This is a genomic window from Porcincola intestinalis, from assembly GCF_009696445.1.
Taxonomy (GTDB): domain Bacteria; phylum Bacillota; class Clostridia; order Lachnospirales; family Lachnospiraceae; genus Porcincola; species Porcincola intestinalis.
In genome coordinates this window covers 1-57,671 of sequence record NZ_VULZ01000016.1, presented here as the reverse complement: position 1 = coordinate 57,671, position 57,671 = coordinate 1, and the positions used below count along the sequence as shown (strand labels likewise).

Annotated in this window: 46 protein-coding genes, 1 tRNA gene and 1 riboswitch (1 of these 48 running past the window's edge); of the genes, 26 read left to right on the top strand and 21 right to left on the bottom strand. The window is 52.0% G+C overall.

Going from position 1 to position 57,671, the window contains the following annotated elements; genetic code table 11:
- The 3 genes from FYJ35_RS14780 to FYJ35_RS12765 form a co-directional block, all read right to left on the bottom strand.
- A protein-coding gene (locus FYJ35_RS14780; protein ID WP_154527146.1) for an alpha-mannosidase crosses the window boundary here: on the bottom strand, positions 1-40 show its beginning. 3,239 nt of this gene lie to the left of the window's left edge; only the first 40 of its 3,279 coding nucleotides appear in the window; its start codon is at positions 38-40; its stop codon lies off the left edge, out of view.
- An 85-nt stretch (positions 41-125) separates the two neighbouring features.
- A complete protein-coding gene (locus FYJ35_RS12770) occupies positions 126-953 on the bottom strand; it encodes an energy-coupling factor transporter transmembrane component T family protein (protein ID WP_154527144.1) in 828 nt (275 codons plus the stop codon).
- Positions 950-2,686, bottom strand: a complete 1,737-nt coding sequence (locus FYJ35_RS12765; protein WP_154527142.1) for an ABC transporter ATP-binding protein — start codon at positions 2,684-2,686, stop codon at positions 950-952. Before FYJ35_RS12765 ends, FYJ35_RS12770 begins: the two co-directional genes overlap by 4 nt.
- A 272-nt stretch (positions 2,687-2,958) precedes the next feature.
- On the opposite strand from FYJ35_RS12765, the gene FYJ35_RS12760 reads away from it, so the two are divergent.
- Both FYJ35_RS12760 and FYJ35_RS12755 read left to right on the top strand, forming a co-directional pair.
- Positions 2,959-3,429: an ECF-type riboflavin transporter substrate-binding protein gene (locus tag FYJ35_RS12760; RefSeq protein WP_328597090.1), complete on the top strand. Its 471-nt coding sequence runs from the start codon at positions 2,959-2,961 to the stop codon at positions 3,427-3,429.
- A 129-nt stretch (positions 3,430-3,558) separates the two neighbouring features.
- Complete coding sequence (locus FYJ35_RS12755; RefSeq protein WP_154527140.1) at positions 3,559-4,131, top strand: uracil-DNA glycosylase family protein; 573 nt, start codon at positions 3,559-3,561, stop codon at positions 4,129-4,131.
- A 25-nt stretch (positions 4,132-4,156) separates the two neighbouring features.
- Here the strand turns inward: FYJ35_RS12755 and FYJ35_RS12750 are convergent, their stop codons facing one another.
- Complete coding sequence (locus tag FYJ35_RS12750) at positions 4,157-4,471, bottom strand: AzlD domain-containing protein (RefSeq protein WP_154527138.1); 315 nt, start codon at positions 4,469-4,471, stop codon at positions 4,157-4,159.
- Positions 4,472-4,564: 93 nt separating this feature from the next.
- A complete protein-coding gene (locus FYJ35_RS12745; RefSeq protein WP_154527136.1) occupies positions 4,565-5,386 on the bottom strand; it encodes an AzlC family ABC transporter permease in 822 nt (273 codons plus the stop codon).
- Positions 5,387-5,609: 223 nt separating this feature from the next.
- Between FYJ35_RS12745 and FYJ35_RS12740 the strand changes: the two genes are divergently transcribed.
- From FYJ35_RS12740 to bsh, 3 genes are all read left to right on the top strand, one after another.
- Entirely contained in the window at positions 5,610-6,500 is an 891-nt protein-coding gene (locus tag FYJ35_RS12740; RefSeq protein ID WP_205839837.1) for a LysR family transcriptional regulator, read from the top strand.
- A gap of 53 nt (positions 6,501-6,553) precedes the next feature.
- Positions 6,554-9,589 carry a translation factor GTPase family protein gene (locus FYJ35_RS12735; protein WP_154527132.1) on the top strand — a complete coding sequence of 1,012 codons (3,036 nt, stop codon included), beginning with the start codon at positions 6,554-6,556 and terminating at the stop codon, positions 9,587-9,589.
- A gap of 204 nt (positions 9,590-9,793) precedes the next feature.
- The gene (gene bsh, locus FYJ35_RS12730; RefSeq protein WP_154527130.1) at positions 9,794-10,771 is read left to right on the top strand and encodes a choloylglycine hydrolase; all 978 of its coding nucleotides are present in this window, start codon (positions 9,794-9,796) and stop codon (positions 10,769-10,771) included.
- A gap of 183 nt (positions 10,772-10,954) precedes the next feature.
- Here the strand turns inward: bsh and FYJ35_RS12725 are convergent, their stop codons facing one another.
- Together FYJ35_RS12725 and FYJ35_RS12720 are read right to left on the bottom strand one after the other, a co-directional pair.
- The gene (locus FYJ35_RS12725; RefSeq protein ID WP_154527128.1) at positions 10,955-11,917 is read right to left on the bottom strand and encodes a carbohydrate kinase family protein; all 963 of its coding nucleotides are present in this window, start codon (positions 11,915-11,917) and stop codon (positions 10,955-10,957) included.
- A gap of 9 nt (positions 11,918-11,926) precedes the next feature.
- A complete protein-coding gene (locus tag FYJ35_RS12720) occupies positions 11,927-12,604 on the bottom strand; it encodes a phosphoribosylanthranilate isomerase (RefSeq protein ID WP_154527126.1) in 678 nt (225 codons plus the stop codon).
- A 186-nt stretch (positions 12,605-12,790) separates the two neighbouring features.
- Here FYJ35_RS12720 and FYJ35_RS12715 point away from each other — a divergent pair, with 186 nt between their 5' ends.
- Entirely contained in the window at positions 12,791-14,062 is a 1,272-nt protein-coding gene (locus tag FYJ35_RS12715) for a chloride channel protein (RefSeq protein ID WP_154527124.1), read from the top strand.
- 36 nt (positions 14,063-14,098) lie between these two features.
- Here the strand turns inward: FYJ35_RS12715 and FYJ35_RS12710 are convergent, their stop codons facing one another.
- The 5 genes from FYJ35_RS12710 to FYJ35_RS12690 form a co-directional block, all read right to left on the bottom strand.
- Positions 14,099-15,004, bottom strand: a complete 906-nt coding sequence (locus FYJ35_RS12710; protein ID WP_154527122.1) for a DUF3881 family protein — start codon at positions 15,002-15,004, stop codon at positions 14,099-14,101.
- Positions 15,005-15,087: 83 nt separating this feature from the next.
- Entirely contained in the window at positions 15,088-16,371 is a 1,284-nt protein-coding gene (gene serS, locus FYJ35_RS12705; RefSeq protein WP_154527120.1) for a serine--tRNA ligase, read from the bottom strand.
- Positions 16,372-16,521: 150 nt separating this feature from the next.
- Positions 16,522-17,046 (bottom strand): DUF4446 family protein, encoded by a 525-nt coding sequence (locus FYJ35_RS12700; RefSeq protein WP_154527118.1) that lies wholly within the window; start codon positions 17,044-17,046, stop codon positions 16,522-16,524.
- A gap of 22 nt (positions 17,047-17,068) precedes the next feature.
- Complete coding sequence (locus FYJ35_RS12695; RefSeq protein WP_408634796.1) at positions 17,069-18,232, bottom strand: ParB/RepB/Spo0J family partition protein; 1,164 nt, start codon at positions 18,230-18,232, stop codon at positions 17,069-17,071.
- Positions 18,229-18,996: a ParA family protein gene (locus tag FYJ35_RS12690; protein WP_154527116.1), complete on the bottom strand. Its 768-nt coding sequence runs from the start codon at positions 18,994-18,996 to the stop codon at positions 18,229-18,231. The genes FYJ35_RS12695 and FYJ35_RS12690 overlap by 4 nt, the downstream gene beginning before the upstream one ends.
- Positions 18,997-19,546: 550 nt before the next feature.
- Here FYJ35_RS12690 and FYJ35_RS12685 point away from each other — a divergent pair.
- On the top strand, positions 19,547-20,506 hold the full coding sequence (locus FYJ35_RS12685) for an alpha/beta hydrolase (protein WP_154527114.1): 960 nt from the start codon (positions 19,547-19,549) through the stop codon (positions 20,504-20,506).
- Here the strand turns inward: FYJ35_RS12685 and rsmG are convergent.
- The 8 genes from rsmG to rpmH all read right to left on the bottom strand — a co-directional run bounded on the left by rsmG (position 20,499) and on the right by rpmH (position 28,172).
- Positions 20,499-21,236: a 16S rRNA (guanine(527)-N(7))-methyltransferase RsmG gene (gene rsmG / locus FYJ35_RS12680; protein WP_154527112.1), complete on the bottom strand. Its 738-nt coding sequence runs from the start codon at positions 21,234-21,236 to the stop codon at positions 20,499-20,501. The two genes, FYJ35_RS12685 and rsmG, sit on opposite strands and share 8 nt — an antisense overlap.
- Positions 21,233-23,131, bottom strand: a complete 1,899-nt coding sequence (mnmG, locus tag FYJ35_RS12675) for a tRNA uridine-5-carboxymethylaminomethyl(34) synthesis enzyme MnmG (protein WP_154527110.1) — start codon at positions 23,129-23,131, stop codon at positions 21,233-21,235. The genes rsmG and mnmG overlap by 4 nt, the downstream gene beginning before the upstream one ends.
- A gap of 6 nt (positions 23,132-23,137) precedes the next feature.
- Positions 23,138-24,601: a tRNA uridine-5-carboxymethylaminomethyl(34) synthesis GTPase MnmE gene (gene mnmE / locus FYJ35_RS12670; RefSeq protein ID WP_154527108.1), complete on the bottom strand. Its 1,464-nt coding sequence runs from the start codon at positions 24,599-24,601 to the stop codon at positions 23,138-23,140.
- A 289-nt stretch (positions 24,602-24,890) separates the two neighbouring features.
- Positions 24,891-25,976, bottom strand: a complete 1,086-nt coding sequence (gene jag / locus FYJ35_RS12665; RefSeq protein WP_154527106.1) for an RNA-binding cell elongation regulator Jag/EloR — start codon at positions 25,974-25,976, stop codon at positions 24,891-24,893.
- Between the two features lie 9 nt (positions 25,977-25,985).
- The gene (locus FYJ35_RS12660; RefSeq protein WP_154527104.1) at positions 25,986-27,251 is read right to left on the bottom strand and encodes a YidC/Oxa1 family membrane protein insertase; all 1,266 of its coding nucleotides are present in this window, start codon (positions 27,249-27,251) and stop codon (positions 25,986-25,988) included.
- 15 nt (positions 27,252-27,266) lie between these two features.
- Positions 27,267-27,476 carry a membrane protein insertion efficiency factor YidD gene (yidD, locus tag FYJ35_RS12655; protein WP_154527102.1) on the bottom strand — a complete coding sequence of 70 codons (210 nt, stop codon included), beginning with the start codon at positions 27,474-27,476 and terminating at the stop codon, positions 27,267-27,269.
- Positions 27,473-27,913, bottom strand: coding sequence for a ribonuclease P protein component (gene rnpA, locus FYJ35_RS12650; RefSeq protein ID WP_154527100.1), 441 nt, complete (start codon positions 27,911-27,913; stop codon positions 27,473-27,475). The genes yidD and rnpA overlap by 4 nt, the downstream gene beginning before the upstream one ends.
- A gap of 121 nt (positions 27,914-28,034) precedes the next feature.
- Positions 28,035-28,172: a 50S ribosomal protein L34 gene (gene rpmH / locus FYJ35_RS12645; RefSeq protein WP_154527098.1), complete on the bottom strand. Its 138-nt coding sequence runs from the start codon at positions 28,170-28,172 to the stop codon at positions 28,035-28,037.
- A gap of 414 nt (positions 28,173-28,586) precedes the next feature.
- Between rpmH and dnaA the strand changes: the two genes are divergently transcribed.
- The 11 genes from dnaA to FYJ35_RS12590 all read left to right on the top strand — a co-directional run bounded on the left by dnaA (position 28,587) and on the right by FYJ35_RS12590 (position 43,200).
- The gene (gene dnaA, locus FYJ35_RS12640; protein WP_154527096.1) at positions 28,587-29,975 is read left to right on the top strand and encodes a chromosomal replication initiator protein DnaA; all 1,389 of its coding nucleotides are present in this window, start codon (positions 28,587-28,589) and stop codon (positions 29,973-29,975) included.
- A gap of 236 nt (positions 29,976-30,211) precedes the next feature.
- Positions 30,212-31,318, top strand: coding sequence for a DNA polymerase III subunit beta (gene dnaN, locus FYJ35_RS12635; protein WP_154527094.1), 1,107 nt, complete (start codon positions 30,212-30,214; stop codon positions 31,316-31,318).
- 52 nt (positions 31,319-31,370) lie between these two features.
- Positions 31,371-31,583 (top strand): RNA-binding S4 domain-containing protein, encoded by a 213-nt coding sequence (locus FYJ35_RS12630; RefSeq protein ID WP_154527092.1) that lies wholly within the window; start codon positions 31,371-31,373, stop codon positions 31,581-31,583.
- Entirely contained in the window at positions 31,583-32,692 is a 1,110-nt protein-coding gene (recF, locus tag FYJ35_RS12625; RefSeq protein ID WP_154527090.1) for a DNA replication/repair protein RecF, read from the top strand. The genes FYJ35_RS12630 and recF overlap by 1 nt, the downstream gene beginning before the upstream one ends.
- 135 nt (positions 32,693-32,827) lie before the next feature.
- Positions 32,828-34,765: a DNA topoisomerase (ATP-hydrolyzing) subunit B gene (gyrB, locus tag FYJ35_RS12620; RefSeq protein ID WP_154527088.1), complete on the top strand. Its 1,938-nt coding sequence runs from the start codon at positions 32,828-32,830 to the stop codon at positions 34,763-34,765.
- Positions 34,766-34,787: 22 nt separating this feature from the next.
- Positions 34,788-37,301, top strand: coding sequence for a DNA gyrase subunit A (gyrA, locus tag FYJ35_RS12615; protein ID WP_154527086.1), 2,514 nt, complete (start codon positions 34,788-34,790; stop codon positions 37,299-37,301).
- A 42-nt stretch (positions 37,302-37,343) separates the two neighbouring features.
- On the top strand, positions 37,344-38,510 hold the full coding sequence (locus FYJ35_RS12610) for a serine hydrolase (protein ID WP_154527084.1): 1,167 nt from the start codon (positions 37,344-37,346) through the stop codon (positions 38,508-38,510).
- A 21-nt stretch (positions 38,511-38,531) separates the two neighbouring features.
- Positions 38,532-39,911: a MurT ligase domain-containing protein gene (locus FYJ35_RS12605; RefSeq protein ID WP_154527082.1), complete on the top strand. Its 1,380-nt coding sequence runs from the start codon at positions 38,532-38,534 to the stop codon at positions 39,909-39,911.
- Positions 39,908-40,639, top strand: a complete 732-nt coding sequence (locus tag FYJ35_RS12600; RefSeq protein ID WP_154527080.1) for a type 1 glutamine amidotransferase — start codon at positions 39,908-39,910, stop codon at positions 40,637-40,639. The genes FYJ35_RS12605 and FYJ35_RS12600 overlap by 4 nt, the downstream gene beginning before the upstream one ends.
- Positions 40,640-40,649: 10 nt before the next feature.
- Positions 40,650-42,425: a D-alanyl-D-alanine carboxypeptidase family protein gene (locus FYJ35_RS12595; protein WP_154527078.1), complete on the top strand. Its 1,776-nt coding sequence runs from the start codon at positions 40,650-40,652 to the stop codon at positions 42,423-42,425.
- A gap of 37 nt (positions 42,426-42,462) precedes the next feature.
- Positions 42,463-43,200 carry a tyrosine-type recombinase/integrase gene (locus tag FYJ35_RS12590; RefSeq protein ID WP_154527076.1) on the top strand — a complete coding sequence of 246 codons (738 nt, stop codon included), beginning with the start codon at positions 42,463-42,465 and terminating at the stop codon, positions 43,198-43,200.
- Here FYJ35_RS12590 and FYJ35_RS12585 read toward each other — a convergent pair.
- Positions 43,187-44,173, bottom strand: a complete 987-nt coding sequence (locus FYJ35_RS12585; RefSeq protein ID WP_205839835.1) for a 3'-5' exonuclease — start codon at positions 44,171-44,173, stop codon at positions 43,187-43,189. The genes FYJ35_RS12590 and FYJ35_RS12585 overlap by 14 nt on opposite strands.
- A gap of 364 nt (positions 44,174-44,537) precedes the next feature.
- Between FYJ35_RS12585 and FYJ35_RS12580 the strand changes: the two genes are divergently transcribed.
- The 8 genes from FYJ35_RS12580 (at position 44,538) to FYJ35_RS12545 (ending at position 57,389) form a co-directional block, all read left to right on the top strand.
- Positions 44,538-45,641, top strand: a complete 1,104-nt coding sequence (locus tag FYJ35_RS12580; protein ID WP_154527072.1) for an ABC transporter ATP-binding protein — start codon at positions 44,538-44,540, stop codon at positions 45,639-45,641.
- A gap of 311 nt (positions 45,642-45,952) precedes the next feature.
- Positions 45,953-47,047, top strand: coding sequence for a PucR family transcriptional regulator (locus FYJ35_RS12575; protein ID WP_154527070.1), 1,095 nt, complete (start codon positions 45,953-45,955; stop codon positions 47,045-47,047).
- A 278-nt stretch (positions 47,048-47,325) separates the two neighbouring features.
- A riboswitch (SAM riboswitch) is annotated at positions 47,326-47,426 on the top strand.
- A gap of 231 nt (positions 47,427-47,657) precedes the next feature.
- Positions 47,658-48,845: a methionine adenosyltransferase gene (metK, locus tag FYJ35_RS12570; RefSeq protein WP_154527186.1), complete on the top strand. Its 1,188-nt coding sequence runs from the start codon at positions 47,658-47,660 to the stop codon at positions 48,843-48,845.
- 102 nt (positions 48,846-48,947) lie between these two features.
- Positions 48,948-49,787, top strand: a complete 840-nt coding sequence (locus tag FYJ35_RS12565; protein WP_205839834.1) for an RluA family pseudouridine synthase — start codon at positions 48,948-48,950, stop codon at positions 49,785-49,787.
- A gap of 74 nt (positions 49,788-49,861) precedes the next feature.
- Entirely contained in the window at positions 49,862-50,422 is a 561-nt protein-coding gene (locus tag FYJ35_RS12560) for a TetR/AcrR family transcriptional regulator C-terminal domain-containing protein (protein ID WP_154527066.1), read from the top strand.
- Between the two features lie 192 nt (positions 50,423-50,614).
- A complete protein-coding gene (locus tag FYJ35_RS12555; protein ID WP_235906570.1) occupies positions 50,615-52,768 on the top strand; it encodes an efflux RND transporter permease subunit in 2,154 nt (717 codons plus the stop codon).
- Positions 52,769-52,831: 63 nt separating this feature from the next.
- Positions 52,832-56,968 (top strand): hypothetical protein, encoded by a 4,137-nt coding sequence (locus FYJ35_RS12550; RefSeq protein ID WP_154527064.1) that lies wholly within the window; start codon positions 52,832-52,834, stop codon positions 56,966-56,968.
- Between the two features lie 331 nt (positions 56,969-57,299).
- Positions 57,300-57,389: transfer RNA gene (locus FYJ35_RS12545), tRNA-Ser, on the top strand.
- The last annotated feature ends 282 nt before the right edge of the window (positions 57,390-57,671 follow it).

Here is a 57,671-nt window from a genome sequence, read left to right as displayed (position 1 = left end):
ATTCCAGCATCTTGCCAATGCGTTCCTTGATAAAATGCATGACATTCCTCCTTTGTCTGCATTGCCTTTCCCCTATACATCTAACCTCAAAACCATCTGCTGGAGAATAACAGCTCCTATCATTCTCACCCCCATGGGTTCCAGAACCTGCTGCCGTCCCGGAAGGTGAACCACAGCGCCCACACGCAGAATGCGCCGCTGATGATCAGCACGATATAGTCCGCCGCCTGGAATTTCCGGTATGCATACCAGGATCTCTTTTTCTTCTTGCCAAATCCGCGCAGTTCCATAGCATTGGAGACGATGTTGATCTTCTCCATCGCGGAAAACAGCAGCGGAAAAATGATACTCGATGTTCGTTTGATTCGTTCAGAGAGCTTTGCCTTTTTGCTCATCTCGATTCCGCGCGCCTGCTGCGCGTTGCGGATGCGCCGGTAGTCTCCCTGAACATCCGGAATGTACCGCAGCGCAATTGCGACGGAGTACGCAACGGTATAGGGAATGCCGATCGTATTCATCGATGCGGCAAACTCACTCGGATCAGTCGTGACCAGGAAGATGAAGATCGCCGGTGTAACCGTGAAATACTTGATTACAACATTAAACAGGTAGAACAGCTCCTCGCGCGTGACCGCGTGCCCTGGCAGAAAGGATGTCAGGACTGTCTTTGATCCGTAGATCGAGCATCCCTGGTAAGGGGAAATGATAAAAATAGCCACAACGTTCAGAATCATGAAGAACATGACGATTTTAAAGACAGCGCTGATCTGCCGCCATTCCGTCTTGGACAATGCAAAGAGGGTGACTGTCACAGCGATCATGATCAGAAGAATTCTTGTATCATACGTCATCGCGCTTGTCACGCACCAGAGCAGGAAAAAGATCAGCTTGGTGCTACCCGACAGCCGGTGGATCCATGTACCTTTGTCTGTGTAGCTGAGCAGCTTTGTCATCTTTCTGCCTCCCTCTGCATTCTCTCATATCCGATGAACCGGTTGACAAACTCATCCGGCTCAGGGATTCCGCACTTGCCTGCCAGATCATAGAGGGACGTTTTCTTGAGACAGGCTTTGTCCGCCGTCACTTCGTCCGTGAGGATCCTTGCCGGTGTATCGTCAGCAAGAAGTCTGCCTTCCGCAAGCACGACAGCACGGTCCGTATACTCCAGCATCAGGTGCATATCGTGCGTGATCATAAGAATCGTCAGTCCCATATCCGTGTTAAGCTTCTTCAAAAACTCCATGATCTCTGTATAATGGCGGAAGTCCTGCCCGGCAGTCGGCTCATCAAGGATCAGGATCTCCGGATCCATAACCAGGATCGATGCGATCGAGACGCGCTTCTTCTGCCCGAAGCTGAGCGCAGAGACCGGCCAGTTCCGCATCGGGTAGAGGCCGCAGATCGTCAGAACACGGTTGACCCGCTCTGTGATCTCCTCCTGCGATACGCCGCGCACTGTCAGTCCCAGTCCGACTTCCTCTGAAATCATCGGTTTTGAGATCATCTGATTTGGCGACTGCATCACCATTCCGATCTTCTCACCCCTCTCCTTGATGGAGAGCGGCGCGATATCCTCTCCATTCAGGAGAATCCTGCCTTTGTCAGGTGTAAGGAAACCGCAGACAAGTGAGGAAAGCGTGGACTTACCCGCTCCATTTTTGCCAACGACTGCCATCATCTCTCCCTTCCGGACATGAAAGCTGATGTCTGAAAGAACCGGCTCGCCCTGCTGATAAGAATAGGAGACATGCTCGATCTGCAACGCATACGGATTGCTGTTTTCTTTTTTCGGAATCTTCGTTTCCTCAAACCAGCGCCGGACCTTCTGTCTGTATGGTTCGATATTCATTGATTCAATGTGCTGGGGATGATCCTCCGGGCGGATCGTGCAGCCGGCATGCTTGATCGCCGTCACATAGAGTGGCTCACGGACGCCTGTCTCTGCGAGAATATCGCTGCAAAGAAGCTCATCCGGCGTCTCGTCCGCGATAATTTTTCCCTCATTCATGACCACGATCCGGTCCACATCCCGGTAAAGCACATCCTCCAGACGGTGCTCGATGATAATCACCGTCTTATCCTGCTCTCTGCAGATGCGGTCGATCAGGTCAACGGTTGTCTTCCCGGTTGCCGGATCGAGATTCGCGAGCGGCTCATCAAACAGAAGAATTTCCACATCATCAACCAGAACACCGCCCATCGAGACGCGCTGCTTCTGTCCGCCTGACAGCTCGGACGGGGCATGCTTTAAAAAATGCTCCATTCCGACGATATGCGCTACCTCGTCCACCTTCCGAAACAGCTCCTCCTGCGGCTGGTTGTCATTCTCAAGGGAAAATGCAAGGTCCTCCGCGACTGTCAGTCCGATGAACTGGCCATCCGTATCCTGTAGAACCGTCCCGACATGCCTTGACATGCCGAAAATGCCTGCATCCTCCGGAGACAGGCCGCATACGGAAAGCTTCCCGGACATCTCGCCAGGCAGGGCTTCCGGTATCAGGCCGTTGATACAGTGTACTATGGTGGATTTTCCGCAGCCGGAAGGTCCTGTGATAAGAATCTTCTCCCCTTTTCTGACCTTCAGATTAATGTGCTGCAGGGTTGGTTCCTGCTGCGCACGGTATTTGAATGAAAAATCCGAGAATTCAATGATGGGTAAACCGGTATCAGATTGCGAATTTTGCATTGATGTTATTCCTGCTTTCTCCTGTTTCAATCCTCAAGCATCCGGCAAAATCGCTGCCGCAATCTGGATTATACCAGATACTGAGTATTCGTGTTTGAAGATGTATCAGGTTAATGGTATAGTACAAGCTGTCAGTTTTGTTTCAGTTTCATCACAGATACTGGGAGGAGGAGATGAGTATGGCAGACAAAAAGAAAAATAAGATCAGCATCAAAAATGTGGTCGCCTGCGGCATTGGAACGGCTTTGTTCGTGGTTCTGACGGAGGTGTAGATTCCGATCGGAATTCCGAACACTTCCCTGCAGCCAAGAATGGCGGTTCTTGCATTCCTGTCCGCGATCTTCGGACCGGCGACAGGCGCCGTTATCGGCCTGCTGGGACATGCACTGGGTGACGCGCTCTACTACGGATCGGTCTGGTGGAGCTGGGTATTCCCGGAGGCTGTTGTCGGAATCGCAATCGGCGCATTTGCCAGAAAGTTCGCTGTAAGCGATGGCGGCTTCACAAAGGGAAAGATGGTTCTGTTCAATATCGTGCAGGTGATTGCCAATGCCGTTGCATGGATCATTGTCGCACCGGTGCTCGACATCGCCGTGTATGCTGAACCGGCGACAAAGGTATTCCTGCAGGGTGCATTTGCATTCCTTGGGAACATCATCATCATCGGTGTTCTCGGGACGCTGCTTCTGGCGACCTACTCAAAGATTGCCGGAAAGTCTTCCAGCCTGAAGAAAGAAGACTGATCCCAGGCTGAGAGCAGAATTTCATTCTTCAAAAAACAAAGAGCCGGAGCCATCTGTATTGACAGAAGGCCCCGGCTCTGTTTTGATATTCTCATGACAACAATCAAACAGCATAGACAGAATAAAGACATGAACCTTGATGAAATCACAAGCCAGATCATGGCTGATGAGCGAAACCGCTCTTACACAGAACGAGGCATCCCTCCAATCTTCCAGATTCATGAGAAGGCAAGGATTCTTCTCATCGGGCAGGCGCCCGGGAAAAAGGTGGAACAGAGCCTCATTCCATTTCACGACCAGTCGGGAAACACACTGATGCAATGGATGGGCATCGATCCGGAGACCTTCTACTCAGATCAGATTGCGATCATGCCCATGGATTTTTACTATCCGGGAAAGGGAAAAACAGGTGATCTGCCGCCCAGAGCTTTCATGGCACAGGAGTATCACGAAAAGCTGCTCCGGCTGATGCCAGACATACAGGTCACCATTCTGATCGGAAGCTATTCCATCCGGTATTATCTGGGAAAGTGTGCGAAGCGGAACCTGACAGAGACTGTGCGGAACTATGCAGAATATCTGCCGGACTTCTTTCCGATTGTGCATCCGAGTCCTCTGAACGTCCGCTGGCAGAAAAACAATCCCTGGTTCTACGCGGAAGTGGTCCCGGAGCTTCAGAAAATTGTGAGTAAAGTATTATGAACGAAACACTTCATATTGAAAAGCCTTACACCAGCATCTGTACGATCAGGACAGCGATGGAAGCGACGGCTGCCGACAGAAAAAGATTCGAGGAAAACCACGCAGTCAGTCCGGCAAGAATGAGTGCGGCAATTCCGGCGAGTGGGTTCGATGTAACGGAGAATATCGCCGGCACTGTCATGACCGACAGGGTTGCATACGGAATATAGTATAGAAATGAGCGCACAAACCGGTTTTGAATCGGTTTCCGAATCAGTGTCAGCGGCAGTACCCGGAGCGCATAGCTCACTGCCGCCAGTACAAAGATGCATTCCCAGATCCTGATTGAATTTGCTTTCATATTCTGCCTCACATATCTGCTTATACAAAGCCTGCTTCAACTGCTCCCGCTATCAACGCACAGGCAGCAGCAGCCGACACGACGGTTGCCTGCTTATGCCGCTCCCGCAGTCTTTCTGGCTGTTAGCGGTTCCCGTACTGGCTTCTTCTGTTCGGACTTCACCTGCTCGATCTCTGCTTCTGCTGTCTCCTCCTGAACCGGTCTTATGACAGCCGCGGCTGCGGAGATCACAAGTGTCATCAGAATGACGCGCATATTTCCGGATATCTGATTCAGGGCAGGCGCTGCGGCAAAAAGACCGCTCAGCCCAAACCCGCTCAGAATCACCATCAGCGTCGCCCTGTCCTTTCGCCCGCGCGGCAGAATCACAGCCAGGAACATGCCGAAGATCGAGGCGCTTAGAGCAGAGACAACAGCCGGCGGAAAAACATTTCCGGCAATAACGCCTCCCACAGTGCCAGCCGCCCAGCAGCTGAGGGCAGTGACATCTGCGCCATACAAATATGAGGGCTGTACATATCCCTTACGGGAGACACCCAGTCCGAAGAGCTCATCCGTGACGCCCCACGCCAGAATCAGCCGCTGCAGAATGCCGACATCAGGACTCAGCTTCTGACTGAGCGCGCAGCTCATCAGCAGATAGCGCGCATTCGTGATGAGAATCAGAACTGCCAGCGCCGCAAGCGATGTCCCTTCAGCAATCGCAGAGATTCCTGCATATTCTCCGGCAGACGCATTGTTCAGAAAGCTGAGGAAGAACCCCTGAACCGGTGTCATGCCGATCAGGTGAGCGGCAATCCCAAGCGAAAATGAAACAGCGAAATATCCCAGCGCAATCGGGACGGCATCGCGCACGCCTTCCGAAAACTCCCTGCGCCATCCATCCCGCTTTAAATTCTCTTGTTTCCTTCCCATGTACGCTCCCATCCTTTTTCTGCCATCCCGCACATCCATGATTCGATGGACGTTTGTCCATTCAGACTCCATTGAAACTCCGTCCCGGTGCTTCTTCGATCCGGTCCCCTACTTTCCATCTTCAGCTGAAATTGTAGTACAGGAATTGTGATTTGAAAAATTGATGATTATAATAGATATATCGTTTATTTCGATACTATATCGTCAGAACAGGAGTGAGAACATGCTGTCGAAATATGGCATTCTCTGCGAGGTCATCGCGGAGGGCAGCTTCACAAAGGTGGCGGAGCACTTCGGCTACGCGCAGAGTTCCATCAGCGCTTCAGTCAAATCGGTGGAGGAAGAACTTTCCACCAGCCTGATTGACCGTCGCCGCCATAACATCACATGGACGGAGGACGGCAAGGCATACGCACCGTATATCACCGCCATCTACGCGGCTGAGCAGGCGCTCACCCGCAAAAGCAAAGAGATGCAGGGGCTGAGCGGCCAGGTGATCCGGATCGGAACCTTCACCAGCGTGAGCCGCGACTTTCTGCCGCCGCTCATGCAGACCTTTCGGAATGCCTATCCCGGCGTATCCTTTGAGCTCCACCAGGGAGACTATGACGAGATCCATGACTGGCTGGAATCCGGACAGATCGACCTCGGTTTTATGGCAGAGGTGATGGCCGGAAAACTGCCGCACGACTATCTCTATGAAGACCGAATGCTGGCAGTGCTCCCGCCTCAGCATCCGCTCGCCGCAAGGGAAGTGTTATCGCTCCGCGATCTGGAACAGGAACCTTTCATTCTGCTTGATGAAGGCCGCTACAGCACCATCCTGACCGCCTTCCATGACGAAGGTCTGAGCCCGCAGATCGCCTACCGAGTCTATGACGACTACTCCATCCTGTCGATGGTGCGCAGCCAGCTTGGCGTCGCGCTGCTGTTCCACAACGTCATCCGCGGTTTCGACAAGGCTGTCGCTGTCCGGCCACTGAAGGAACCTGTTCTGAGGCGCACCTGTCTTGCTTACCGCGATGAGTCCACGCTGCCCTATGCGGCAGCCAGGTTCCGAAGGTTTATCCGGACAAGCCCCTCCGTCTCCCAACATGAAATCCCTCGCGGCTGATTGCTGCCTGTTCCTGTACTCTAATAATTGATAATAAATGATGAGGTTTCTGTATGAGTCACGAAATCACTTCCAACCGCCGCCACATCGTCCTTGGCATTCTTGCCCATGTTGATGCCGGAAAGACGACGCTTTCAGAGAGTCTGCTCTATCTGTCCGGCGCCATACGCAGGCAGGGGCGTGTCGACCATGGTGATGCTTATCTCGACACCGACAGCATGGAGAGACAGCGCGGCATCACCATTTTCTCGAAGCAGGCACAGCTCTCCCTTCCGGACTTCGGAGGTCTGGACATCACGCTGCTCGATACGCCGGGGCACGCAGATTTTTCTCCGGAAATGGAGCGCACGCTTTCTGTCCTGGACTACGCGGTTCTGGTCATCAGTGCCCCGGATGGCGTGACCGGCCAGGTACGCACGCTCTGGAGGCTTCTTGCGCATTACCATATTCCGGTTTTTCTCTTCGTCAACAAGATGGATCAGCCAGGGATGGAGCCGGATCCTGTCCTGAAGGAGCTGTCCGGCTCGCTGGATACAGCCTGCATTCCGCTTCCGGATACAGATCCTGAGCACTTCGATGCTGAGACAGCAGAGGCGCTGGCTGTCTGCGACGACAGGTTGCTGGAGCAGTATCTGGAGCTGGGGCAGGTCCCCTCCACCTGCGAAATTGCTGCGCTCATCGCCTCCCGGAAACTGTTTCCCGTCTATTTCGGTTCCGCGCTGAAAAATACCGGTGTGGACACCCTTCTGAGAGGGCTTTCCCGCTATACCGCAGAACCGACGCTTCCAGGTACCTTCTCGGCGAAGGTCTTCAAGATATCAAGAGACGCAGCCGGAACCAGACTGGCCTGGATGCGGGTGCTCGGCGGCACGCTGCACGCGAAGATGGAAGTCACCGTTTCCGGGACACAGCGTTCTCCGGACGAACCGTCCGGCTTTGGTGCTTCAGCTCCCTCCACACTCAAGGTTGACCAGCTGCGCCAGTATTCCGGGGACAGTTTCAGCGTCCTGCGTGAGGCTCCAGCAGGACAGATCGTCTGCGCCACAGGGCTCGACACTGTATCCGCCGGTCAGATTCTGAGAGACGGCGCAAGAACCGGACAGCCGGTCGGCTCCACGGGAGATCACGCAAAAGCCAGACAGCCAGACAGCTCCCCGAAAACCGGTGCGGCAGCCAGACAGCCAGACAGCTCCACGGAAGCCTGTACAGCAGCCGGACGGTCAGACAGTCTTCCGAAAGTTCCGGAGACTGCTGTGATGCTGTCTGAATCCCTGCAGCGCCGCTCCGTATCGGAGCAGCTGATCCTGCCGGTCTTTCGAAGCGCCATCCTCCTCACTGATGACACGGACCCGGTGACGGCCCTGCATAACCTGAAACTTCTTCAGGAAGAAGAACCGATGCTTGGAATCGAATATGATCCGCGCACAAAACAGATATCCGCTGAGATCATGGGCGAGGTTGAGACGGAGATCATCCGGAATCTCTGTGAAAAACGCTTCGGTATGTCCATCTCCTTCGGGTCGCCTTCCGTCGTCTACCGCGAAACGATTGCTGCCCCGGTCGAGGGTGTCGGCCACTATGAGCCCCTCAGGCACTACGCGGAAGTGCATTTGCTGTTGGAGCCGGCGGAGCGTGGAAGCGGCATCACCTTCGATACGAACCTGAGCACCGATGCTCTCCCGCTGAACTGGCAGCGGCTTGTGCTGTCCGCCCTCACGAGTGTCCATTTCCGGGGCGTCCTGACCGGATCGGAGATCACCGATCTGCACATCACACTGATTGGAGGCCGGGCATCCGAGAAGCACACTGAGGGCGGCGATTTCCGCCAGGCTTCCATCCGCGCACTCCGGCAGGGTCTGATGTCGGCTGAGAGTATCTTCCTCGAGCCATGGTACAGATTTGAGGCAGAGATTCCGCAGGATGCTATCGGACGGCTGATGAGCGACATCCAGCGGATGGATGGTCGTCTGGACCCGATCGGCGGGGATGGCGTGCGGGCACAGGTGACCGGCTTTGTCCCGGCTGTCGAAACGGGTGATTACGCTTCCGAAGTACGTGCCTACACACACGGAACCGGTCAGATTTCTTTCTCTCTGTCAGGGTACGAGCCCTGCAGAAATCCAGGGGATGTCATTCTCAAGACTGCATATGATCCCGCTTCCGACCTGGAGCAGCCGGCTGATTCGGTCTTCTGCTCGCATGGCGCTGGCGTGACCATTCCGTGGAATGAGGTGCGAAGCTACATGCATGTCGACACCGGCTGGCACCCGGATACGCAGCAGGCCCCAGACGGCAGGCTTCCGATGGACGGCAGACAGGAAGATGGCAGGCAGACCTTTTCATCCCAGTGGCGCAAGGCGCAGACAGCAGAAAAGAAGTCCTGGCAACAGCAGCAGCATGACATCAGCGCCGGGGAGGAGGAGCTGCGCCGGATCTTCGAGCAGACATACAAGGGTTCCTCCTGGAACACACCGCTTCACGACCCTGCCAATGACTTTCCGGATGATTCAACGGGGCTCTGGAGCCGTGACGGCTCTCTTGAGCGCAGCGCCGGGCTGCCTGCCAGCAGCAGCAAGGACAGTTCCGATGGCCCGGATCGCCCGTACGCTTCACAGAACCGGAGCACTGGATCCGTGCCCCCAGGATCTGCCAATTCTGCCCGTGAGGATTATCTCCTGGTGGATGGCTACAACATCATCTTCAACTGGCCGGAGCTTCGCGAGCTGGCAGCAGTCAACCTCGATTCCGCAGCGGGCAAGCTGACAGAAATCCTGTCTGATTTCCAAGGCACGCAGAGCGGCAGGCTGATCATTGTATTTGACGCCTACAAGGTTCACGGCGGCAAGCGGCACATCCTCCATCAGGGCAATGTCGACATCATCTACACAAAGGAGGCAGAAACCGCAGATTCCTACATCATGGAACTGACACATTCTCTCGCAAAGAAGGGGAACGTGACAGTTGCCACCGGAGACGGAATCGTCCAGATGATCATCTTCAGTGCAGGTGCGCGGCGGATGTCCGCCGGTGAGCTGAAGGACCGCGTAAACGAGGCTAAAAAGAAGATTCGCGACAGGTACCATGTCTGAACATACTGTAAGAGGTAAGCTTCCATCCTGCAAACTCTGTTCTGTCTCTGCTGCAATGGCCCTGATCTTCGATACCGTGTTTCTGTATGTGTTCTTTCTGTGAACTTGTTTGAGCATCCTTTCAAAATGATATATACTGCAGGTATGTTTTCATCATTTGTCATAGATCACCCCTTTCGGATGATCGGAAAGAAGGTATCTGATATGTGCACTGCAGCAACGTACAATACAAGATGTCACTATTTTGGGCGGAACCTGGACCTGGAATACTCCTACCATGAGCAGGTCGCGGTGACACCCCGCAACTATCCCTTCCAGTTCAGGAATGTGAAATCTGTCATGAAGCACCCGGCGATCATCGGCATGGCCTTTGTCGTGGACGGCTTCCCGCTCTACTACGATGCCATGAATGAAAAAGGGCTCGGAATGGCCGGTCTGAACTTCCCGGACAACTGCGACTTCAAAGATCCACAGGAAGGAAAGGACAACATCGCTTCATTTGAACTGATCCCCTATGTTCTCTCACTCTGCAGCACAACAGAGGAGGCGAAGGTCCTTCTCTCGCACGTCAACATCACGAATGAACCCTTCAGCGACAAGCTCCCCACCAATCCGCTGCACTGGATGGTCGCTGACGGCAAGGATGTCATCGTCGTCGAGCAGACAGCGTCCGGCCTTCATGTCTATGACGATCCGGTCGGTGTCATGACAAACAATCCGACTTTTGACATGCAGATGAACCGCCTGGCAGATTACCGGAACCTGTCTGTAGAATCGGCCTTGCCCTGCGCCTTCGCAAAAGGGCTCGATCTTCATCCGTACAGCCGCGGCATGGGCGGCATGGGTCTTCCGGGCGATCTTTCCTCCGCTTCGAGATTCGTGAAGGTCGCCTTCACACGGATGAACTCCCTGTCGGACGACTCTGAGTCCGCAAGTATCAGTCAGTTCTTCCACATCCTCGGCAGCGTTGAACAGCAGCGCGGACTCTGCAAGCTCGGCGAGGACAAGTATGAGATCACAATCTACTCAAGCTGCTGCAACCTGGATCTCGGCATCTACTACTACACAACCTATGAGAACAGCCAGATCAGTGCCGTCGACATGCACCACGAGAATCTGGACGGCGACACGGTCGTCACCTATGATCTGATCAAGGGCCAGCAGGTCCATTACCAGAACTGAGAATCTGCACCTGTACATACACAAAAAGCGGGAGCTAACCGTTCAGCTCCCGCTTTTTTCTCCTGATCTGCCACCTTGTGACACTCCAGCCACACCAGCTCAAAGATCTGCTGAATGAACCTTCTCCATCGAATCATCTAAGAGCAGTCAGATCACACGACCGCCGCTTCCCGCACGGCTCTATCACGCTTGTCCGGATATCACTCGTCCGGCATAGTCAGACGCCGCCCTTGTTGCCTCCTGAACCGTACTCCCGCCGGAAAGGGCATGAATGAATGCACCGTCAAAGGCATCGCCGGCTCCCAGAGTCGATACAGGCTTCACCGGCCTGACCGGAATCCAGGTATCCCGCTGCTGCCCGGAAGAGGACATCACAAGGATCGGATCAGCTCCATCCCTTGCAATCACTGTTTTCGGCTGCCCGCTTCTGTCTTTTCCGCACATCCTGTCCATGAGCACCTCTGCTGCGGCCATCTGGCCTGGATGGCCCGTCACCTGGCTGAACTCGTCACTGCCTGAACCGAGCACCAGGTCGCTCATGGCAATCATTTGCTCCATGGAAGCCTTCCGCTCCCCCGCATACCCGTAGGACTCGGCGCGGACATTCAAGTCGAAGATCACAGTTGCGCCGTGCTCCTTCTGCTCTTTGAAGAACGTCAGAACAGCTGCATTGTTTGCAGCATCATCCAGGAATGCCATCCCGCTCGTAAAGACGATATCCCCTCTCTCCGCCTTTGGCGCATTCCGGAAGCTGTCTGCTGTAAAATGCGGGTAATCCGCCCACGGCGGCACAAAGCAGAACATCGTCCGCTCGCCGCTCTCATCCAGAACGGCAATGCAGTACATGTTCGACCTGTCGCACGGCACAGCGCCGCTCATGTCCACGCCTGCCTTCTCCATCTCTCCTTCCAGGTACAGCCCTAGTTCATCCAGCTTCAACGGCGTGATGAACCGAGGCCGGCTCTCTGAATCTGACAGTTTTCCGATATTCCGGGCGACGTTCGCAACCGAACCCCCGCACTGCATCCGGACCAGCATTGAATCGGCGGTTTCCTTTGAGAAATCTCCTCTCGCAAGGGCTGAACGCATCCCGCCGTAAGGCACGATCAGGTCGCAGCACAGATCCCCTACACAGATCACGTTCACAGCTCCACCTCACTCGAAGGAATGCGCGATCCGGCAGAATTCCCGGACCTTTCCGATATTCTTCCGGACCAGTTCTCCGTTCTCCTTGTCAGAGGTCTTGGTCAGAGAATCGACCGCGTACGGATGCACAGCCCTGATCGCATCCGCCACATTGTCCGGTCCGAGACCGCCTGCAAGGATCACCGGAACATTCACCTTCTCCACGATCTCCCGGTCGATGTTCCAGTCATTCACCTCGCCGGCTGCTCCGACACCCGGAACCGTCTTTGACACCGTATCCAGAATCAGAACATCTGCAAATGTCGCCTTGTACTCTGCTTCCCTGACACTTTCCGGTCCCGTGATGCCGACTGCCTCCATCAGCTGGACGCCCGGAATCTCACGGCGCAGACGAGCCGCAAACGCCGGATCCCCATCATAGTTTGCGCACAGGTGCAGAACATCCGGCATCAGCCTTTTTGTCTGCGCAAGTACTTCATCCGCCGTCTCTCCGACAGAGATCAGAATACGGACAGCCTTTCCCTTGATGGCATCAAAGATTTCCTTTGCCTTCTCCTCCGTGATCGCGCAGGGAAACTTTCCGCCGTGCACGCCAACCAGAAGACCGATCCGGTCTGCCCCGGCATCGATGCAGGCAAGCGCTTCCTCTTTTGTCTGAATGGAATAAATCTGTGTATACATAACCATAACCCCTTTCCTCTGAACGGCTTTCGGAATGGTATATCCCCGGGTCCGGTCTGCTGACCGGCCCCCTGGCAGTTATACCATTCCTGCCTGTTTTCTGTTGTCCGGTTGACACCGCTCATCTATAATGAAGAAGATGGTGTATCATTTTTTAGAGCCCTTCACTATGTATAGCCAGGAGAAAATGCGATGGATTCACAGCTACACAAGCAGTTCAAGGTCATCTTTTTCGGGACTCTCCACGTCCTGGTGCTGGCTGCCATGGCAATGGCCTGCGGGATTGTCTGCGGCGTTGTCGGCGGCTTGTTTGCAAGAGGCGTGACAGCAGTCACCGGCATCCGCTTCCGGTATCCGGTCATGATGTTCCTGCTCCCGGTCGGGAGCGCCATCATCTTTTTATTTTATCATATGCTGCGCTACGATAAGGCGAAGGGAACCAACATGGTCATCCTCTCGATCCGTTGCGGGGAAAAGATTCCATTCCGTATGGCACCTGCCATCTTTGTCTCAAGCATCTTCTCGCACCTGTGCGGCGCGTCGGTCGGAAGGGAAGGCGCTGCTCTCCAGCTTGGCGGAAGCATCGGTCATGCGATGGGACATCTTTTCCATCTTGATCATAAAGAACGGCGGACCATGGTCATCTGCGGAATGGCTGCCGCCTTCTCTGCTGTCTTCGGGACACCGGCGACTGCCATATTCTTCTCCATAGAAATGGTCGATGTCGGCATGATGAACTATGGCTCCATCGTTCCGGTTACCTTCGCGTCCTTCACGGCAAGAGCGGTTGCCTCACACTGGTGTGGCGTTCCCGGTGAATCCTATCTGATCAGCGCACCTCCTGCATTCAGTGCACTGACCGTCTCAAAGCTCGCCTTTCTGGCAATCTGCACCGGTTTTGTCAGCATCCTGTATTGTCTGGCGATCCAGAGGATTTCAAGATACAGCCAGTCTCTGCTGAAGAACCGCTATCTGCGGGCACTGGCACTGGGGTCGGTTCTGTTTCTCCTGACCTGGCTGACAGGCGGCCATACATACAACGGCACGGGCATCCATATCATCGAGGAAGCGCTCTCAGGCAAAGCAGAAGATATCCACTGGTATACCTTCCTGATGAAGATTCTCTTCACCGCGCTTTCCCTAGCTGCAGGCTACAAGGGCGGTGAAATCGTCCCTGCCCTCTACATCGGTGCTACCTTCGGCAGCTTTTTGGGAGGACTGATGGGCCTTCCCTCCTCCTTCTGCGCGGCCATCGGCATGGGTGCCCTGTTCTGCGGTGTCACAAACTCACCTGTTGCCTCCCTCTTTATCTGTCTGGAAATGTTCGGGATCGGGGGGCTTCCTTATTACATGATGGCAGTCGCTCTTTCCTATGTCTCCTCGGGCTATTACGGTCTGTACTCCGCTCAGCAGATTCTCCACTCGAAATATGATTCGCATCTGATCGACAGCGATACACACTGACCTGTCAGAAGACCGGACGCAATTGCATTGTCATAATCAGGATACTGCCGACGGCAGCAGGAAGTTGATCCGCCCCTGCATCCAGATATCCGCCTTCAGCCGCATGCCTGGAAGGGGAAGCCCTTCCAGGTCCTGATCTGTCATGCATGCATCAAACAGCAGGCCTCCGCAGTTCAGAAGCATCTTCCAGACAACCTCTCCCGTGACACTGCTGTGTTCTTCCCTCACGCGGTCTATGTTCGCCAGGATATGATACTGATCCGACTCCATCCCGTAAGGGATGAAATACGTATCCACAACCGACAGAATATCCTCTCCATCCTTGATCCGGTCCTGAGCCTTTCCATACAGCTCCAGATTCTGTACCGTCAGCTCCTTCATGGCCTCATCGTCGCCCATCTTCGCCCGCTGAATTGTCTCAACCCGCTCCTCCGCCCAATCGGAGGAAGTCTCCATGAGGCGGTGTTCCAGGTTTCTTGTCGGCAGAAGAATCCGGCCCCACTTCGCAAGCGCTGAAAATGTGGTTGTCACGCGGCTTTCGTGCTGCGGGTCTTCCTTCAGACCTCTGAGATAACACCCCGGGTTCTGAAGTGTAAAGATCAGCGGGGCACCGACATGTCCGTCATTGCAGACGCCGATGAAGGCATCTCCCATCAGCTTCTTCTGAATTCCGACGCTTCCGTCACTGCCCTCATCGGAGCCCACAACATATGGATAGTAGGAAGTACGGTGGAAGCCAAAGCTGTCCTGCATGCCCAGCACCTTCAGGCCGAATCCCTTTCCAAGCTCCTTGGAAAACTCGAGGAAGGTTGCCTTTGTATCCTCATCCCTGACCGATTCCATATGGTCATATTTCTCATAGACCCTGTCGCAGATCTTCTCGATGTCCTTTTCAGTTATGCGATCATCTGTCAGACCGATCGATCTCAGGTATGCATGCATAGGATTTCTTCACCACACTCCTCCATATTTACAGATCCTCCGCCGGCCCTTCCGGCATCCGGCTCCGTATAGATCAGACACTCTTATGGAACGAGAACCTTCTTTCCGCCCATGTATGGCTGCAACGCCTCCGGAATCGTAACACTTCCGTCTGCCTGCAGATGATTCTCCAGGAACGCGATCAGCATTCTCGGCGGTGCCACACAGGTGTTGTTCAGTGTGTTCGCCAGATGCTTCTTTCCGTCCGCTCCCTTGATCTTGATGTTCAGGCGCCGGGCCTGCGCATCTCCAAGATTCGAGCAGGATCCAACCTCGAAATACTTCTTCTGTCTCGGAGACCATGCCTCGACATCGAGGGACTTTACCTTCAGATCAGCCAGATCGCCGGAGCAGCACTCCAGCGTGCGGACCGGAATCTCAAGGCTTCTGAAGTAATCAACCGTGTTCTGCCACAGCCTGTCGTACCACTTGTTCGCATCCTCAGGCTCGCAGATGACGATCATTTCCTGTTTCTCAAACTGGTGGATTCTGTAGACACCTCTCTCCTCGATGCCATGTGCGCCCTTCTCCTTGCGGAAGCACGGAGAGTAGCTGGTCAGTGTCAGCGGAAGCTTGTCCGCATCGATCGTCTCACCAATGAACCGGCCGATCATTGAATGCTCTGAGGTTCCGATCAGATACAGATCCTCTCCCTCAATTTTGTACATCATCGCGTCCATCTCATCGAAGGACATCACACCATCCACGACAGCCCTTCTGATCATGTACGGCGGAATGACATAGGTGAATCCCCTGTCGATCATGAAGTCTCTTGCGTAGGAAAGGCAGGCAGAATGAAGTCTTGCGATATCGCCGAGCAGATAGTAGAAGCCATTGCCGGCAACGCGGCCTGCCGCATCCATGTCGATTCCATGAAGCTTTTCCATGATCTCTGTATGATACGGAATCGGATAATCCGGGACAACCGGATCCCCGAACCGCTGAAGCTCGACATTCTCCGAGTCATCCTTGCCGATCGGGACTGACGGATCAATGATGTTCGGGATGACCATCATCCTCTTCTTCAGCTCCTCCTCGACTGTTTTCTCCTTCTCGGACAATTCTGCAACTCTGGCCTGGTTTTTTGTTACCTCTTCCTTTGCAGCCATCGCTTCATCTTTTTTGCCCTCGTGCATCAGCTTTCCAATCTCCTTGGAAATGCGGTTGCGGTCGGCCTGCAGTGCCTGCAGCTCCTGCTTGATCTCACGGTTCTGTCTGTCCAGCTCAATCACTTCATCTACAAGCGGAAGCTTCTGATCCTCAAACTTCTTCCGAATGTTCTCCTTGACAATATCCGGATTTTCCCTGACGAATTTAATATCCAGCATCTTTCAATTTCCTCCCGATGTCTCTCTCAAAGGTCCCGGTGACACGCTTGTCAACCGGGGCGGTCTGATTTTTAATATGCTGACTGTTTCTGCGGCTCTGCCCTAAGACTGTATCCCAATTCAGATGATTCGTCCAGTCTCATCTCAGCCTTAAACATGACTTATGTTGTTTGAATAAGTTGTGACGGCCTGCCTGAGCGCTTCCTTTTCCTCTTCGCCCAGAACGATATAAGACTCACCCTTGACGATTTCCTTAATATAGGTATAACACCCTTCCTTGCTGTGAATCGCATTCAGAACAAAGCCTGTGTTGTCCTGATCCAGAAGAGCCAGGGCGAAGCTCATTCTTCCGCCGACGTCCGGAAATGCGTCATATTTCACGATTCCGGTCTTCATCGGCGTCCTTCTCATGATATCCTTGATATGCTGAATCTCAGCCGCCTGGTTTTTGCACTGCTCGCCGATCCGCTCAACCTCGATGAATTCACTCTCCATCGCCTTTTCCAGAGAAGCACCATCTTTTCCTCTCATAAAAAGCTTATACCGTTTCAGGAAACGGCTCATCTTCATCGACACATGTGCGAGATAAAACAAAACAAGCGCCATGATCAGAAGAAGCACAATCATCAGAATTCCGGGGTCAAACCCCAGGCTGTTCAGAAAACTGCTCTGCATCCAATTACCCCCATCTCCTCACTCAGCTTTCATCACTGTTTAAAATGGCGTGATATACACGCTCCAGCTCATCACTTGAAAAATACTCTATCTCAATTCTGCCCTTCTCCGGATTTTTCGACTGAATGCTGACCTTTGTTCCAAGAGAGGTCCGCATTTTCTCCTCCATGTCCTGATAGATGATCTGAAGCTGCTGGCTGATCACCGGTTTCTTCTCCGGAACCGGTTTCTTTTGAAGTTTCCGGACATAATTTTCTACCTCCCGGACACTCCATTTTTCATCGAACGCCTTCTGGGCTGTCTGATACTGGAGTTCTCCGTCCTCAATGGCAAGCAGTGCCCGCACATGTCCGGTTGACAGCATCTCGCTGATCAGCATATTCTGAACTCGTTCATCCAGCTTCAATAGACGCAGAGAATTTGTCACAGAGGCTCTGCTTCTGGAAACACGCTCGGCTACTTCATCCTGTGTCAGCTGATATTCATCAATCAGCCTTCTATAGGCCGCTGCCTCCTCGATCGGGTTCAGATCCTGCCTCTGAATATTCTCAATCAGGGAAAGCTCCATGATATCCCTGTCTGAGTAATCACGAACAAGGACAGGGACTGTTTTCAGACCCGCCAGTCTTGCCGCCCGCCATCTTCTCTCACCGGCGATGATTTCATAATAGCCCTCTCTCATCTGGACAATGAGGGGCTGTATCACACCATGTACTTTGATAGAGTCTGAAAGCTCCTGGAGGGCATCCTCATCAAACTTTTTTCGTGGCTGGTCTCTGTTCGGCTCCACCAGATTGATGTCAACCTCAAGCTGACCACTCTTGATTAAATTTCCTTCATCCGCTGTATCTGACTTTTCATCTCTTGATTCAGAGGCATTTTTAAATTTTGTTCCATCTTCCGTTTCAGAATCCGCCGCAATGGCGTCTTTTCCTACATTCTCCACAGTCTCAGCTGTTTCTAATCCTTCTGTATACTTTGCACCATCGGCTGATTCTGTACCGTCAATATCCTCTGCGGCTTCTGTGATTCCGGCCACTTCATTTTTTTCGTTTACCGGCACTGCTTTGGATTTCTTCGCCCTCTTCGTTTTTTCAGCAGCATCTTTTTTTCTTCCGCCGGAATTCTTTTCCGGAATCAGAATATCCAGGCCTCTCTGGCCCAATCCACTTCTTCTAGCCATCAAGTCCTCCTGTAATGAATCACTTTCGACGCAAGTTTTTCATAGGCCTTCGCTCCGGAAGACTTCGGATCATACTCCGTGATCGGCATTCCATAGCTTGGAGCCTCCGCCAGTCGGACATTTCTCGGAATAATACACTTATAGATCTTTTTATCTGTATTTTGCGTCACATTCTCCACAACCTGAGTTGCCAGATTTGTTCTGCCATCATACATGGTAAAGACGATTCCCTCGATCTTCAGTCGATCGTTCTCGCGTTCCTGTATCAGTGATACCGTCTGCATCAGCTGCGCCAGTCCCTCAAGCGCATAATATTCACACTGGAGCGGTACGATGACTGAATCAGCCGCGCACATCGCATTGATCGTCAGAATATTCAGGGACGGAGGGCAATCCATAATAATGTAATCGTATTTATCCCTGATTTTTCCAAGTTCCTTCTTTAATATATGGTTCTTATCTGCAACATCCGATAACTGGATTTCAGCTGCCGCCAGATTTACATCAGAGGGAACAATTGAAAGCTTTGGCCTGACATTACTGATGATTGCGTTCTCAATTGATGCTTCTCCAAGCATGACGTCATATACCGTCTTCGTGACAGATGACGGGTCAATGTCGAATCCACCGGAAGCATTTCCCTGTGGATCCATATCAATCAGCAGGACCCTCTTCTTTTTGATCGCAATATAAGCTGATAGATTAATCGCAGTCGTCGTTTTTCCGACTCCGCCTTTTTGATTTGCGATGACGATTATTCTCCCCATATTCCACCTCGCATTCGGACTTTATTTTAACACACATCAATTTTCATGGCTATAATGTTTCACGTGAAACATATGATCCACATTCAACACTTCCTTTTCTATTTCTATCTCTATTTCTATATTCATATTCTATATGTCCGTTTTATATGTTTCACGTGAAACATTCTTTACATATTCAATGATGTATCATTTTTTTATGTTCAACGAGATTTGATGTTTCACGTGAAACACCATATTTTTCCAATAAGGGTTCAATTGCGGTGGCGGATCAATTGAAAACATACTATAATGATTACGGTGTCAAAAATCGGATATTTCTCGCGCTTGCATGCGATTGGTAGCTGTACGTATTGGCACAACCAAATTGTTGCATGAAGCGACGTGTAGGCAACACGAGCATGCTGAACGTAGGTGAGTGGTGAAAGCTGCGAAGTAACAAAACCACGCATAATCGTAAATAAGAAGCAAAAGGTTCTGTTTGATTGAATTTTGCAGATATCAGGCTGACAGCCTGCATCCCAGGCCAGGTATACATGTATGAGGTGAATTTATGGTTAGTATGAAGGAACATATCAAGACTCTATTGAAGCTTGACATTCTGGCACTCTGCACCATGCATATAGCAAATCGGGTTATAACTTCGTTTTCCACATCAAAAAATATGCTGAAACCGGGTGTCGGCAAATACTATAATTGGAAGTACGGGGATATTTTCTATCAGAAAATTGGAGAAGGTACCCCAATCGTTCTGCTTCATGATGTGAACCCTGCAGAGAGCGGATATGTATGGTTTGATGTGGTCGAGTCTCTGAGCAAAAATCACACCCTTTACATCGTGGATCTTCCAGGATGCGGGCGCTCTGCGAAACCCAATACGACGTATACCAACTATTTTTACGTATTGTTTTTGAGCAGCTTTATCAAAAAGGTGGTGAAAAGAAAAACAGATGTAATTGCAGACGGATATTCCTCTTCTATTGCACTGATGGTTTCCGTTCTGGATGCTTCCCTGATTCACCAGATCACGGCGATTAACCCTCAGAGTCTCGGAAATCTCGGGAGAACGGAATCAAGACGTTCGAGAATCGGAAAGCTTCTTCTCTCACTTCCTGTGCTTGGAACGAGCCTTTACAATATTGAGATGTCCCGCAGGAATCTGGATTACCGCTTTACGGAAGACTATCTCTACAATCCGTTCCGCAGTAACAACCGGCTTATAGATGCGTTTTATGAGGGTGCTCATTACCATGAATGTGCAGGAAAGTATCTGCTGGCCTCCATCAAGGGCATCTATCTGACAGTCAATATTCAGAAGGCTTTGAAGAAAACGCAGGCAGGATTTACGATTCTCTATGGAGAAGGTGTCGAGCATTCTTCCGATATTATCAGAGAATATACAACCCTTAACAACAACATTCAGGCTTACCCGGTTGCGAAGACGAAGTACCTTCCTATGATGGAGTTTCCAAAGTCATTCCTGAATGCTGCTGAAAAGGCTGGCGTTATATGATTGGTTCTTTCCCCGGCATTCCCGCCTTTCGCGGGAATTTTGCCGGGGTTTTCTGACTCTTTTGAATGATCACAAAACTTCTTTCAAGTGCTGTTCCAGGAATGGTATCCTTCTCCACCCTGCTTTTTGTACCGCCCAACAGACGAATGGCTTTCTGTGCAGTTCTCAATTCTTCTTCGATTTCCGCTGATTTATAGGAGATAAAGAGTCCTCCCTCTCTCACAAGCGGCAGGCAATATTCACTAAGCGTTGACAGGTTTGCTACAGCTCTGGATACAACGAGATCATACTGTTCACGGTCATTCTTATTTCTGCCAAGATCCTCTGCTCTTCCATGAACAGTATCAATCCCGGTTAACCCGCATGCATCAATCACCTCATCCAGAAAAAGGATTCTTTTATTGAGAGAATCAGCAAGTGTCACACGAAGATACGGAAAAACGATTTTCAATGGAATGCCAGGAAATCCTGCTCCGGTTCCCATATCCAGAATGCTGATCTCACGGCTTAAGTCAACATGACGAACCACCAGCAGGCTGTCGAGATAATGTTTCTCCACGACCTCCATTGGCTGCGTAATGGTCGTCAGATTCATGACCTTGTTTTTTTCAATCATATGATTGTAATAGATTTCAAACTGTCTGATCTGCTCCTCCGTCAGGACAATTCCAAGATCCTTACAGCGCATCCTCAGTACAGAAAGACATTCGTTGATCGATTTATCAGTCATCCTTCACTGTTCCTCTCTCCACGCATTTTTTTCAGATAAATCAAAAGGACGGAAAGATCTGCCGGATTCACACCCATGATTCTGGACGCCTGCCCGATCGAGGCAGGCCTTACCTTCATCAGCTTCTGCCTCGCCTCAATCCGGAGACTTGGTACCTGAGCGTAATCAATTTCATCAGGAATCAGCGTTTTTTCCGCTTTCTCAAACTGTGCAACCTGCTTCTCCTGTCTTCTGATATACCCTTCGTACTTGATTTCAATATTGACCTCTTCCTGAACCTGGGGCGGAAGATCCGGGCGATCCGGGTCGATTTCCGACAGACAGAAGTAATCAAGCTCCGGCCGCCGAATCAGCTCCGCAAGGGATGCAGATGTCGAGAGCGGATCACTTCCGCACCGCTTCAGACAGTCCTGCACCCTTTCGCAGGCTCCGATCATGACATGGCGGACTCGCTCCGTCTCCTCTTCAATCTGTCCCTTCTTTTTTAGAAAACGCTGGTATCTCTCCGATGAAATCAGCCCTGCCTGATAACCCTTTTCAGTCAGTCTCAGATCTGCATTATCCTGCCGCAGAAGCAGTCTGTACTCTGCCCTGGAGGTCATCATCCGGTATGGCTCGGTGCTTTCCTTCGTGATGAGATCATCCACAAGAACCCCGATATATCCCTCCGATCGTTCAATCAAAAGGGGGGCTTTCCCCCAGATCTTCAGTGCCGCATTGATGCCGGCATAAAGCCCCTGCGCCGCAGCCTCCTCGTACCCGGAGCTTCCGTTCATCTGCCCGGCGGCGTAAAGCCCTGGAATCTTCTTGAATTCAAGTGTTCGGTTCAGCTGCTGGGCATCGATGCAGTCATATTCGATTGCATATGCATTTCTGACAATATTGGCATGCTCGAGTCCCGGTACTGATCGATACATTTCGATTTGTACATCTTCCGGCATGCTGGAGGACATTCCATCAATGTACATTTCATTCGTATTTCTTCCCTGCGGTTCGACAAATACCTGATGGCTCTTTCTCTCCGCAAACCGGACTACCTTGTCCTCGATCGAAGGACAATAGCGGGGCCCCACTCCGCTGATTTTCCCTGAATACAGCGGTGACCTGTCCAGATTCCGGCGGATGATGTCATGTGTTTCCTCTGTCGTATGCGTGAGCCAGACAACTGCCTGATCGATCTGCACATCCTTCGGATCAGTCTCAAAGGAAAAAGGAACAACCGGTACATCCCCTGTCTGCGGTACCATCTTCGAATAGTCGATGGTTTTTCCATCCATTCTGCAGGGAGTTCCTGTCTTAAACCGCTTCATCCCGATGCCGTGACGCCTGAGGGAGTCTGTCAGGTGTGTCGCTGACTGTAGTCCGTTCGGACCGGTATAGGTCACCATATCTCCGCAGATGCACCGTGCGTTCAGATACGTTCCTGTACAGAGAATCGCGGCCTTGCAGTGCCAGATTGCGCCGGAATCGGTCTTCACACCCGTCAGTTTTCCTGACGCATCCGTCAGAATTTCATCGACCTCCATCTGCCGGATTGTCAGATGTTCCTGATTCTGAAGGGTCTGTCTCATCCGCATGCTGTAGGCATCCTTGTCTGCCTGCGCTCTGAGCGAGTGGACGGCAGGACCCTTTGACCGGTTCAGCATTTTTGACTGCAGAAATGTATGATCGATGCACTTTCCCATCTCGCCGCCAAGCGCATCTATTTCCCTTACCAGGTGACCCTTTGAACTTCCACCGATATGTGGATTGCAGGGCATCATGGCAATCGAATCCGCCGACACTGTAAAGATCACAGTGGAAAGTCCGAGTCTTGCGCAGGAAAGCGCGGCTTCACAGCCTGCATGTCCGGCACCGACGACAATCACATCTGTCCATTCTTCTACCCTTGCCATGTCTCCTCACTTTCCCATACAGAACCTGCTGAAAATTTCATCCACCAGATCCTCACCGGCCTCCTGTCCTGTGATCTCACCGAGTGCTTCGTAGGCACTCATCAGGTCTATTGTATAGAAATCCTCGGGCATCTGGCTGTCGATGCTTTTTGAAAGCTGCTTCAGACTCTCCAGTGCACGCTTCAGCAGCTCCTTGTGGCGTGCATTCGTAATGACAATCTCGTCATTGAACAACAGTTTTCCATCAAAAAACATGGTTCTGAGCGCGGATACCAGTTCATCCAGCCCTGTCTTCTCTGTTGCGGAAAATGGAATGACCGGAATATCGTCTCCAAGCCCTGTCTCTGAAGCCATCCTGCGAATCTGCCGTTCATCGGTCAGCGTATGCAGATCCGTCTTATTCTGGAGGATGATGATCTTCTTTCCCTGAATCAGGTTGAGAATCTCCTGGTCTTCTGTATCGATGTATGTTGATGAATCGATCAGATAGAAAATCAGGTCAGCCCGCTCGATCGCACCCTTTGCGCGCTGCACCCCGATCTTCTCAACCAGATCATCTGTCTCCCGGATTCCGGCAGTGTCCGTCACAACGAGCGTCATGCCGCCGACGGTAATCGTCTCTGTCAGCACATCTCTTGTTGTTCCGGCTACAGGCGTGACAATGGCGCGGTCTTCCCCCAGAAGCAGGTTCATCAGCGAGGATTTGCCTGCATTGGGTTTTCCGACGATGGCCGTCCGGATTCCTTCCTGCATCAGTCGCCCGGAATCTGCTGTAGCGAGCAGTGCAGACAACTCTTTTGTCCATTGCTGCACTTCACTGGAAAATTCCGGCAGGTATGCCTCAAATGAAAGCGCTTCCGGATCATCCAGACAGGCTTCGATGTGAGCAGACTGATAGAGCATCTCTTTCCGAACTTCCTCGATCTTCCGGTACAGAGTTCCCTGAACCTGGCTGACCGCATTCTGGAGCGCAAACCGGTTCTTCGACTCAATGACGTCCATAACGGCTTCCGCCTCCGTCAGGTCGATTCTTCCGTTCAGATATGCACGCTTCGTAAACTCCCCCGGATGTGCGGCTCTCGCCCCGGCCTTCAGAACAGCCTCCAGAACACGGGTCACAGCCAGAATGCCTCCATGGCAGCTGATCTCCACCACATCCTCCGCCGTATAGGTTCTCGGTGCACGCATGACAGAAACCAGCACCTCATCGATCACATCGGCAGACTTCTCAGAAGCATCCGATATACCGCTCTGCAAAGCATTTCCAGCTGCTTCCGGCTCGACAATAAAGCCATAGTGAATGGTATGAGTGTCCACTTCCGCAAGTCTTTTCTTCCCGCCCGGTGACCGGTAAACCCGGTCAGCTATCTCAACGGCATCTGGTCCGCTGATCCGGATCACCCCGATTCCAGACTCCGACACAGCTGTTGATATGGCTGCAATCGTGTCTGTGTCCTCTATCTTCCACATTTCACTCTCCACTTCCTTAATGATCGATTATTCATATTACACGACCGGCGGACAGAACACAAGAAGGCACCCGGCAGCTCCTGGCTGAACTGCGTACGGGAGATAACCGTACAAGCCACCATATAGAAACCGTTGTACTGAATCCGCCATGACGAAGGCGGCATAAAAAATCCACCGCACAGCCTGTTTTCAAACCATGCGGTGGGCGTTCGATAAAGTTATTCTGTGATTACAGTGGCAAAAGGTACTTTTACCACTCATATCATTCTGGAATGTCTTCGGAATCCTTTTACTCTTCCTTCATATCCTCACGATCACTGTACCTGGGGGAACGTCCTCCCCGGCTGTAGCCACTCTTCGATCCGCGGCCGTAGCCATGCCCGTTCCGGTATCCGCCTCTGTGACCTCTGTCTCCATACTTCCGATCCAGAAGCTCGAGGTCCGCATCCTTTTTCAGGGTGACGACAACCTTTCTGTCCGGCTCTTCACCCTCACTGTGTGTGGTGACAAACGGATCTCCCTGCAGAGCTGAATGGATGATCCGTCTCTCATACGGGTTCATCGGTTCCAGGTAGACAGGCTGTCTGGTCTTCTTAACCTTCATGGCGATGTTCTTCGCCAGATTCTCAAGCGTCGCCTTCCTTCTTTCTCTGTAGTTCTCGGTATCCAGCTTGACCCGGACATAGTATGGCTTTCCCTTATTGACAACCAGAGAAGTCAGGTACTGCAGAGAATCCAGTGTCTGTCCTCTCTTCCCGATCAGAAGTCCCATCTCGTCTCCTTCCATCGAGACGTTCAGGCACTCTCCGTCATAGGAGGAGTTCAGATTCACCGTCATCCCCATCGAGGAGAACACATTCTTCAGAAATGTCTCAGCCCGTTCGATGGCTTCACTTGGATCATCCAGCACCTTGATATCGCTGTTTCTTCTCTCGCGTCTGGACTCGTAGCTTTCCTCGTTCTCCTGCACGGATTCTGCTTTGGATGCTGCAGCACCAGTGCTCTCGTCCTGGCACAGGCTGTCCGGCTGCGATGCCATACCTGCCTTCTGAGCCGCATCTTCACCGCCGGCAGTTCCGGGCGTCTGCTCTGACTGCTCTGCCACCGGTTCACCCGGCTCTTCAGCCCTTTCAGCTGCATCCTTTTCTGCCTGCCGGGATTCCGCTGAAGACTCTGCAGAATTCTGCGGCTTCTCAACCTCCCTGCGGACCGATGCCTCGATCACGGCATCCTTTGCCCCGATCCCGAGGAAGCCTCTCGACTCGTGCTCAATCACCGTATACTCAATATTATCGCTTGTTGTATTCAGCTCAATGGCAGCATTCAGGATGGCGTCATTGACTGTCTTTCCGCTGACTCTGATAGACTCGCTCATGAAATTGCCTCACTTCTTCTGATGCTCTCTGTTGTACTCTGACACCATGTTTGCCCGCTCTGCCAGCGATCCACGCCGGACATTCTTCTTCTCGCTGCCGAGATCCTCCGACAGATTCTTTGCCTTGTTCTGCATCGTACGTGCTTTAGACAGCCTCGGATTTTCCGGCGCCTCAATCTGTTTGGTGTTGATCGTGGCATTCTTCATGATCGACTGTCCGGACACGCCGCCCTTCTTCTCCATCTTTTCCTTCTGCTTTTCAAGGTTCTTCTGAAGGAGCTCATTTACATCTTCCTTCTCCAGCCTGCGGTTGATGAAAATCTGCTGGATGGTACGAATCACAGCGGACGCAATCCAGTAGATACCCATACCAACCGGAAGGGTCAGCGTAAAGAACGCGGACATCAGCGGCATCACGGTGTTCATCGTCTTCATCGTCGCCGCCGTCTGATCCGCTCCTCCGGCAGCCCCCTGTGACATCTCCATGGAAAGCTTTGCAGAAATCCACTGAGAAGCCGCTGCCAGCACCGGAATCAGCACCGCACCAATCACCAGCCAGATGGATGCATGTGTACGAATGATATTCATCGGCGTATCAGCAATATTCAAACCGAGGAAAAAGTTCATGCGGTTGATCGTGTTCTTGCAGGTATCAATCGTACCGGCAAGATCCGGAAACTGCTTTGCAAGATCCGCCCAGGTCGACGGATGAAACTTGTAGAGCGTGTCGATGATTGTATTCTCGGTAAAATTCTTCGTGATGGTCGTCGCCGAGATCGAGGAAGCAATCCCTGTCAGATACTTCTCAGCACCCGGTGCCTTCAGAAGAGCGGACGCCAGAGGCTCAAAGACCCTCTTGACAGCCGGCACATACGCCGGAACGTTCATGATGACATTGTACAGCGGGAACAGAACGAGCATCGAGATCGCCATCTGGACACAGGAGCCGGCAGGATTGACGCCGTACTTCGCGTAAACCATCTTTGTCTCGTCGTTCATCTTCTGCATCGAGACCTGATCGGTCTTTCCCTTGTACTTCTTCTGGATTGCGTTCAGCTCCGGCTGCATCAGAGGCGTCATTCTGGAAAACTTCTGCTGACGGTAGGTGAGCGGAAGCATCGCCATGAGAATCACGAAGGTGAACAGGATGATAGCCAGACCGATGTTGCTGATCCCGATCAGGGACATCAGCCAGAACAGACCAGCCATGACCCACCCCAGCGCAACCGCGACAGGGCCGATCAGAAATTTGTTGCTCTGAGTAAGTAAGCTCATGATTATCCTTTCTCCTTACGGAACCGGGTCATATCCTCCGTGCGAAAATGGATTGCACCTCAGAATTCTCCAGCCTGCAAGTATACCGCCCTTCAGCGCGCCGTACTTTTCGATTGCCTGCAGGGCATAGTTGCTGCAGGTCGGAATATACGGGCAACGGGTGGTCTTGAGTGGAGACAGATACTTCTGATACCAGCGGATTGCCCTGATCATCATATGTTTCATCTGCTCTCCCCGATTGTATTCTTCTTTTCTGCTCCTTCCCTATTCTGAAGCACCCCGAGCTTCCGGGATACATGGAGCAGCGCGCGGTCAATATCAGAGAACGGCAGTTCTCTCGCGCCCGGCCTGACGATCACGACGAGATCGAGGCCCCTGTCGAATTTGTCTTCATTCAAACGATAGCTTTCTCTCACAAGTCTGCACAGATGATGTCTCACGACACTGTTTCCCACTTTTTTGCTCACCGATATGCCGACACGGTTTTTCGTATACCCCGCCATCTTCCATGAATAAGGGATCTGCTCCAGCTGTCTCATCTTCTCCGCCCGCGGGTACACATACAGAACGAGTGTCCGGTTTGCAGCAGACTTTCCATACTGGTACACCCTCTGGAAATCCCGATTGTCTTTCAGACTTTCTGATGTATTCGAGTATTTCATAAATATCTGCCAAATCGCCCGCCATTCAGACGGGGCTGCACCCTGCATAATATGAAGAAAGAGCTTCGAAGCATCTCCGAAACTCTCTCCTCATAATTCCCTGCTAAGTTCAATATCCGCATCAGACGGTAAGAGCTTTTCTTCCCTTTGCTCTTCTTGCAGCCAGAACCTTTCTTCCGCCCTTTGTCGCCATTCTGGCGCGGAACCCGTGGACTCTGTGATACTGCTTCTTATGCGGCTGAAATGTCATCTTTGCCATGGTTCAAACACCCCCTTTGCTCCCGATTCCCGGCTGCCTCAACAGCTGCCGGTCTATTCTCTCATATTCTTTTCTGCTATAGGGAAACAGTCCGTACACAGTTAATCGAGAAAACATCGCTATAATTATATGCAGAAGCGAATGCCCCGTCAAGCGAAAAACTTATCCACCTTTTTATGTGGATATCTCTCAAAAGCACGGTGGACAACTATGTGTTCACGCGTGCATTTTTTCTGATTTCTGACCGGAAATCCCGTAAAACACGGTTTCCTGCATCCACATCCCGAAAATGAAGTTATCCACACCCCCCTCCTTCCTGCTGTTGAAAAAAACACCGCTTTCAAGTAAACTTTACCTATTCGTGTCAAATTTTGACATTTTTCCGCATCGTATGAAAAGTGCAGGTTATTTCTTATGGAAGTTGTTGAAGAAAAATGGGCGGACATTCTGGAGAATGTCCATCAGGAATATGAAGTCTCTGACGTCGCGTTCAAGGCATGGCTGAAGCCGCTGACCATCTTTCAGATTGAAGGAAACACGATCAGCATCCTTGTCCCGAACGGGCAGATGGCAATCGAGTATATTCAGAAGAAGTATACCATCCAGCTGAAAGTCGCGATTGCGGAGATGACGGGTGTGGAGTACGAGCTGGAATATATCACGCCCGAGCAGGCGCGTGAGAACCGGCTGCGGACAGCCAACCAGGCAAAGAAGAAGGAAACGGAGGAGGAGATTCCCCCGAAGGCCAGGCTTGCGCTTGAGGAGGCGGGACTCAACCCGCGCTACACCTTCGATACCTTTGTCGTAGGCGAAAACAACCGTTTTGCCTACGCAGCCGCTGTCGCAATCGCGGAAGCTCCGGGTAAGGTGTACAATCCCTTCTTTATATATGGAGGTTCCGGTCTCGGAAAGACACACCTGATGCATTCGATCGCGCATCACATCATCACGACACAGCCGGACAAGATCGTGCGCTATGTTTCCTCCGAGGTCTTTACCAATGAGCTGATCTCCGCACTCAAGAATTCCAACAACGTGAGCATGCTCAATGCGTTCCGCCACAAGTACCGCAACATCGATGTTCTCCTGATCGATGATATTCAGTTCATCATCGGAAAGGATGCAACACAGAACGAATTTTTCCATACGTTCAACGACCTGTTTGATCAGAGCAAGCAGATCATCATTTCCTCGGACAGACCTCCGAAGGAATTCGACGCGCTTGATGACCGGCTGAAGAACCGTCTTGCCTGGGGACTTCAGGCAGATGTGAAAAAACCGGATTACGAGACCCGGATGGCCATTCTGCAGAAGAAGGCGGAAACAGAAGGGTACCAGGTGGACAATGAGGTTCTGCAGTACATTGCAACCAACATCAAGTCCAATATCCGTGAGCTGGAGGGGGCGCTGATCAAGCTGATTGCCTTCAGCCGTCTCGATCACGGGCGGCCGATCGATATTCAGCTGGCAAAGGATGCCCTGCGGGATCTCATATCCCCGGAGGAGGGACAGCCGATTACAGCCGATACAATCATCGATATCGTCTCGGAGCACTTCGGGATCACAAGAGCCGATATTCTGTCAAAAAAGCGCAATGCCGAGATCGCACAACCGCGTCAGATTGTGATGTATCTCTGCAGGGAGATGCTGGATCTTCCGTATAAATCCATCGGAAAGGTGCTGGCAAGGGACCATTCGACCGTCATGCACGGTATCACAGCTGTTGAGGACGAGATGTCTCAGTATCCTGACATGCAGAGAACAATCGATGTCCTGAAGCGTAAAATCAATCCGGGTGGATAAAATCAGGATCATCCGGACGCATTGTGGATGACTGAAGACAGTTCTTCACACAGATTTGCCTCCTGAAATCCGCGAAAAATAAGCATTTTCAGGAGTTTTCCACATATCCACAGCGCTATAATAAGGGTACTGATGATTTTTCTTTTTACTGCTTCCTTTGAAGCCGGTGTCTGACCGTGCAGGACAGAGGGGATGCAGATACAGTCAACAGATATCATCATAAGGGAGATGCAGATATGATAATCAGAGCACAGAAGACAGAGCTTCAAAGAGCGATCCGGACCGTTATGAGTGCGATCCCCGGCAAGACAACGATGGACATTCTGACTTGCATTCTGATCGATGCGACGGTTGACCAGATCAAGTTTACGGCAACCGATACGGAGCTGGGCATTGAGACGGTCGTTTCCGGAGAGATCGATGAGAGGGGTCTGATCTGCATCGACGCGAAGCTTTTTTCAGACATTGTCTCCAAGCTTCCGAGCAGCGAAGTGACGATCACGACGGACAGCAATCTTCAGATCCGGATTACATGCGAGAACACCGAGCTTCGGATTGTCGGAAAGGACGGGACCGAGTTTGCTTCGCTTCCGTCTATTGACCGGGAAAATCCGGTTGTCATGAGCCAGTTCGCACTCCGGGAGATGATCGAGCAGACGATCTTCTCGATCGCGGTCAACGATGCAAACAAGCTGATGACCGGCGCTCTGCTTGAGACCAACGAGAATGAGATCCGTATGGTCTGTCTGGACGGGCACCGCATCGCAATCAGGCGGATGAAGCTGGATGAGGTCGTTCCGACCTTCAAGGTTATCATCCCGGGAAAGACATTGTCCGATCTTCAGAAGATCATGAGCGGCGAGGAGGAGGACAAGGTCCATATTTATTTTACAAAGAATGAGGTTCTGTTTGATCTGGAGGGAACCATTGTCGTATCGAGATTGATCGAAGGAACTTATTTCCGGATTGACCAGATGCTGTCCAATGACTTCGACACAAAGATTACGGTTCGGAAGGCGGATCTTGCGGCATCCGTCAGCCGTGCAATGCTGTTTACGAGTGAATCAGAGAAGCGTCCTCTGGTTGTCTCGATTGCAGACCGGGACATGAATCTGAAGATCAACTCTCCGGCAAGAGGATCGATGAGTGACGACATCCAGATCACAAAGGACGGAAAGGATCTGATGATCGGCTTCAATCCGAAATTTGTCGCAGATGCCCTGAATGTCATCCGGGATGATGAGATTACAATCTATTTCCTCAACTCGAAGTCTCCCTGCTTCATCCGGGATGAGCAGCAGTCGTACGTTTACCTGATCCTTCCGGTCAACTTTGTGGCATAAGTCAGGCGGCGGAATAGAGTCAGCGTTCTGAAAGCGGCGCAGGAGGTGCCATATGAGAGAGTTTCAACTGCACGGCGAGGAGGATTTCATCAAGCTTGGCCAGCTTCTGAAGGCGGCAGGTCTGGTGGATTCCGGCGTGGAAGCGAAATATGCCATCGAGGAAGGAAAGGCTTCCGTGAATGGGGAAGTCTGTACGATGAGAGGAAAGAAGATTCACGCAGGAGATGTTGTTGCCTTCGGCGGTGAGGAGATCAGGGTCCGCTGATGAAGATTGATTCTCTGAAGCTGCAGAATTTCAGAAATTATGAGGAGCTTTCTCTGGAATTTTCTCCAGGGACGAATTTGTTTTACGGTGAGAATGCGCAGGGGAAGACCAATATCCTGGAGGCGGTCTATGTCTGCGGAACGACGAAGTCCCACCGGACATCCAAAGACCGGGAGATGATCCGGTTCGGGGAGAATGAATCCCATCTTCAGATGATAATGCGGAAGGGGGATGTCTCCTGGCGCATCGATCTGCTCCTCAGGGCTGGTAGGGCGAAGGGAATCGCCGTCAACATGGTTCCTGTCAGACGGGCAGCTGAACTCATCGGGCTCGGACATTTCATCCTCTTTTCTCCCGAGGATCTGTCGATTATCAAGGATGGACCGGCCGGTCGGCGCCGTTTTCTGGATATGGAGCTCTGCCAGCTTGACAAGGTATATGTCTCTGCCCTCACGTCCTACAACAAGGTACTGGAACAGCGCGGAAAGCTTCTGAAGACGCTTTCAACGGACAGGCGGGACATGGAGACACTGGATGTGTGGGATGAGCAGCTGGTCCGGTACGGCAGTATGATCATCCGCATCAGAGAATCCTTTGTACAGATGCTCAATGAGATTATCCGGCCGATTCACGAAAAGCTCAGCGGAGGAAGGGAGCATCTTAGCGTCCGCTATGAGAAGAATGTGGAGGCGGATGCGTATGCGTCGGCGCTTGAGGACGGCAGACAGAGGGATCTTTATCTCTGCAGCACGATGACAGGTCCTCACAGGGATGATCTTGTATTTTCGTCTGACGGGGTGGATCTGAGACATTACGGATCTCAGGGACAGCAGAGGAGTGCGGCACTCTCTCTGAAGCTGGCTGAAATTGAGCTGGTGAAGAAAAAGGCAGGGGATTCTCCTGTACTTCTTCTGGATGATGTTCTGTCGGAACTCGACGCGGGCAGACAGCAGGCGCTTCTGGAGTCGATCGGCGATATCCAGACCTTCATCACATGTACCGGAATCGAGGAGTATGTCCGTTCCGGCTTTCACATCGACAAGCGATTCCACGTTCAGGGCGGGCATGTGCAGCCGGAACCGTCAAATATTCCCGATCCTGTGTTATAATAGTTTATAAAAGGCTTTCAGACGCCGCTGCACGAGCCTGGCATAAAAAGGCTTTTTCGGCTGTGCAGACGGCTGGTATCAGAATCACTGTCTGCCCGTCTCAGACGGGCAGGTTTCGTACGTACGGAGGATGGAATGGGAACAGAAGATACGGAAGTGACCGGTGAGTACGGGGCGGACCAGATCCAGATCCTGGAAGGACTTGAGGCAGTCAGAAAGAGGCCTGGGATGTACATTGGTTCGACTTCGGCGAGAGGCCTGCATCACCTTGTCTATGAGATTGTGGACAATTCGGTCGATGAGGCGCTTGCCGGCTACTGTACGCATATCCGCGTCATCATCCATCCGGATAATTCGGTCACGGTGACGGATGACGGACGCGGCATCCCGGTCGGGATCAATTCGAAGACCGGCAAGCCGGCTGTGGAGGTTGTCTTCACGGTGCTTCATGCCGGCGGGAAGTTCGGTGGCGGCGGATACAAGGTATCCGGCGGTCTCCACGGTGTCGGAGCATCCGTTGTGAATGCGCTTTCCACGTATCTCGAGGTGGAGGTCTGCCATGAAGGCAAGGTCTATTACCAGCGGTACGAGAGGGGAAGAGCTGTCAGCGGCCTGAAGGTTGTGGGCGAGTGCGAGCCGGACAAGAGAGGAACGAAGGTTACCTTTCTTCCGGACAAGGAGGTCTTCGAGACAACAGTCTTTGATTTTGACACGCTCAAGCAGAGACTTCGGGAGGTTGCATTCCTGACAAAGGGACTTCGTATTACGCTCACGGATGAGCGTGAGAATCCGCCGAAGGAGCGGTCTTTTCATTATGAGGGCGGAATCCGTGAGTTTGTTCAGTACCTGAACAAGGGAAAGACGCCGCTTTACCCGGATGTCATTGACTGCGAGGGCATGAAGGATGGCGTCTATGTCGAGGTTGCCTTCCAGCACAATGACGGGTACAACGAATCGGTCTATTCATTTGTCAACAATATCATCACGCCGGAAGGCGGCACACATATGACAGGTTTCAGGAACGCGCTGACCAAGACGTTCAACGATTATGCGCGCTCCATGAAGCTGCTCAAGGACAATGCGGAGAATTTGACCGGAGATGACATTCGGGAAGGGCTGACGGCGGTTATTTCCATCAAGATTTCAGAGCCGCAGTTTGAAGGGCAGACCAAGCAGAAGCTTGGCAATTCCGAGGCAAGAGGGGCGGTTGAAAGTCTTCTTTCAGAGAAGCTTTCCATCTATCTGGAGCAGCATCCGCAGGTCGGAAAGCTCATTGTCGAGAAGTCTGTGATGGCGCAGAGAGCCAGGGACGCGGCCAGGAAGGCGCGGGACCTGACGAGGAGAAAGTCTGCACTCGACGGGATGTCTCTCCCGGGTAAGCTTGCGGACTGCACGGACAAGGATCCGAAGAACTGTGAGATCTTTCTGGTTGAGGGAGATTCCGCAGGAGGCTCCGCAAAGACAGCGCGTGCGCGTGCGACGCAGGCCATCCTTCCGCTCAGAGGAAAGATCCTCAACGTCGAGAAGGCAAGGCTGGACCGTGTCCTGGGCAATGCCGAGATCAAGGCGATGATTACAGCATTTGGCTGCGGAATCCATGAGGATTTTGATATCACAAAGCTTCGCTATGACCGGATTATCATCATGACCGATGCCGATGTCGACGGAGCCCATATCGCGACGCTTCTGCTGACCTTCTTCTACCGCTTCATGCCGGAGCTGATCAAACAGGGGCATGTCTACCTGGCAACGCCTCCGCTGTACAAGCTCGAGAAAAACCAGAAGGTCTGGTATGCCTACACGGACGAGGAGCTGGCGGACATTATCAGTCAGGTCGGGCGTGACCAGAACAACAAGATTCAGCGTTACAAGGGACTGGGAGAGATGGATCCGGAACAGCTGTGGGAAACTACGATGGATCCGTCAAAGCGCATTCTCAAGCAGGTATCAATGGACGATGACGATGAGTCTTCCGTGGATGTGACATTTACAACCCTGATGGGTGACCAGGTTGAACCCAGGCGGGAGTTTATTGAGGAAAATGCAAAGCGCGTCGGCAATCTGGACGTATAAGAGATAGAAACAGGGAGATAGCATGGACGAAAAAGTATTCGACCAGATCAGGGAAGTGGATCTTCAGAAGACGATGGAGGAGTCCTACATCATGTATTCGATGTCGGTCATCGCCTCCAGGGCGCTTCCGGATGTGAGGGACGGTCTGAAACCTGTGCAGCGGCGTATCCTGTATGCGATGATCGAGCTGAACAACGGACCCGACAAGCCACACAGAAAGTGCGCGCGTATCGTCGGTGATACAATGGGTAAATTCCATCCGCACGGGGATTCCTCAATCTACGGAGCCCTGGTCAACATGGCACAGGAGTGGTCCATGCGGTATCCGCTGGTGGACGGTCACGGAAACTTCGGATCTGTGGACGGAGACGGCGCGGCAGCCATGCGGTATACAGAGGCACGGCTCTCGAAGATCTCGATGCAGATGCTGGCTGATATCAACAAGGATACGGTCGACTTTGTGCCGAATTTCGATGAGACGGAGAAGGAGCCGACGATTCTGCCCGCCCGCTTTCCGAATCTTCTGGTGAATGGCACCACGGGTATTGCCGTCGGTATGGCGACGAATATCCCGCCGCACAATCTGAAAGAAGTGATTGGTGCCTGCGTAAAGATGATCGATAATCGTGTGGAGGAGGACCGTGAGACCTCTATCGATGAAGTGATGAAGATCATCAAGGGGCCTGATTTTCCGACAGGGGCGGAGATCCTCGGGACAAGAGGAATCAGCGAGGCTTACCGGACAGGCCGGGGCAAGATCATTGTGCGCGCAATCACAAATATCGAGACGTTGCCGAGCGGAAAGAGCAAGATCGTCGTCACGGAGCTTCCGTATCTTGTGAACAAGGCGCGCCTGATCGAGAAGATCGCGGAGCTTGTCCGGGACAAGCGGATCGATGGAATTACCGGTATCACAGATGAGTCTTCCCGGGAGGGAATGCGGATTTCAATTGATATCCGAAAGGATGCCAATCCGAATGTTGTCCTGAACAGGCTGTATATGCATACGCAGCTGCAGGATACATTCGGTGTCATCATGCTGGCGCTTGTGGACGGCAAGCCGAAGGTGCTGAATCTTGTCGAGATCCTTCAGTACTATCTGAAACACCAGGAGGATGTCGTCACCAGAAGGACGAAGTATGATCTGAACAAGGCAAAGGAGCGGGCTCATATCCTGAAAGGTCTGCTGATTGCGCTTGACAATATCGACGAAGTGATTCGGATCATCCGCGGAAGTGAGAGCGTTGCGCTTGCGAAGACAGAATTGATGAAGCGGTTTGGTCTGGATGATGTCCAGGCACAGGCGATTGTGGATATGCGCCTGCGTACGCTGACAGGTCTGGAAAGAAGCAAGATTGAGGAAGAGTATGCTTCCCTGATGAAGCTGATTGAGCGGCTGACGGCGATTCTGGCCGATAAGAAGGAACTGCTCGGTGTGATCAGAAGAGAACTGCTGGAGATCTCCGATAAATTCGGGGATGAAAGAAGGACAAAGATTGGCTTCGCCCCGGATGACATGGGCATCGAGGATTTGATAGAACGCCGGGATGTTGTCATCACGATGACGAAGCTGGGCTATATCAAGCGGATGAGCAATGACAACTTCCGCAGCCAGAACAGGGGAGGAAGAGGAATCAAGGGCATCGAGACGCTGAAGGATGACTACATTGATCAGCTTCTGATGACCGATACACACGCTGACCTGATGTTCTTTACGAACAAGGGGCGTGTCTTCCGTCTGAAGACCTACGAGATTCCGGAGGCAGGGAGAACTGCAAGGGGAACCGCGATCATCAATCTGCTCCAGCTTCAGCCAGAGGAGAAGGTATCGGCTGTTATCCCGGTCGGCTCCGATGACGAGGTCGGTCCGGACGCCACGCTTGTGATGGCGACCAGAAAGGGTATCATCAAGCGAACATCCGTCTCTGAGTACAGCAATGTCCGGAAGAATGGTCTGACGGCAATCATTCTGAGAGATGATGACGAGCTGATCAACGTTATGGCGACTGATAACCGCCAGGATATTCTGCTGGTGACGAAATATGGAGCCTGCATCCGTTTCCAGGAAGGGGATGCGCGCCTGACCGGAAGGGTATCGATGGGCGTTCGCGGTATTACCCTTCAGGATGGAGATGAAGTGGTCGGGATGCTCACGGCATCGGAGGCACCGTATATGCTGACCGTCTCTGGCAAGGGAATGGGAAAGCTGACGGACATCAATGAATTCTCCCCGCAGATTCGCGGCGGAAAGGGTGTCAAGTGCTATAAGATTACCGGCAAAACAGGAGATGTCGTAGCTGCGATGGCGGTAGATACAGATGATGAGATCATGATGATCAATTCGGATGGTGTCATCATCAGAATGAGCTGCAGCGACATATCCATTCTTGGAAGAATCACATCCGGTGTGAAGCTGATGAATCTTGGAGATGACGAACAGGTCGTGTCGGTTGCAAAAGTGCGGGAGACCTCGAAGGATGAGACGGAGTCCATGGAGGAGTCACAGTCCGGTGAATCCGGGAATTCCGAAGAATAACCGGACAAACTCCCGGATGTCCAGAATCAAGGGAGGGCATCAATGAGAGAAAAATGGGTGACTGCGGGCTTTCTTCTGTTGAGTGTGGCAATGCTTTCATCCTGTGACAGGGTGAAAGAACGCTCTTCAGGATCAGATTACGATCAGTCAGAGACAGCGGCAGATGCGCTGTTTACAGATACCTGGCAGACAGAAATCGGAACGGAGTCTGGAACAGAGACAGAGTATAACCCGGACAATGAGCTGGTGGAAAGTCCGGAAAGTGAGTCTGAGGTCAGCGAGATCATCCAGGAAAGTGGCGATACCAGGATACCCGATCAAAGTGAAACGGAGCATAAGCATGGAATGCTTCCGGAGGAGACAGAGAGCCGGGAAGGCGAGACGTCCGGTCCGTTCTCATCAGTGATGGATGCCATTCAGAAACGGGAGACTTCCGGTGAAAAATGGGCGCTCGCATATGAGGATCTGAACGGCAAAGACACATACGGATACAGAGAAAACGAGAAGATGCAGTCCGCCAGTGTCATCAAGCTTTTCATCATGGGGGCGGTCTACCGATATATATGCTACCCGGAGAAGACCGATCCGGTCATCAATTTCGGGGAAAGCTACAGCGGACAGCTGAGGGATGTGATTGAGAAGATGATCACGGTCAGCGACAACGATGCTGCAAACCGGCTGGTTGAGGCACTTGGGCAGGGAGATTTCGACACGGGAAAGAAGCGATTGAACCAGTTCTGCAGGGAGGAAGGTTATACAAACACTTCACTTGGCAGAAGGTTTATGGCCTCAGATCTTTCCGAGGGTGACAATTACACATCTGCTTCAGATGTGAGAAAGTTTTACATGGACCTGTATGAGGGGAGGCTTGTGAACGAGGAGGCTTCCGGAAAGATGCTCGATATCCTGAAGAAACAGACGCTGACATCCAAGATCCCGGCTGGTCTTCCGGAGGGCTATTTTTCCGGAAACAAGACGGGAGAGATGCCAGACGGGTATGGGCTCGGGTGCATCGAGAATGACTCTGCGATTGTCTTTGCTCCGGTGACAGAAGATGAAAAGACGTCGCCCGGCTATATCCTCGTTGCATTGTCCAATGATCTGAATGGAGAAAATGAGCAGGCGCAGGCACAGATCAGGGATCTGTCTGAGAAGGTGACCTCGTGGTATCAGTCCGGAGAAAAGAATGAAACCTCCGGCCAGCAGTGAACCAGGTGCCGGAGGAGTGCTATGGGATTTCGAACATCGATCGCGATCGCATCCGCAAAGCTTCTGAGCTTTGCCTGCAAGATCGCCGGAAAACAGGGGGTTACGATGGCCGGGAAGCTGGCCATGAAGATTGACCCGGGCATACTGAAGAAGCTGTCCGCCCAGGTGCGGGGTGAGATCCTTGTCACCTGCGGAACGAATGGCAAGACAACGACGAATAATCTGATCTGTTCTGCCTATGAGGCGGAGGGGAGAAGGGTCGTCTGCAATCACACCGGATCCAATATGCTGATGGGTGTGGCGGCTGCATTTGTGCTGGCTTCGAAGGTATCGGGAAAGCTGGATGCCGACAATGCCGTCATTGAAGTCGATGAAGCCTCGGCAAAGCGGGTTTTTCCTCATATGAAGCCGGATTATATGGTGCTGACGAATCTGTTTCGCGACCAGCTGGACCGCTACGGAGAGATCGACATCACGATGAATCTTCTGAAGGAAGCCATGGACATGGCACCGGATATGACCATCATCGTCAATGCTGACGACTCGTTGAGCAGTTATCTGGCGCTTGAAAGCGGTCACAAGGTTGTGACGTACGGCATTTCCGAGCAGGTTTTTCACAGAGAGAATGACCATGAAATCCGGGAAGGTCAGTTCTGCAAGAAATGCGGACATCGTCTGGTTTATGACTTCTATCATTTTAGTCAGTTAGGCGTCTACCATTGCCCGCACTGTGGATTCAGGCGGCCGGATGTGGACTTTGACGCCTGCCACATCAGCCTGAAGGGAGGTCTTTCCTTTGACGTTGCGCAGCGTGCGGCGGGGGAAGGTCAGGTGTCGCTGCGTCATATAGAGGCTTCCTATAGAGGCTTTTACAACATTTACAATATTCTGGCCTGCTATGCGGCGGTCAAAACCTGCGGCTTGAAGACGGATCACTTTGATGAGATGCTGAAAAAGTACAGGCCGGAGTTCGGGCGGAATGAGCTGTTCCGGATCGGAGCGTCCACGGTTCTGCTGAATCTGGCGAAGAATCCTGCCGGCTTCAACCAGAACATATCTTCCGTCATGGAGGATGAAAGTCCGAAGGATCTGATCATTGTCATCAATGACAACGCACAGGACGGAACAGATATCTCCTGGCTGTGGGATGTCGATTTCGACCGGTTTGCGGATGAGAGCATTCGGTCCATCACGGTCTCCGGTCTGAGATGTCAGGATATGCGGCTTCGTCTGAAGTATGTCGGAATACATGCTGATCTTGAGGCGGATGTGCGGACCGCCATCGAAAAGCGCCTGAGAGACGGCTGCGGAAATCTGTATGTACTGGTCAATTACACGGCACTGTACAGTACGCATAAAATGCTCGGGGAAATGGAAGGCCGAAAGGAGGGTGCAAGATGAAGCTTACAATCGGCCACCTGTATCCTGATCTTCTGAACCTGTACGGGGACAGAGGGAATATACAGTGTCTGAAGATGCGCCTTGTCTGGCGCGGCTTTGATGTGGAGGTCCGGCGGTTCTGTATCGATGACAGGGTTGATTTCTCGGATCTGGACATTGTTCTGCTCGGAGGCGGATCTGACAGGGAACAGATGATTGTCTGCAGGAAGCTCCAGCAGATTCAGAAGGATTTCAGGGATTACGTCGAGGACGGCGGAACAACGATTGCAGTCTGCGGCGGGTACCAGCTGCTTGGCCATTATTACAATACACCTGAGGGAAAGATGGAGGGACTGCACCTGGCAGACCTGTATACAGAGCAGGGATCCCCGAGGCTGATATCCAATATTGTTCTGAAGAATGACCGTTATCCGTATCCGGTTGTCGGGTTTGAAAATCATGGCGGCAGAACACATCTGGGGGAGGGTGTCGAGCCGTTCGGAAAGGTCGTCTTCGGCTATGGCAACAATGGCAAAGATCATGAGGAGGGCGTTATATACCGCAATGTGATCGGAACCTATCTTCACGGGCCTCTGCTGCCGAAGAATCCGCATGTCTGCGATGACCTGCTTCTGCGGGCGTTGAGAAGACGAGGATATGAGGGGACGCTTCAGCCTCTCGACGACCATGAGGAGAGAGAGGCAAACGCGTATATCGTAAAGCGATTCGCGGGCTTATCTGATTCGTAAGGGGATATTCATGAAAGCAAAGTGGATCAAGCAGATTACAGTCTTCGTTCTTTCCGCCATACTGGCTGCGGGTTCCGGAACAGCCGGACTGGCTTATGCAGAAGACGCCACAGTTGTGACGGATGACAATGCGGGTTCGGATGTCACAGACGATCAGGCGCCTCAGGATGTTGTCTCTGACGGGTCTTCAGATCCTGTCGTCAGTGATGACAGCGAAAACAGCCAGGACAGTTCGGAGGAAGAATTTATTCCGGACGAATACTATGAGCCGGTCCAGACCAATGATGTCACAGGCTGGCCGCAGGGCGAGGCTATCCAGGCTTCAGCCGGTATTGTCATGGATCTGGACACGGGTGCGATTGTGTATGCTAAAAACATACAGAGAAAGCTTTATCCTGCTTCTATTACGAAGATTCTGACGGCACTCCTGACGCTCGAGCATGCGAGTCTGGATGATACGATCACCTGCACGTCGGCTGTCTATGACCTGGATGACAATGCGTCCAATATCGCCCTGCAGGAGGGGGAACAGATATCCGTCCGGGATGCGCTGTATGCGCTGATGCTGGAGTCTGCGAATGACGCAGCGAATGCACTTGCAGTTCATATCTCAGGGTCTGTCAGTGCATTTGCGGACCTGATGAATCAGAAGGCACAGGAACTTGGCTGCACGGTGAGCCATTTTGTAAATCCCAGTGGTCTGCCGAACGACGATCATTACACCTGTGCGCGTGATTTCGCACTGATTGCGGCGGCAGCCTATGATAATGAAAATTTTCGAAAACTGATTGCTACGAAAGAGTACGAGATCAAGCCGACCAACATGACGGCAGATTCCAGAGTGTTAGCCAATCATCACAAGATGATTCAGACGGACAGCGATTATTACGATGACGTATGTACAGGTGGAAAGACCGGTTTTACGGAGAGCGCCTGGAATACCCTTGTCACCTTCGGTGAGAAGGATGGAAAGCGGCTTGTCTGTGTTCTTCTTCATGGCAATGGGGCACCGCAGAATTACCGGGAGACAACAGATCTTCTGAAGTACGGATTTGACCAGTTTACGCACATTCAGACAGATACTCAGAAGACGGAAATAACACTGGCGGACGCAATGGGTGTTCATTACCTTGGAGCCGGCGCGGATCTGGAATCGCCGGAGCTTTCCCAGAAGATTGCCGGCATCAAAGGCTCCGGGATGGTGACGGTTCCGGCAGGGACAGACAAAACTGCAGTAAAGACAGCACCGTTCAAGGGAGCCGACGGTACCAATACACTCGCTGGTGAGTATGGAACAATCTGCGGACAGCCAGCTGATATTCAGCCGACGGAAGGAGCCGTTTATTATACACTGGGCGGCTGGCCGGTCGGGAGTCGCTGTGTTTCGGTGAGCCCGGTGAACCTGAAGCTGACAAGTGCCTGGCAGGTCAGTGCCAGTGTCACGCTGAAAGCGAACGAGGGGGAGACGGGCGACAAGCAGGAGGCTGCCCAACTGACCAATGAAAAGGTATGGCAGAATGTCAGCAGCTACGTCCAGAATCTGGATCAGAGACGGCTGAGTTTCTGGGAAGCGCACAGAACAGCGATTATTCTCTCAGTCGGGATGATCCTGTTGGTTATCCTGCTGCTGATCCTGATTCTTCTGATTCGTTCCACACGGAACTTCCGTCTGAGGAAGAAGATGCACCAGGCACAGGAAGAAGCCCGTAGAAAGGAACAGGAGATCGAGGAAAAGACGACGGCTGAGATCGAGGAGGAGCTGCGCCAGGCGATGAAGAAGCAGTAAACAAAAAAAGCAGGACATGTTCTGAAAGGATTCGAAAATGAAATGGGTAGCGCCCATCAAGGATGAGATGTCAATTCAGCGCATCTGCAGTGAACTGGAGAAGATCGATCAAAAGTATCTGGTTTTGTTTCTCGTAGGGATTGGGACAGGTCTCCAGCTTCAGGAAATTCTGAGTCTGAGGGTTCGAGATATCAGAGGAAAAGACTTCATCGCGTCATCGATCGGGACACGCGACGTAAAGCGCGCGTTTTACATCCCTGCAGACCTGAGAACGGTGATCGATGATTTCACCAAAGGAAAAGACGAGGAAGGGTACCTGATCTGTGGATATGGTAAGCGCACAGCGCAGCCGCTCTCCAGAGAGCAGGCCTACCGGGTCTTGAAACAGGCTGGGAACAAGGCAGGACAGCCGGAGCTCTGTGCGGCGACGATGCGGAAAACATTTGCCTGGCGGTATTACAGAAGGACAGGAGACATCTACTATATTCAGGATCTGATGAATCACAGCTCGCCTTCTGTGACATATCGCTTCATCGGCATCCAACCGAACCATGAGATCGGTATTCAGCGGAAATCACCCCAGGAAAACGCACGTGCCCGCAGTCGCCTGTACGAAGGCGGATCCGGAATGCACCATATCGAGCGGATCCGGAATGAACTGTATAAAATCGAGGAGGATCTGCAGAGTCCGAAGAATCCGGATGTCTGGTTCGGAAAGGTCGAGAGCCTCCTTTCCTCCATCGACACGCTTCTGGACGAATTCAGGGAAGTGTGAAAACGTTATGTGCCGCACGTCTTGTCCGCCGCTTCTGCTGAACCGATTCCTTCCTGCGGCGGACCTTTTCGTATTCTTCATCCGTAATCGGGCGGATGGTTTTAATGACAAACCATTCACCGTCCGTATTCTGACGGATTCTGATTTTTCCCTTCACTAGTCCGTGCTCCGGACAGATGGCGACGGACAGATAATTTTTCCCATTCTCAGAGAACCAGCGGATCTTTCTTCGGAGTTTCCTGCCGCACACAGGGCAGCAGGTGGAGATCACGACAGGATCCTTCATCACGTCATCCCGGTTTTTGAATGATCTTGATATAAACTTGCGGTAGGTGCCGTAATTGACATAGATTTCCTCCCTGCGGCACTTTGGCGTGATGTAGGTATCGATGGAGGTATACTCCTCCACCGTCTGCCGGGGAAGCTTCCGGAGAACCTCGGCTGTATAGACAGCGTCGGAGAAGGCATCGTGGAAGGCTTCATCCTGAGGAAGGTTCAGATACTGGACAGCCCATTTCAGGGATCGCCGTTCCTTGTGGTCTTCATACACATAGGAAAAAATCTTCTGAACATCGCGGAAGAAAAAGGGAAACGGAAACGGCCAGCTTGCCGGGAGATTGTTCTGCCGTATGTGCCAGGAGACATTCCGCTCGAGCTCTGTCAGATCCCCGGGGCCCCATGTACAGAACACAGGGTCCTCTCCGCACCAGGCAAGAAAATCAGAAAAGACCTCTGGGAATGAACGCTTTCCGATAAAATCCGCCTCCGTCATATGAATGACGCTGCGTGTGCAGTGATGGAGCGTCTTGTACAGGACAGGGCGGATGATCTCATGGAATTCATCCTGTCTGCGGAAATCTTCGTCCATCCGGACAGCACCGATTTCGATGATCTCAAATGGAAGCCTCGGGTCTTCTCTGCGCTTTCCTGAGGGACACTGATTCCATTCAAGGTCAAGGACAATATAGTTCATCGTAAAACTCCCTGGTAATCGTTTTTCATACGCCGGCCATTCTGGAGAAACCGTCTGTTCAGAAGCCCGGACTTTTACAGTATACGGTACTGTGGAGATGATGGCAATGTATATGAAAATGATGCTGTTCGTCATTTTGTTTATGAAATAAGGCACTATTTCGTCAATTCATACATTGACAGGAAGAACGCTTGTTTTCTTTGGATGGAAGCACAACAGCTTCGTTGAAAAATTGTGTTACTCGTCAATAGCTAAAATATTTGAGGCGCGATATACTGGGTTCATCGCTTGGGGGGTATTCTGAGCGGGGGGATTACAAGGTAATCATTGATTCGTGTTTTTCATAGAAAGTGGGAGGTTATCTATGGCAAGCTTATCACTTGAGCATATCAACAAGGTTTATCCGAACGGATTCCAGGCTGTGAAGGATTTTAATCTTGATATCGCCGACAAGGAATTTATCATTTTCGTCGGACCATCCGGATGCGGAAAGTCTACGACGCTTCGTATGATTGCAGGGCTTGAGGAAATCTCTTCCGGTACGCTGAAGATCGACGGCAAGGTCATGAATGATGTCGAGCCGAAGGATCGTGATATCGCAATGGTCTTCCAGAGCTATGCTCTGTATCCGCATATGACCGTTTATGACAACATGGCATTCTCTCTGAAGCTGAGAAAGGTGCCGAAGGATGAGATCGACAGAAAGGTCAGAGATGCTGCAAAGATCCTTGACCTTGAGAAGCTGCTTGACAGAAAGCCGAAGGCTCTTTCCGGCGGACAGAGACAGCGTGTCGCAATGGGGCGTGCTATTGTCCGTAACCCCAAGGTCTTCCTGATGGATGAGCCGCTCTCCAACCTGGATGCAAAGCTTCGTGTCCAGATGAGAACCGAGATCTCCAAGCTGCATCAGAGACTGGGTGCAACCATCATCTATGTCACACATGACCAGACGGAGGCTATGACCCTTGGTACCAGAATCGTCGTCATGAAGGATGGTGTTGTGCAGCAGGTCGATACGCCGCAGAATCTGTATAACAAGCCGTCGAACCTGTTCACGGCAGGATTCATCGGATCTCCGCAGATGAATTTCCTTGATGCGAAGGTTCTTCCGAACGGCGATCTTGACCTTGGCGAAGCAGGAAAGGTTCATCTTCCGGCTGAGAAGGCGAAGAAGGTTGTGGATGGCGGATATGTTGGAAAGACAGTTGTCCTCGGTATTCGTCCGGAGCACCTGGATGATGATCCGGAGCTTGTCGCAAAGTGCGATTCCACGATCAAGGCAAAGATCGAGGTCTATGAGCTGCTCGGCGCAGAGGTATTCCTGTACTTCACCGTCAATGGCGCAAACATGACCGCGCGCGTCAATCCGAGAACGGAAGCAAGAACCGGAAGCGAAGTGACCTTCGGTATCGAGACTTCCAAGATTCATGTATTTGACAAGGAGACCGAACAGGTAATCACAAACTGATCGGTTCTGTCTGATAAGTTGAATATCCGATAAGGCAGGGAGGCTTTCCATCCGGGAAGCCTCCCTTTTTTACGAAGGTGACGAGCCAGGCGCCATGATGCAAGCCTGCCCGCATATCATGGCCCCTGGCGACCGCTCATCATCGAGTGCGGAGAAGGGATGTCGTGTGATGTATTAGGTCCTGCGAGGGAATCCTGCAATGCTTGCAACAGGAGGAAAAACCGTGTAAACTCGAAGAAACGATGGAAATATAGCCGTTCGGGCTGAAGTCATACAGAAGAGTGTTATGGTTTAATAGCAGGGAGATATCTATGATTTCAAATCAGATTATCAAGTCGTCGATCGAGAAGCTGAAGGAGATCACGAAGATTGATTTCTCGGTGCGCGGGACGGATGGGTCTGTTGCGGCATCTACGCAGGGCAGCGAGGATGTCGATGCCGCTACGGTCAGGCAGTTTGCGTCTTCCCCGGCGGACAGTCAGGAAGTTCAGGGACATCATTTCTTCAAGGTCATGGGGGAAGAGGATCAGACAGAATATATCCTGATTGCGAGAGGGGCAGGTGAGGATGTCCATATGATCGGGCGCATCTGTGTCAGTCAGCTCCAGGATCTGGTGATGGCTTACCGGGAGCGCTTTGACAAGTCAAACTTTATCCAGAATCTTCTTCTGGACAACCTGCTTCTGGTCGATATCTACAACCGTGCGAAGAAGCTCCATATTGTCAGTGAGCGAAACCGGGTTGTCTTCATTATTGAAACGAGACACGAGAAGGATACCGAGTCGATGGAGGTTCTGCGGAACATGTTCTCCGATGAGGAAGGACACTTCATCACGGAAGTCGACGAAAAGAGCATTATCCTGGTGCAGGAGCTTGAGGCAGGCGGTGATAACTATGAAGCCATCGAGCAGACAGCCAGCTCCATCCGGGATACGCTGAATACCGAAGCCATGACCGATGTGCGTGTGGCGGCGGGAACGATCATCCATGATATTTCCCAGGTTTCCCGGTCGTATAAGGAAGCCCGGATGGCCTTAAATGTAGGAAAAATCTTTTACAGTGCCGAGCGGGTTCACATGTACAACAAGCTTGGCATTGGACGGCTGATCTACCAGCTTCCGGAGAGCCTCTGCCGGATGTTCATCAAGGAGGTATTCACCAAACAGCAGCCGGATACATTTGACGAGGAGACGCTGCAGACCATCAACATGTTCTTTGACAACAGCCTGAACGTTTCTGAGACGGCGCGCCAGCTCTTCGTCCACCGCAATACCCTGGTCTACCGGCTGGAGAAGCTGGACAAGTCTACCGGTCTTGACATCCGGAAGTTCGATGATGCGCTGACCTTCAAGATTGCGCTGATGGTGGAGAGCTATCTGCATTATCTGGACAGCACAGTCTCCTGAGCTGAATATCATCAGTCTGGATTGATGCAGCGCAGCGGATTCTGATAGCGCAGACCGGCCCTCTCGTGAGGGAATCGTCGAGATGAATGCCGACAGCCCGGATCCGAAAGAGGGAAGGAATACGGAATGTACCGCAGAACGACAGGTTCCGGTGTGTGTATATCTGCACCGGACACACATTTTGAACTGTTTCCGTCAGGGAGAGTGAAGTCCTTGACGGGAATTTTTTTTTCATGTACATTCTGTGTCGTATCAACAACCATACAGATTTTGCTTTTCTCTTATTCAGAGGTGGCGGAGGTACATAGGACCTGTGAAACCACGGCAACCCCCCGCGGGGAAGGTGCCAACCTGAGCGAGGAAACTCGAACAATAAGGGGATTTGACATGTACTCAGATCCGCCGATGGCGGATTTTTTACTGCGCATGTTCGGCTGCAATGAACCAGGACGCGGTGAGACTGCTCACCGTGATACAGGCAGGATGTGGATCATCGCAGCGTGCGGACTGGAGCAGGAAGTGCTTCCGGCTATGCCCGGACAGCCTTAGGGAGAGTAAGGAAAAGCAAAGCATTCAGCAGATCGACTGGTCGATCAGAAAGAGAGTCAAGATGGAAAAGCACCTTTTTACTTCCGAGTCCGTCACTGAGGGACATCCGGATAAGATGTGCGACCAGATTTCAGACGCGATTCTGGACGCATTGATGGAACAGGATCCGATGAGCCGTGTTGCCTGCGAGACCGCCTGCACGACAGGTGTTGTCTTTGTCATGGGTGAGATCACGACAAAGGCATATGTTGATATCCAGAAGCTTGTCCGTGATACCGTTCGTGAGATCGGCTACACAAGAGGCAAGTATGGATTTGACGCAGATACCTGCGCTGTCATCACTGCGATTGATGAGCAGTCTCCGGATATCGCGATGGGTGTCAACAAGTCACTCGAAGTCAAAGAGAACAAGATGACCGATGATGAGCTGGAGCAGATCGGTGCCGGCGACCAGGGTATGATGTTCGGATATGCCTGCAACGAGACGCCGGAGTATATGCCGTTCGCAATTTCCACCGCGCACAAGCTTTGCCGCCAGCTGACGAAGGTCCGCAAGGATGGAACCCTGAAGTATCTTCGTCCGGACGGAAAGAGTCAGGTCACGGTCGAGTACGACGATGACAAGGTTGCAAGAATCGACGCGGTTGTCATTTCCACCCAGCATGACCCGGATGTCACACAGGAGCAGATCCACGAGGATGTGCGCAAGTATGTCATTGATCCGATCCTTCCGCAGAACCTTGTGGATGAGAACACCAAGTACTTCATTAATCCGACCGGCCGCTTCGTTGTCGGCGGACCGCACGGGGATTCCGGTCTGACCGGCCGCAAGATCATTGTCGACACCTACGGTGGAGCTGCAAGACACGGCGGCGGAGCCTTCTCCGGAAAGGACTGCACGAAGGTTGACCGTTCCGCAGCTTACGCGGCGCGCTATGTCGCAAAGAACATCGTAGCTGCAGGCCTTGCAGACAAGTGCGAGATTCAGCTGTCCTATGCGATCGGTGTCGCGCAGCCGACCTCCGTCATGGTGGATACCTTCGGAACCGGCAAGCTTGCAGATGATAAGCTGACCGATATCGTTCGTGAGAATTTTGATCTTCGTCCGGCAGGAATCATCAAGATGCTGGATCTGCGCAGACCGATCTACAAGCAGACCGCTGCGTACGGACACTTTGGCCGCGATGATCTGGATCTTCCGTGGGAGAAACTCGACAAGGTCGATGATCTGAAGAAGTATCTCGGCTGATTGAACTGTACAATTCAGGGGTCGGACAGTGTCCGGCCCCTTTCGTTTTACTGAAACACCATGAGCCGGAGGCATAGGGCAGGCGAAAACAAGCAGGTATCTATGGAAATATTGTATGAGGACGATGACATCATCGTCGTGAATAAAGAATCTGGTCTTCCGGTTCAGGCGGGGACAGCTTCCCGGAAGGATCTGATTTCGATTCTGAAAAACCATCTTTGCGAGGAAAAAGGACAGACTGCGCCGGGTGCAGAGGAACCCTATCTTGGAATTGTCCATAGGCTTGACCAGCCTGTCGAGGGGCTTGTCGTTTTCGCGAAAACACCTCAGGCAGCCAGTGAGCTGAGCCGCCAGGTTCAGGCAAAGACGAAGCGGGAGGTTAACCTTCGAGAACAAGGCCGCCAGCATCGAAAGGACGCAAAGGGCGGCCATCGGCTGAAGACACCGGCGTGGGAGAACGGGGGAGATGCATCGGTGGAAGGCGCATATGCGGATATGCGAAAGGTCTACCAGGCTGTCGTTCTGCTGAAGGACCGCGCTTCCTGTGAAAAGGTGAAGCGTTCGGAGCACTCAGTGACAGTTCTCCAGAATTATCTGAGGAGAAACTTTGCCGGAAATACCACGCAGATCGTGCCGGGACCGGCAAGGGATGCGAAATGGTCGGAGCTGACCTTCCGCACACTGAAGATCTGGCCGTCAGATACGCCCTGGGAAGGGCGGGCACTTCTTGAAATTCATCTTCATACCGGACGGCATCATCAGATCCGGGTTCAGCTTGCGGGAGCAGGTCTTCCGATCGACGGGGACCGAAAGTATGGACCGGCCGGCTTGTTTTATGACTACAATCTGAAGCTGTGCGCGGCAAGTCTGCAGTTCCGTCATCCGGTCACGCACCAGAAGATGAAATTTTCCATCGCGCCATCCTTTCTGAAGGAGGATTAACATTCAACCGGTTGCGTACAATCGATAAAAATGATAAGATAAAACGGTTCCAGAGAGATTCCTGAGGTTGTCCAATGCAGCAGAAAAGAGAAGTGAAAACGCTTCTCGCCGAGAGCTTCAAGGAACTTGCGCTTGAGAAGCCGGTTGAGAAGATTACCATCAAGGAGATCACAGACCGCGCCGGCGTGATCCGCGTCACATTTTATAATCATTTTCAGGATAAGTATGAGCTCCTTGAGTGGATCTGCAGGGAGGAGGTTCTTGCACCTGTCCGCATCCTGCTCGGGAACAATATGCAGCGGGAGGCTGTCACCTTCATCTTCACAGCAATTCTGAAGAATAAGGAGTTTTACAGCCATGTGGCAAGGACGAAGGGGCAGAATTCCTTTGAGAGCATTGTGCAGAACCTGGTTTCGGAGACGATCAATGGTTATTTTCTGAGCAACCATGTTGGCAAGTCTAAAAAGTATTCCTGGCTGACGCCAAAGTGGATTGCCGATTATTACGCACAGAGTCTGACATTTGTTCTGATGGGATGGATTGAGCGTGGGATGACGATTCCACCTGAGGATATGGTGGATATGTACTCCTTCATTGCGAGCCACTCCATGATGGATCTTCCGCAGGATATCTGAGAAGCTTGCGCACGTAAGCTTTACATACATTTGCAAACTGACAAGGTAGAAACGACACTTTTGTAGAAGTGTCGTTTTTTATTTACACTTGTAATGTTTTGGATATTTCACCTGTAAGGCTGGCTGACTATGCTGTAACTCGATAGAAACAGGGCGGTTGTGGAAGATACCTGCCAGTAAAGAGGAGTGTGAATGAAGGGTATGAAGAAAAAGAACAGATTCGGTTGGGCGGTCGTTCAGTCGCGATTCGTGATTCTGATTGCCGCATTTATCCTGCTGATCCCTTCGGTAATCGGTTATCTGGGCACAAAGACGAACTATGATATGCTCAGCTACCTGCCGGACAGCTTTGAGACCATGAAGGGGCAGTCCATCATGGAGGACGAGTTCGGGACAGGCGGTTTTTCGTTCATCATGGTACAGGACATGCCATTCAAGGATGTCGCTGCGATGAAGAAAAAGATGGAGAAGGTCGACCATGTCGAGAAGGTTCTCTGGTATGATGACTTTGCGGACATCTCTATCCCGGTCGAGGTTCTTCCGGACAAAATCAAGGACGCGTTCTACCGGGAGGATAAGAATGAGACGCTTCTGATGGTTGTCCTGAAAACGGGAACATCATCAGATGAGTCGGGCGACGCGATTGAAGCGCTCCGCAAAATTGCGAAGAAGCAGTGCTTTATCAGCGGCATGACGGCGGGCCTGATCGATACAAAGGCGCTGGCAGATAAGGAAGCACCGGTTTATGTGATTCTGGCCGTCATATTGTGTCTGATCGTCCTCCAGCTGACGATGGATTCCTTCATGGCACCGCTGCTTTTTCTGGTATCCATCGGAATGGCAGTCCTCTACAACATGGGAACCAACTGGATTTTCGGAAAGATTTCCTATGTCACGAAGGCACTGGCTGCAGTCCTTCAGCTTGGTGTGACGCTGGATTATTCCATTTTCCTCTGGCATTCCTATATCGAACAGAGAGACCGCCATCCGGACGATCCGAAGCACGCGATGGCAACCGCCATCAAGGCGACCCTGTCGTCGGTCATCGGATCCTCCATCACGACGGTTGCAGGGTTCCTGGCGATGTGCTTCATGACATACCGTCTTGGCATCAACCTCGGGCTTGTCATGGCGAAGGGTGTCCTGTTCGGTGTCGCGACAGTTGTCACGGTGCTTCCGGCCCTGATCCTGGTGCTGGACAAGCCCCTCCAGAAGACGCGGCACAAGGCGATCATACCGAATTTCAAGTGGATTCCGGACTGGGTACAGAAGTATTATCCGATTCTTCTGGTTGTGTTTGGCCTCATCTGGCTCCCGGCAGCCTATGGGCAGAGCCACACGAACGTCTACTATGATCTGGCGAGGACACTTCCGAAGAGTCTTCCTTCTGTCCAGGCGAACACAAAGCTGGAAGACGATTTTGACATGAGTACCACGGAAATGGTTCTCGCGCCACAGTCTGTCAGCCGCAAGGACATGGAGCAGATGGAGAAGAAGATCCGGGATCTGGACGGCGTTACGGCTGTACTCGGAATCGACAACATTGTCGGCTCCCAGCTTCCCGAGGAAATGATTCCGACTGAGCTCTGGGATACGTTCAACAGCAAGAACTGGCGGATGTTCATTATTATGTCGAACTACAAGCTCGCTTCCGATGAGGTGAACCAGCAGTGCGACCAGATTCAGAAGATCATCAAGGGCTATGACAAGAACTGCATGCTGGTCGGCGAGGCGCCATGCACGAAGGATCTGATTGAGACAACGAACACAGACTTCACGGTTGTCAACTGGACATCCATTGCAATGGTTGCCGTGATCATCTTCTTCGTCCTGCAGTCTGTATCGCTTCCGGTTATCCTGGTTGCCGCTATCGAGTTCGCAATCTTCATCAACATGTCGATTCCGTTCTTCATGCACCAGACGCTGCCGTTCATCGCTTCGATTGTCATTGGCACCATTCAGCTGGGTTCGACGGTCGACTATGCGATCCTGATGACGACACGATATAAGTTTGAGCGATCCACCGGAAAGAGCAGAAAGGAATCTGTCTATATCGCACACCGGACGAGCATCAACTCAATTCTCGTGTCGGCACTGAGTTTCTTCGGGGCGACATTCGGCGTCAGCTTGTACTCGAAGATTGACATGATCAGCTCGCTCTGCACGCTGCTGGCGCGCGGTGCTCTGATCTCGATGGTAACGGTTGTCTTCATCCTGCCGGCGCTTCTGTACGCGTGCGACGGACTGATTGTCCATACAAGCCTTGGATTTCTTCCAAAGAAAGGGAAGAAGGAAAAGGCAGCAGGTGAGGCATCAGGAGAAGAGATGTCTGCTAAAGAAACCTGACAGACTGGATTTGTGACGGCTTGAGTGACGGCTTGATTTGATGTGAAGAGGGGATGAAACATTATGAAGGGACTTTACAAGGGAACATTCAGAAAGCTTCTGGCTGCGATGACGGCCTTGGGATTGACGCTGACAGGTGTTGTGTCCGCATCGGCTGCAGGCGGATCGCAGAAGGCAAAAAGTGAGACGGAGATCTTGTCCGAGACAGAAGCTGAGGGCGGAAGTGAAACAGAGAGCGATGGAACTTCATCCGGAAAGGCAAAGGATGACAGTGACGGAGCCGAGAAGGATGAGACGGTTTATATCTTCACAGATGCAAGCGGCAATCAGAAGTCTCTGCTTGTCAGCGACTGGCTGAAAAACCTGAAAAAGGATGACAGCCTGAAGGACTTCTCTGATCTGACCGGTATTGAGAACGTAAAAGGTGACGAGACCTTCACACAGGACGGACAGAACCTGACGTGGGCAGCGGGCGGCAATGATATCTATTATCAGGGCAATTCTGACAAGAAGGCTCCGGTTGGAGTGAAGATCACCTACACGCTCGATGGAAAACAGATCGATCCGAAGAACCTTGCAGGGAAGAGCGGGCATCTGAAGATTCATTTTGAATATACGAACAACGAGACGAAGACTGAGACAGTGGACGGGAAGAAGATTACGGTCAAGGTCCCGTTCGGTGTAATGTCTGGCCTTCTTCTGACAGAAGGCAGTGCGTCCAATGTAACGGTTTCGAGCGGCAAGGTCATCCAGGAAGGCGACAGCACGGCAGTCGTGGGACTTGCATTTCCGGGACTGAGGGAGAGTCTGGCACTTTCTGATGACAAAGATCTCGATATCGATGATTCCAAGATTCCGGAGTCCATCGATGTGGAGGCGGATGTCACGGACTTCAGCATGGACATGAACATGACGATTGTCATGGACGATGTGCTCGACAGCGTGCTGGACGAGTTCGACGAGGGAAGCTCCTTTGACAAGGTTCAGGATCAGGTCTTAGACCTCAAGGATGCGTCGAAGAAACTGGTGGACGGTACCTCCGATCTGTATGACGGAACAAATGATCTCAAGGATGGCACTTCTGACCTGAAGGATGGCACGTCCAAGTTGAAGGACGGTGCAGGGGATCTTGAGGATGGAGCAGGCGATCTGAAGGACGGTCTGTCAGAGTATACGGACGGTGTTTCCCAGGTCTATGACGGAACAAAGAAGCTGAAGAGCGGAACCGCCCAGCTCAAGAGCGGGGCGTCCAGCCTGGCAGACGGAACCGGGGAGCTTCAGGATGGAGCTGTCAGCCTGAGAAATGGAGCCAAGCAGCTGAAGGATGGCGCGAAGGCGCTGTCTTCAGGCGCTTCCAGTGCAAACAGCGGGGCTGCAAGGCTGGAGAGCGGTGCGCAGGTGCTCAGCACCGGTGCGAAGCAGGCAGACAGCGGCGCTGCCGCACTGAAGAGCGGCGCGGCGCAGCTGTCTGATGGAGCAGACCAGCTCAAGGACGGAACCAAGAAGCTCTCAGCCGGCGCAGCAGATCTCAAGAGCGGAACCGATACGGCAGCAGCCGGAGCAGCGCAGCTGGCAGCGGGACTGGTGAAGGGCGGCAGCGATGCTGCACCGTTCTTCCAGGGGATTGAGGATCTGAATAATTCCGTAAACGGTGAGGAGACAAAGAAGGAACTGACTGCACTTCTTGAACTGCTGCAGAAAGATGATGTGCAGCAGGCGATGGGCATGCTGAGTACCCTGTCCGATGGAGCGAAGGCACTGGCAGCTGCACCGGGTTTGATTACGGCGACCAGCTTCGATGAATATGAACAGGCGCTTGGATTGACACAGGTCGATCAGACATTGAATCAGCGCTATATTGATCTCTTCGCGGTAGCAGGTATTTCACAGGAAAAGGCATCCAATAAAGAGCTGGTAGATCAGATTACAGCCGATATTATCGAGGAGCTTCGGCAGAAAGGTACGGCTGCTTCGAACGAAAAAGCAGAGGAGAGTAACAAGCCTGGAGCATCTGCAGCAGATTCGACGGCGGAAGCAGCACAGAAACCCTCTTCTTCTGTGGTACCCGTGACTGCATCAGCCGCATCTTCTGAATTAGCAGCTTCTTCTGCATCTGAATCAGCAGCCTCTGGTACAGCTGCAGAAACTTCTGACAGTGCATCGTCAACTGTGTCAGACGACGCACAGAAGAAGGCTGTAGACGACAGCGCAGCATCTGCGGCGGCACAGAGTGCGGACAGCGCAGCAGAACAGTCTGCATCACAGGCGCAGAGTGCGGCAAGTGAGGCAGACAGCGCAAAGTCTGCCGCGACAGCCGCAGCCGCAGCGGCATCTTCCGCATCTGCTTCCTATTCTCAGGCAGAAAGCGCTTATTCACCGATGGTTTCGAAGCTGGTATCAGCCATGAACCTTCCGGGGATGAGCAGTCACATTGCGGATGTAAACGGTGCAGTCGGGACGGCACGGTCAGTCGCAGGAAGCTATGAGTCTGCCCAGAGCAGCTATCAAAGTGCGGCTTCGGACTACGACACTGCGATTCAGTCCTATCAGACCGCGATCCAGTCCTATCAGGATACGATTGCACAGTATCAGGAAGCGATCAAAGCATACCAGGAGCTGCTGGCTTCTGAGAATACCGATTCTTCCGGCCAGCGTGAGCAAAAGGCTTCGGAAACACAGGCACCGGCTGCAGCCCAGACAAGCGAAACGGCAGCCGGAGCCCAGGCAGTCAGCACAGCTTCAGGTCAGACGGATCCGGAACCGGCGGCTTCGACATCGGCAGACACTCCGTCACAGGAAAGTGTTGCTTTGGAAGCATCACAGAAGACAGAGACAGCACAGGAGGCGGCACAGGCAAATGGAGCCGGTGCATCCGCTGCGGAACAGGCTGAGAATGCATCAGAAGAAAGTTCGAACCAGGCTGCAGGGCTTACAGAAGAACAGCAGAAAGCGATCAAGGCTGCTGTAGAGAAGGCTATTCAGGAACAGGCAGCAAAACAATATAAAGGAATGGTTCAATCTCAAGATACGGTAACCGTGAATCCTTCTGCGGAGAATCAGAATGCAATTATCAAGTATGCAGAATCTGGTGTAGTATACCTGGCAGATCAGAAGAAGATTGATGAAGAACAAAAGAATCAGGCTCTTCTTGGGCTGACAGTCCTTTCTCAGAGGGAGCAGATCAATGCCAGCAAACAAATGATTCTGGCGGTGGCAGGTGTCAAGCCAGGTGATAATCAGAAAACTCAGGTTACAAAGCTGACGGCACTTCAGTCAGATCTGGAGACGCTTTCAAAGAATTTAACAACAGAAAAACAGAAGGCATTGGCTGACAAGATTACGGAGCTTCAGAAGGGAGTATCTGATCTAAGCAACGGCTCCAAGCAGGTTCAGCAGGGATTTTCTGTCGCAGCAAATGGCGCGTCTTCTCTCAGCGCTGGCCTTCAGAAGCTTCAGGCAGGTGCTGGTCAGGTTTCGGCTGGTGCAGGCAGTCTGGATGATGCTGCCGGCAAGATCAAGACGGGTGCCGGAGCACTTGCAGCCGGTACTTCTTCCCTGAAGACCGGGACCTCTCAGCTCTCATCCGGCGCATCAACGCTCTACAGTGGAACCAGTCAGCTCCACAGCGGAACCAGCCAGCTCGCATCGGGTGCATCGCAGCTCTATGATGGAACGGAGGATCTTCACAAGGGATCCAGAACACTTGTTGCCGGCACGGTCGCTGTGAATAACGGAGCAAAGAAGCTTTCAAATGGTGCTTCCGAGCTTGACAGTGGCGTGGCGGATGCGAAGAAGGGTGTCAAGCAGCTTGTTGACAACAATGACAAGCTGAACAGTGGCGCTTCTGATCTTTATGATGGAACCAAACAGCTGAAGGACGGCGCGGATGATCTGGACGATGGCGCAAAGAAGCTGGATGATGGTGCTTCAGATCTGAACGATGGCGCGAAAGAGCTGAAGGACGGCATGAAGAAGTTCAACGATGAAGGGATCCAGAAGATTGTCGATCTGTTCGACGGCGATATCAAGGACCTTGCCGACAGGATGAAGGCGCTCAGAAGTGCAGGCAAGCGTTATGACAGCTTCTCCGGAATCAGCGATGACATGAAGGGTTCAGTGAAATTCATTATCCGGAGTGACTCGATCAAGAAGGACGATTCCGGATCGTCAGATGAAGAGCCGGCTACAGAAGCAGACTGACAATGTTGCCTCAGCTTCATTGCAGATGAAGGAAAGGATCAGGAGCAGACCTTATTGCAGGTCTGCTCTTTCCTTATATTGCAATTGGTAAAATCCAATCTGAGGCATACATTATTACACCCTCAATATGCGGGATAAATGAAGGAATACCGGAATCTGTATGGCAGACGGACAAAACCATAGAAAACATTGCGAAATGGTTGAAAGGGACGGATTTTTATTTGACAAAGAGGTGTGATTTGAATAGAATAATCATGTTCTACCCCGTAAGATGCGTAAGAGCGTCGGAGGGGAGACAATCATAGATGAATAGAGAGATCTATTCAGGCTCGGAGAAATACTCAAGAGGCTGAAGAGGCGCCCCTGCTAAGGGTGTAGGTCGGGTTTAACCGGCGCGAGGGTTCAAATCCCTCTTTCTCCGCGATCATATGGATTCAGAAAAAAGTTTTTGAAACAATAAAAAAGTTGTTGACAAGCGATTGACTGAGTGATATGATATCAAAGTTGCCGCTGAGAAACAAAGGCAGCAACACAGAGCACCTTGATAACTGAACAGTGAAACAACCTTGAAAGTTTTGAAAAGTTTTATTTAAGGAACTGACCTTTAAACAGTAAAAGGGATAAGAGATGTCAGTAACATCTTTGATCCGAATCAAATTTTATTCGAGAGTTTGATCCTGGCTCAGGATGAACGCTGGCGGCG

Bases quoted from the DNA above. Each gene is read 5' to 3' on its own strand.
- FYJ35_RS12770 (WP_154527144.1), bottom strand. From the start codon at position 953: ATGACAAAGCTGCTCAGCTACACAGACAAAGGTACATGGATCCACCGG.
- FYJ35_RS12765 (WP_154527142.1), bottom strand. From the start codon at position 2,686: ATGCAAAATTCGCAATCTGATACCGGTTTACCCATCATTGAATTCTCG.
- FYJ35_RS12755 (WP_154527140.1), top strand. From the start codon at position 3,559: ATGAACCTTGATGAAATCACAAGCCAGATCATGGCTGATGAGCGAAAC.
- FYJ35_RS12750 (WP_154527138.1), bottom strand. From the start codon at position 4,471: ATGAAAGCAAATTCAATCAGGATCTGGGAATGCATCTTTGTACTGGCG.
- FYJ35_RS12745 (WP_154527136.1), bottom strand. From the start codon at position 5,386: ATGGGAAGGAAACAAGAGAATTTAAAGCGGGATGGATGGCGCAGGGAG.
- FYJ35_RS12740 (WP_205839837.1), top strand. From the start codon at position 5,610: ATGCTGTCGAAATATGGCATTCTCTGCGAGGTCATCGCGGAGGGCAGC.
- FYJ35_RS12735 (WP_154527132.1), top strand. From the start codon at position 6,554: ATGAGTCACGAAATCACTTCCAACCGCCGCCACATCGTCCTTGGCATT.
- bsh (WP_154527130.1), top strand. From the start codon at position 9,794: ATGTGCACTGCAGCAACGTACAATACAAGATGTCACTATTTTGGGCGG.
- FYJ35_RS12720 (WP_154527126.1), bottom strand. From the start codon at position 12,604: ATGGTTATGTATACACAGATTTATTCCATTCAGACAAAAGAGGAAGCG.
- FYJ35_RS12715 (WP_154527124.1), top strand. From the start codon at position 12,791: ATGGATTCACAGCTACACAAGCAGTTCAAGGTCATCTTTTTCGGGACT.
- FYJ35_RS12710 (WP_154527122.1), bottom strand. From the start codon at position 15,004: ATGCATGCATACCTGAGATCGATCGGTCTGACAGATGATCGCATAACT.
- serS (WP_154527120.1), bottom strand. From the start codon at position 16,371: ATGCTGGATATTAAATTCGTCAGGGAAAATCCGGATATTGTCAAGGAG.
- FYJ35_RS12700 (WP_154527118.1), bottom strand. From the start codon at position 17,046: ATGCAGAGCAGTTTTCTGAACAGCCTGGGGTTTGACCCCGGAATTCTG.
- FYJ35_RS12690 (WP_154527116.1), bottom strand. From the start codon at position 18,996: ATGGGGAGAATAATCGTCATCGCAAATCAAAAAGGCGGAGTCGGAAAA.
- FYJ35_RS12685 (WP_154527114.1), top strand. From the start codon at position 19,547: ATGGTTAGTATGAAGGAACATATCAAGACTCTATTGAAGCTTGACATT.
- rsmG (WP_154527112.1), bottom strand. From the start codon at position 21,236: ATGACTGATAAATCGATCAACGAATGTCTTTCTGTACTGAGGATGCGC.
- mnmG (WP_154527110.1), bottom strand. From the start codon at position 23,131: ATGGCAAGGGTAGAAGAATGGACAGATGTGATTGTCGTCGGTGCCGGA.
- mnmE (WP_154527108.1), bottom strand. From the start codon at position 24,601: ATGTGGAAGATAGAGGACACAGACACGATTGCAGCCATATCAACAGCT.
- jag (WP_154527106.1), bottom strand. From the start codon at position 25,976: ATGAGCGAGTCTATCAGAGTCAGCGGAAAGACAGTCAATGACGCCATC.
- FYJ35_RS12660 (WP_154527104.1), bottom strand. From the start codon at position 27,251: ATGAGCTTACTTACTCAGAGCAACAAATTTCTGATCGGCCCTGTCGCG.
- yidD (WP_154527102.1), bottom strand. From the start codon at position 27,476: ATGAAACATATGATGATCAGGGCAATCCGCTGGTATCAGAAGTATCTG.
- rnpA (WP_154527100.1), bottom strand. From the start codon at position 27,913: ATGAAATACTCGAATACATCAGAAAGTCTGAAAGACAATCGGGATTTC.
- rpmH (WP_154527098.1), bottom strand. From the start codon at position 28,172: ATGGCAAAGATGACATTTCAGCCGCATAAGAAGCAGTATCACAGAGTC.
- dnaA (WP_154527096.1), top strand. From the start codon at position 28,587: ATGGAAGTTGTTGAAGAAAAATGGGCGGACATTCTGGAGAATGTCCAT.
- dnaN (WP_154527094.1), top strand. From the start codon at position 30,212: ATGATAATCAGAGCACAGAAGACAGAGCTTCAAAGAGCGATCCGGACC.
- FYJ35_RS12630 (WP_154527092.1), top strand. From the start codon at position 31,371: ATGAGAGAGTTTCAACTGCACGGCGAGGAGGATTTCATCAAGCTTGGC.
- recF (WP_154527090.1), top strand. From the start codon at position 31,583: ATGAAGATTGATTCTCTGAAGCTGCAGAATTTCAGAAATTATGAGGAG.
- gyrB (WP_154527088.1), top strand. From the start codon at position 32,828: ATGGGAACAGAAGATACGGAAGTGACCGGTGAGTACGGGGCGGACCAG.
- gyrA (WP_154527086.1), top strand. From the start codon at position 34,788: ATGGACGAAAAAGTATTCGACCAGATCAGGGAAGTGGATCTTCAGAAG.
- FYJ35_RS12610 (WP_154527084.1), top strand. From the start codon at position 37,344: ATGAGAGAAAAATGGGTGACTGCGGGCTTTCTTCTGTTGAGTGTGGCA.
- FYJ35_RS12605 (WP_154527082.1), top strand. From the start codon at position 38,532: ATGGGATTTCGAACATCGATCGCGATCGCATCCGCAAAGCTTCTGAGC.
- FYJ35_RS12600 (WP_154527080.1), top strand. From the start codon at position 39,908: ATGAAGCTTACAATCGGCCACCTGTATCCTGATCTTCTGAACCTGTAC.
- FYJ35_RS12595 (WP_154527078.1), top strand. From the start codon at position 40,650: ATGAAAGCAAAGTGGATCAAGCAGATTACAGTCTTCGTTCTTTCCGCC.
- FYJ35_RS12590 (WP_154527076.1), top strand. From the start codon at position 42,463: ATGAAATGGGTAGCGCCCATCAAGGATGAGATGTCAATTCAGCGCATC.
- FYJ35_RS12585 (WP_205839835.1), bottom strand. From the start codon at position 44,173: ATGAACTATATTGTCCTTGACCTTGAATGGAATCAGTGTCCCTCAGGA.
- FYJ35_RS12580 (WP_154527072.1), top strand. From the start codon at position 44,538: ATGGCAAGCTTATCACTTGAGCATATCAACAAGGTTTATCCGAACGGA.
- FYJ35_RS12575 (WP_154527070.1), top strand. From the start codon at position 45,953: ATGATTTCAAATCAGATTATCAAGTCGTCGATCGAGAAGCTGAAGGAG.
- metK (WP_154527186.1), top strand. From the start codon at position 47,658: ATGGAAAAGCACCTTTTTACTTCCGAGTCCGTCACTGAGGGACATCCG.
- FYJ35_RS12565 (WP_205839834.1), top strand. From the start codon at position 48,948: ATGGAAATATTGTATGAGGACGATGACATCATCGTCGTGAATAAAGAA.
- FYJ35_RS12560 (WP_154527066.1), top strand. From the start codon at position 49,862: ATGCAGCAGAAAAGAGAAGTGAAAACGCTTCTCGCCGAGAGCTTCAAG.
- FYJ35_RS12555 (WP_235906570.1), top strand. From the start codon at position 50,615: ATGAAGGGTATGAAGAAAAAGAACAGATTCGGTTGGGCGGTCGTTCAG.
- FYJ35_RS12550 (WP_154527064.1), top strand. From the start codon at position 52,832: ATGAAGGGACTTTACAAGGGAACATTCAGAAAGCTTCTGGCTGCGATG.